Annotated in this window: 51 protein-coding genes, 4 tRNA genes and 1 riboswitch (2 of these 56 running past the window's edge); of the genes, 39 read left to right on the top strand and 16 right to left on the bottom strand. The window is 62.1% G+C overall.

What is annotated here, in order from left to right:
* Positions 1–358: the 5' portion of a hotdog fold domain-containing protein gene (locus BLL36_RS21855; protein WP_076953461.1), read on the bottom strand. Its footprint begins 83 nt before the window's first position; the window shows 358 of its 441 coding nt (coding positions 1–358); its start codon is at positions 356–358; the stop codon falls past the left edge of the window.
* A 135-nt stretch (positions 359–493) separates the two neighbouring features.
* On the opposite strand from BLL36_RS21855, the gene BLL36_RS21860 reads away from it, so the two are divergent.
* The 3 genes from BLL36_RS21860 to BLL36_RS21870 all read left to right on the top strand — a co-directional run bounded on the left by BLL36_RS21860 (position 494) and on the right by BLL36_RS21870 (position 2761).
* The gene (locus BLL36_RS21860; RefSeq protein WP_076953463.1) at positions 494–1117 is read left to right on the top strand and encodes a TetR/AcrR family transcriptional regulator; all 624 of its coding nucleotides are present in this window, start codon (positions 494–496) and stop codon (positions 1115–1117) included.
* A 65-nt stretch (positions 1118–1182) separates the two neighbouring features.
* Positions 1183–1809 (top strand): glutathione S-transferase family protein, encoded by a 627-nt coding sequence (locus BLL36_RS21865; RefSeq protein ID WP_076953465.1) that lies wholly within the window; start codon positions 1183–1185, stop codon positions 1807–1809.
* A gap of 343 nt (positions 1810–2152) precedes the next feature.
* Positions 2153–2761, top strand: a complete 609-nt coding sequence (locus tag BLL36_RS21870) for a LysE family translocator (RefSeq protein WP_076953467.1) — start codon at positions 2153–2155, stop codon at positions 2759–2761.
* 8 nt (positions 2762–2769) lie between these two features.
* Here the strand turns inward: BLL36_RS21870 and BLL36_RS21875 are convergent, their stop codons facing one another.
* Positions 2770–4536 (bottom strand): S8/S53 family peptidase, encoded by a 1767-nt coding sequence (locus tag BLL36_RS21875; RefSeq protein WP_076953468.1) that lies wholly within the window; start codon positions 4534–4536, stop codon positions 2770–2772.
* Positions 4537–4839: 303 nt separating this feature from the next.
* On the opposite strand from BLL36_RS21875, the gene BLL36_RS21880 reads away from it, so the two are divergent.
* Positions 4840–6300: an MFS transporter gene (locus tag BLL36_RS21880; protein WP_076953470.1), complete on the top strand. Its 1461-nt coding sequence runs from the start codon at positions 4840–4842 to the stop codon at positions 6298–6300.
* A gap of 229 nt (positions 6301–6529) precedes the next feature.
* On the opposite strand, the gene BLL36_RS21885 is transcribed toward BLL36_RS21880, so the two are convergent.
* The 3 genes from BLL36_RS21885 to BLL36_RS21895 form a co-directional block, all read right to left on the bottom strand.
* The gene (locus BLL36_RS21885) at positions 6530–7621 is read right to left on the bottom strand and encodes a polyamine ABC transporter substrate-binding protein (protein ID WP_076953472.1); all 1092 of its coding nucleotides are present in this window, start codon (positions 7619–7621) and stop codon (positions 6530–6532) included.
* The gene (locus BLL36_RS21890) at positions 7618–8652 is read right to left on the bottom strand and encodes a histone deacetylase family protein (protein ID WP_076953474.1); all 1035 of its coding nucleotides are present in this window, start codon (positions 8650–8652) and stop codon (positions 7618–7620) included. The genes BLL36_RS21885 and BLL36_RS21890 overlap by 4 nt, the downstream gene beginning before the upstream one ends.
* Before the next feature lie 133 nt (positions 8653–8785).
* Positions 8786–9778, bottom strand: a complete 993-nt coding sequence (locus tag BLL36_RS21895) for an AraC family transcriptional regulator (protein ID WP_076953475.1) — start codon at positions 9776–9778, stop codon at positions 8786–8788.
* A 202-nt stretch (positions 9779–9980) separates the two neighbouring features.
* Between BLL36_RS21895 and BLL36_RS21900 the strand changes: the two genes are divergently transcribed.
* On the top strand, positions 9981–10214 hold the full coding sequence (locus BLL36_RS21900) for a hypothetical protein (RefSeq protein ID WP_076953477.1): 234 nt from the start codon (positions 9981–9983) through the stop codon (positions 10212–10214).
* Between the two features lie 3 nt (positions 10215–10217).
* On the opposite strand, the gene BLL36_RS21905 is transcribed toward BLL36_RS21900, so the two are convergent.
* On the bottom strand, positions 10218–10457 hold the full coding sequence (locus BLL36_RS21905) for a DUF6124 family protein (protein ID WP_076953479.1): 240 nt from the start codon (positions 10455–10457) through the stop codon (positions 10218–10220).
* A gap of 597 nt (positions 10458–11054) precedes the next feature.
* On the opposite strand from BLL36_RS21905, the gene BLL36_RS21915 reads away from it, so the two are divergent.
* Entirely contained in the window at positions 11055–11627 is a 573-nt protein-coding gene (locus BLL36_RS21915) for a nucleotidyltransferase family protein (RefSeq protein ID WP_076953482.1), read from the top strand.
* On the opposite strand, the gene chrA is transcribed toward BLL36_RS21915, so the two are convergent.
* Entirely contained in the window at positions 11616–12815 is a 1200-nt protein-coding gene (gene chrA, locus BLL36_RS21920; RefSeq protein WP_076953484.1) for a chromate efflux transporter, read from the bottom strand. The two genes, BLL36_RS21915 and chrA, sit on opposite strands and share 12 nt — an antisense overlap.
* 174 nt (positions 12816–12989) lie before the next feature.
* Between chrA and tspO the strand changes: the two genes are divergently transcribed.
* The 4 genes from tspO to BLL36_RS21940 all read left to right on the top strand — a co-directional run bounded on the left by tspO (position 12990) and on the right by BLL36_RS21940 (position 15346).
* Positions 12990–13430: a tryptophan-rich sensory protein TspO gene (tspO, locus tag BLL36_RS21925; protein ID WP_076953486.1), complete on the top strand. Its 441-nt coding sequence runs from the start codon at positions 12990–12992 to the stop codon at positions 13428–13430.
* Positions 13430–14356, top strand: a complete 927-nt coding sequence (locus BLL36_RS21930; RefSeq protein WP_076953487.1) for an alpha/beta hydrolase fold domain-containing protein — start codon at positions 13430–13432, stop codon at positions 14354–14356. The genes tspO and BLL36_RS21930 overlap by 1 nt, the downstream gene beginning before the upstream one ends.
* Before the next feature lie 225 nt (positions 14357–14581).
* Positions 14582–15049: a DUF1203 domain-containing protein gene (locus tag BLL36_RS21935; RefSeq protein WP_076953489.1), complete on the top strand. Its 468-nt coding sequence runs from the start codon at positions 14582–14584 to the stop codon at positions 15047–15049.
* 72 nt (positions 15050–15121) lie between these two features.
* Complete coding sequence (locus BLL36_RS21940) at positions 15122–15346, top strand: hypothetical protein (RefSeq protein ID WP_076953490.1); 225 nt, start codon at positions 15122–15124, stop codon at positions 15344–15346.
* A 62-nt stretch (positions 15347–15408) separates the two neighbouring features.
* Here the strand turns inward: BLL36_RS21940 and BLL36_RS21945 are convergent, their stop codons facing one another.
* From BLL36_RS21945 to BLL36_RS21960, 4 genes are all read right to left on the bottom strand, one after another.
* Positions 15409–16173 carry an ABC transporter ATP-binding protein gene (locus BLL36_RS21945; protein ID WP_076953492.1) on the bottom strand — a complete coding sequence of 255 codons (765 nt, stop codon included), beginning with the start codon at positions 16171–16173 and terminating at the stop codon, positions 15409–15411.
* Positions 16170–17174 (bottom strand): FecCD family ABC transporter permease, encoded by a 1005-nt coding sequence (locus BLL36_RS21950; protein WP_076953494.1) that lies wholly within the window; start codon positions 17172–17174, stop codon positions 16170–16172. Before BLL36_RS21950 ends, BLL36_RS21945 begins: the two co-directional genes overlap by 4 nt.
* Positions 17171–18181 (bottom strand): ABC transporter substrate-binding protein, encoded by a 1011-nt coding sequence (locus BLL36_RS21955; RefSeq protein ID WP_076953496.1) that lies wholly within the window; start codon positions 18179–18181, stop codon positions 17171–17173. Before BLL36_RS21955 ends, BLL36_RS21950 begins: the two co-directional genes overlap by 4 nt.
* 117 nt (positions 18182–18298) lie before the next feature.
* Positions 18299–18492: riboswitch (cobalamin riboswitch) on the bottom strand.
* A gap of 36 nt (positions 18493–18528) precedes the next feature.
* Complete coding sequence (locus BLL36_RS21960; protein ID WP_076953498.1) at positions 18529–19473, bottom strand: DNA/RNA non-specific endonuclease; 945 nt, start codon at positions 19471–19473, stop codon at positions 18529–18531.
* A gap of 128 nt (positions 19474–19601) precedes the next feature.
* On the opposite strand from BLL36_RS21960, the gene BLL36_RS21965 reads away from it, so the two are divergent.
* Together BLL36_RS21965 and BLL36_RS21970 are read left to right on the top strand one after the other, a co-directional pair.
* Entirely contained in the window at positions 19602–20666 is a 1065-nt protein-coding gene (locus tag BLL36_RS21965) for a M4 family metallopeptidase (RefSeq protein WP_076953500.1), read from the top strand.
* Positions 20667–20680: 14 nt separating this feature from the next.
* On the top strand, positions 20681–20986 hold the full coding sequence (locus BLL36_RS21970) for a protealysin inhibitor emfourin (protein ID WP_076953501.1): 306 nt from the start codon (positions 20681–20683) through the stop codon (positions 20984–20986).
* 220 nt (positions 20987–21206) lie between these two features.
* On the opposite strand, the gene BLL36_RS21975 is transcribed toward BLL36_RS21970, so the two are convergent.
* Positions 21207–22598, bottom strand: coding sequence for an aldehyde dehydrogenase family protein (locus tag BLL36_RS21975; RefSeq protein WP_076953502.1), 1392 nt, complete (start codon positions 22596–22598; stop codon positions 21207–21209).
* Between the two features lie 187 nt (positions 22599–22785).
* Here BLL36_RS21975 and ptrR point away from each other — a divergent pair, with 187 nt between their 5' ends.
* A complete protein-coding gene (gene ptrR, locus BLL36_RS21980) occupies positions 22786–23658 on the top strand; it encodes a putrescine utilization regulator PtrR (RefSeq protein ID WP_076953504.1) in 873 nt (290 codons plus the stop codon).
* Between the two features lie 106 nt (positions 23659–23764).
* On the opposite strand, the gene BLL36_RS21985 is transcribed toward ptrR, so the two are convergent.
* Both BLL36_RS21985 and BLL36_RS21990 read right to left on the bottom strand, forming a co-directional pair.
* On the bottom strand, positions 23765–23974 hold the full coding sequence (locus BLL36_RS21985) for a hypothetical protein (protein WP_017847720.1): 210 nt from the start codon (positions 23972–23974) through the stop codon (positions 23765–23767).
* Positions 23975–24073: 99 nt separating this feature from the next.
* A complete protein-coding gene (locus tag BLL36_RS21990; RefSeq protein ID WP_076953506.1) occupies positions 24074–25270 on the bottom strand; it encodes an amino acid aminotransferase in 1197 nt (398 codons plus the stop codon).
* Between the two features lie 344 nt (positions 25271–25614).
* Here BLL36_RS21990 and uvrB point away from each other — a divergent pair, with 344 nt between their 5' ends.
* The 13 genes from uvrB to BLL36_RS22055 all read left to right on the top strand — a co-directional run bounded on the left by uvrB (position 25615) and on the right by BLL36_RS22055 (position 38379).
* Positions 25615–27630, top strand: a complete 2016-nt coding sequence (uvrB, locus tag BLL36_RS21995; protein WP_076953509.1) for an excinuclease ABC subunit UvrB — start codon at positions 25615–25617, stop codon at positions 27628–27630.
* Between the two features lie 851 nt (positions 27631–28481).
* A complete protein-coding gene (gene gltX, locus BLL36_RS22000) occupies positions 28482–29963 on the top strand; it encodes a glutamate--tRNA ligase (RefSeq protein ID WP_076953510.1) in 1482 nt (493 codons plus the stop codon).
* Positions 29964–30110: 147 nt separating this feature from the next.
* Positions 30111–30186: transfer RNA gene (locus BLL36_RS22005), tRNA-Ala, on the top strand.
* Positions 30187–30264: 78 nt separating this feature from the next.
* Positions 30265–30340, top strand: a tRNA-Glu gene (locus BLL36_RS22010).
* A gap of 50 nt (positions 30341–30390) precedes the next feature.
* Positions 30391–30466 (top strand) — tRNA-Ala (locus BLL36_RS22015).
* Between the two features lie 78 nt (positions 30467–30544).
* Positions 30545–30620 (top strand) — tRNA-Glu (locus BLL36_RS22020).
* Positions 30621–30803: 183 nt separating this feature from the next.
* Positions 30804–31343: a TetR/AcrR family transcriptional regulator gene (locus BLL36_RS22025; protein ID WP_076953512.1), complete on the top strand. Its 540-nt coding sequence runs from the start codon at positions 30804–30806 to the stop codon at positions 31341–31343.
* A 15-nt stretch (positions 31344–31358) separates the two neighbouring features.
* Entirely contained in the window at positions 31359–32192 is an 834-nt protein-coding gene (locus tag BLL36_RS22030; protein WP_076953514.1) for an alpha/beta hydrolase, read from the top strand.
* A gap of 40 nt (positions 32193–32232) precedes the next feature.
* The gene (locus BLL36_RS22035; RefSeq protein WP_076953515.1) at positions 32233–32667 is read left to right on the top strand and encodes an acyl-CoA thioesterase; all 435 of its coding nucleotides are present in this window, start codon (positions 32233–32235) and stop codon (positions 32665–32667) included.
* Positions 32668–32722: 55 nt separating this feature from the next.
* A complete protein-coding gene (locus BLL36_RS22040) occupies positions 32723–33700 on the top strand; it encodes a tRNA dihydrouridine synthase (protein ID WP_076953517.1) in 978 nt (325 codons plus the stop codon).
* 562 nt (positions 33701–34262) lie between these two features.
* Entirely contained in the window at positions 34263–35360 is a 1098-nt protein-coding gene (locus BLL36_RS22045; RefSeq protein WP_076953519.1) for a hypothetical protein, read from the top strand.
* A 268-nt stretch (positions 35361–35628) separates the two neighbouring features.
* Complete coding sequence (locus tag BLL36_RS22050) at positions 35629–36384, top strand: hypothetical protein (protein ID WP_076953785.1); 756 nt, start codon at positions 35629–35631, stop codon at positions 36382–36384.
* A 63-nt stretch (positions 36385–36447) separates the two neighbouring features.
* On the top strand, positions 36448–38379 hold the full coding sequence (locus BLL36_RS22055; protein ID WP_076953521.1) for a hypothetical protein: 1932 nt from the start codon (positions 36448–36450) through the stop codon (positions 38377–38379).
* On the opposite strand, the gene BLL36_RS22060 is transcribed toward BLL36_RS22055, so the two are convergent.
* Together BLL36_RS22060 and BLL36_RS22065 are read right to left on the bottom strand one after the other, a co-directional pair.
* The gene (locus BLL36_RS22060) at positions 38366–41296 is read right to left on the bottom strand and encodes a GGDEF domain-containing phosphodiesterase (RefSeq protein ID WP_076953523.1); all 2931 of its coding nucleotides are present in this window, start codon (positions 41294–41296) and stop codon (positions 38366–38368) included. The two genes, BLL36_RS22055 and BLL36_RS22060, sit on opposite strands and share 14 nt — an antisense overlap.
* A gap of 66 nt (positions 41297–41362) precedes the next feature.
* On the bottom strand, positions 41363–42253 hold the full coding sequence (locus BLL36_RS22065; RefSeq protein ID WP_076953525.1) for a LysR family transcriptional regulator: 891 nt from the start codon (positions 42251–42253) through the stop codon (positions 41363–41365).
* A gap of 147 nt (positions 42254–42400) precedes the next feature.
* Between BLL36_RS22065 and leuC the strand changes: the two genes are divergently transcribed.
* The 13 genes from leuC to BLL36_RS22130 all read left to right on the top strand — a co-directional run.
* Positions 42401–43819 (top strand): 3-isopropylmalate dehydratase large subunit, encoded by a 1419-nt coding sequence (leuC, locus tag BLL36_RS22070; protein ID WP_076953527.1) that lies wholly within the window; start codon positions 42401–42403, stop codon positions 43817–43819.
* Positions 43820–43829: 10 nt separating this feature from the next.
* Positions 43830–44474 (top strand): 3-isopropylmalate dehydratase small subunit, encoded by a 645-nt coding sequence (gene leuD / locus BLL36_RS22075; RefSeq protein WP_076953529.1) that lies wholly within the window; start codon positions 43830–43832, stop codon positions 44472–44474.
* A gap of 146 nt (positions 44475–44620) precedes the next feature.
* The gene (locus BLL36_RS22080) at positions 44621–45385 is read left to right on the top strand and encodes a class I SAM-dependent methyltransferase (protein WP_076953530.1); all 765 of its coding nucleotides are present in this window, start codon (positions 44621–44623) and stop codon (positions 45383–45385) included.
* 53 nt (positions 45386–45438) lie between these two features.
* Positions 45439–46521: a 3-isopropylmalate dehydrogenase gene (gene leuB, locus BLL36_RS22085; RefSeq protein WP_076953532.1), complete on the top strand. Its 1083-nt coding sequence runs from the start codon at positions 45439–45441 to the stop codon at positions 46519–46521.
* 64 nt (positions 46522–46585) lie between these two features.
* A complete protein-coding gene (asd, locus tag BLL36_RS22090; protein ID WP_032888280.1) occupies positions 46586–47698 on the top strand; it encodes an aspartate-semialdehyde dehydrogenase in 1113 nt (370 codons plus the stop codon).
* A gap of 238 nt (positions 47699–47936) precedes the next feature.
* Complete coding sequence (locus tag BLL36_RS22095) at positions 47937–48947, top strand: aspartate-semialdehyde dehydrogenase (protein WP_076953534.1); 1011 nt, start codon at positions 47937–47939, stop codon at positions 48945–48947.
* Positions 48948–49108: 161 nt separating this feature from the next.
* On the top strand, positions 49109–51667 hold the full coding sequence (locus tag BLL36_RS22100; RefSeq protein ID WP_076953536.1) for a FimV/HubP family polar landmark protein: 2559 nt from the start codon (positions 49109–49111) through the stop codon (positions 51665–51667).
* Positions 51668–51823: 156 nt separating this feature from the next.
* Entirely contained in the window at positions 51824–52648 is an 825-nt protein-coding gene (gene truA / locus BLL36_RS22105) for a tRNA pseudouridine(38-40) synthase TruA (RefSeq protein WP_076953538.1), read from the top strand.
* Between the two features lie 64 nt (positions 52649–52712).
* Positions 52713–53345 (top strand): phosphoribosylanthranilate isomerase, encoded by a 633-nt coding sequence (locus BLL36_RS22110; RefSeq protein ID WP_076953541.1) that lies wholly within the window; start codon positions 52713–52715, stop codon positions 53343–53345.
* Between the two features lie 243 nt (positions 53346–53588).
* Positions 53589–54509: an acetyl-CoA carboxylase, carboxyltransferase subunit beta gene (gene accD, locus BLL36_RS22115; protein WP_076953543.1), complete on the top strand. Its 921-nt coding sequence runs from the start codon at positions 53589–53591 to the stop codon at positions 54507–54509.
* A complete protein-coding gene (gene folC, locus BLL36_RS22120) occupies positions 54506–55813 on the top strand; it encodes a bifunctional tetrahydrofolate synthase/dihydrofolate synthase (protein ID WP_076953545.1) in 1308 nt (435 codons plus the stop codon). The genes accD and folC overlap by 4 nt, the downstream gene beginning before the upstream one ends.
* Positions 55797–56456 carry an SPOR domain-containing protein gene (locus BLL36_RS22125; RefSeq protein ID WP_076953546.1) on the top strand — a complete coding sequence of 220 codons (660 nt, stop codon included), beginning with the start codon at positions 55797–55799 and terminating at the stop codon, positions 56454–56456. Before folC ends, BLL36_RS22125 begins: the two co-directional genes overlap by 17 nt.
* Before the next feature lie 259 nt (positions 56457–56715).
* A protein-coding gene (locus tag BLL36_RS22130) for a CvpA family protein (protein ID WP_076953549.1) crosses the window boundary here: on the top strand, positions 56716–57015 show its 5' portion. The gene runs 258 nt beyond the window's last position; 300 of the gene's 558 nt are visible here — the first part of the coding sequence; its start codon is at positions 56716–56718; the stop codon falls past the right edge of the window.

A 57015-nucleotide genomic window follows, 5' to 3' on the forward strand; every position in this document is an offset into this window, starting at 1 on the left:
TGTCCCCGGCGGTTTCCCAATCAATCCCACTGCCATCCGCCACGGCGCGGATGTTCGACTTGGCCTTGGCCAGGTACTCCACGGTCATGCCCTTGGGAATCCATTTGGCGCCTGCGGGGATGGAGGCGTCGGTCATCATCCCGCCCGCAAGCTCGGCCGCGTTGCACAGTGCGATCGCATGCACAGAGGCCAGGTGGTTGGTGATTTCCTTGCGAAACGGCACTTCGACCACCGCGTGCCCTGGGCGCAACTCGGTGATGGTGGGCGTGATGGTGCTGAAGTAGGGCGCCATCTGGCACGCCAGGTTGCTGAACGCAGACGCACCGACGCTATTGAACATGCTGAGAGCCTGACTCATGGAATATCCTCACAATGGATTAACAGAATAATATTCTGTAAAGGAACAATATTCCGTATATTCCGTGCATGTCAAGCCATGCCTTCTCTACGGGCTGCCGTAGCTTTAGACTGCGTCCATTTGGCGAGCCACTTCATGCACGCACCTGATCTGATCGAGCGCTCCTTCCCGGGCCGGCGCAGCGACCTTAAGCGCAGCATCCTGCGCGAGGCCCTGGCCTGCTTTAACGAAGTGGGTATCGAAGCCACCAATATCGAGACCATCCGCGCGCGGTGCGAGACCAGCGTCGGCGCCATCTACCATCATTTCGGCAACAAGGAAGGCATTGTCGCCGCGCTGTTTTTTGCCGCGCTGGAAGACCAGGCCGCCCTGCGAGAGCGCTACTTGCAGCAGGCGCAGACTGCCCAGGCGGGCGTGGAAGCCCTGGTGCGCAGTTACGTGGAGTGGGTCGACGCGCAACCCGACTGGGCGCGGTTTGTATTCCAGAGCCGTTTCGCCGTGGCCAATGGTCCGTTCAAGGACGAGTTGCTCAGCCGTAACAAACAGCGCAATCGGCAACTGACCGAGTGGATGAGCGACGAAGGGCGCCGTGCGGCGTTCAGCCATGTTCCCGCCGAGCTTTTGCTGTCGCTGATCATCGGCGCAGCGGAGAGCTACGCCCGGGCGTGGTTGTCTGGCCGGGTCAAGAAAAGCCCGAACGAGTACGCAGCCTTGCTGGCGCAGGCGGCATGGGCGTCGATCAGCCAGACGAGTGCATAATTTAATCTCGGCACTCCTGGGCGCTGGCGTAGTCTCTTTCAGGACCCCTTTTCCCGGAGCACGCCATGATCATCGTCCACCACCTCAACAACTCACGCTCGCAACGCATCCTGTGGCTGCTCGAGGAACTTGGCCTGCCCTACGAAATCAAGCGCTACCAGCGCGACCCCAAGACCAACCTGGCGCCGCCTGAGCTCAAGGCCATTCACCCGCTGGGCAAATCCCCGGTGATCGAAGACGGCGGCCACGTGCTGATCGAATCCGCCGCCATCATCGACTACCTGATCCGCCGGCACGGCCAGGGCCGCCTGCAACCGGATCCGGCCAGCGCGGCTTACGACGCGTACGTGCAATGGCTGCACTTTGCCGAAGGTTCGGCCATGCTGCCGTTGATGCTCAATCTTTATGTGGGCCGCCTCGGCGATGCAGGCGCGCCGCTGCATCCACGCATTGAATCGGAAGTGGCCAATTATTTGGGTTACCTCAACGACGTGCTGGGGCAGACCCCGTACCTGCTCGGCGATGAGTTGAGCGGCGCCGACATCCAGATGAGCTTTATCGGCGAAGTGGCAGGGGCCCAAGGCAAGTTGCAGGCCTACCCGAACCTGGCGGCATGGGTGCAAAAATTCCAGGCACGGCCTGCGTATCGCAAGGCGGTGGAGCAGGGCGGGGAGTATGCGTTCGCCAAATGACTCCATAAATATTGGCACAACTTTGTAGTGAGCGGGCTTGTCCCGCGCTGGGTGGCGAAGCCGCCCCAACAAAGACGCCGCTGAGTTCCAGATAATCCGAGGTTGCTTGATTGGGGCCGCTTCGCAGCCCAGCGCGGGACAAGCCCGCTCACTACAAGTGCTCCTGCGTTCTCAAAAAAAGACTTGGCGAGGCTGCGAAGGGATCACCTCGGTGCCCCTGTTAGCTAGCCGCTACGCCTGTATCGCATCGCTTTCTCTCAGCGCACTGCTTGGATTATGCGCTTTCCATGGCTCTCGTCCATTTGCAAAATGCAAGCTCTAACCTAGCCATTGAGACCTGATCATGCCATTCGATACCTGGCTGCTCTACTTGGTTACCTGCTGCGGCATCGCGGTAGTACCCGGGCCGAACGCGTTATTGGCGCTGGCCCATGGCGCGATCCATGGCAGCCGCAGAACACTGTTCACCATCACCGGTGGCGTGCTCGGTTTCGCCATGGTGCTGACGCTGTGCGCGTTGGGCCTGGGCGCCTTGATCCAGGCATCCGCCACCTGGTTCATGGCCTTGAAAATTGCCGGCGGGCTCTACCTGATCTGGTTGGGCCTGGGCCTGTGGCGTTCAGCGCCCATCAACCTTGATACCCCCGCTACGGCCGGCCCGCAACGTTGGTCGCTGTTGCGCCAAGGGCTGGTCTCAGCCATTTCAAATCCCAAGGCGCTGCTGCTGTTTACCGCGTTTATTCCACCCTTCCTGGACCCGCACCGCAGCATTTTCGCGCAGACGGCGGCGATCGCGCTGACCTACGCCGTCGTCGAGTTTGTTGTCGAATACACGGTCGCCAGCGCAGCGCACAAGGTCAGGCCTTGGCTGGCGCGAACCGGGCGACGGTTCAATAAAACCTGCGGCGGGTTCTTCGTGCTGTTCGGGGTGGCCTTGCCGATGCATGGCTGAGGCCCGTCTCACCGCACACGCGTGCGGCTCTGCACCGCCAGATCCAACGCCTTTTGCATGTCCAGCCGCGCCGAACGGCCTACGTCCTTGTCGTTGAGCTGATAGTTACGCTCCGACGGCAGGATCGGCGCGGTCAGGTCCTGCGCGTCGCTGCGTTCGAAGTCATTGTTGTCGCCGATACTCATGGCGCTGCGGCGCAGCAACATGCGCAATTGCTCGGGCTGAAGCTGCGGGTTGATCGACAGCATCGCCGCCAGCAACCCCGCCACCATCGGCGTAGCGTAGGACGTGCCGCAATGCACCACGCCTTCCTCACCGGCCTTTTTAGTAGACGCATGGGCACAGGCCGCAGCGGTGATGTCCACGCGCATGTCCACGTTCGAAGAGCTGCGGGTGACCGCGTAAGCCGGGTCATCGATGGCGACCCCGCCGCGTTCACTGCGCTGGTGCCCGCCGACCACCAGCAATTGTTCGGTGATAAAGGAGGAGGGCAGCCGGTAGTCATCCGTGCCGGAGAATGCCGAGCCGTTGCCCGCGGAGTTCACCACGATCACGTCCGGATGCTCCTTGCGCAGCCACAGGAAAAACTCCTCCAGCAACTCCTCATACCCGCTCATGGCGATACCCGAGCGCAGCAGCGAACCCACCTCATCGCCGTTGACGTCCCTGGCGCCGACACGATGAATCCCCCAGCTCCAGTTGAGCACCCGCACACCGTCCTCTACCAGGTTGACCGATGCGGCGATATTGGCCGTGATGCCGGCGTCGGAATTGCGGTCGACAATCACATCGAAACCACCGCTGGCCTTATCCAGCCCGCGCAGGAAACCGGTGTTGCCGCCATCATCCCACTTCGCCGCAAGAATCCCGGCCACCGTGGTGCCATGCCCGTCTGGAGCACGTGTGTCGCGCGCGTAAACACAGGTGCGCTTGGGCGAACAGCCGCCCAGGTAATCAGCGAAATCCGCCGTGTCGAAATCCACACCGCGCTCGATCACGCCCACACGCACCGGCTGCGGCACAATCGGCGTGTGCTGCCCCGGAAGCCGGCGCTGGTAGTAGGCGACCGCGTCGAGAAAGCGGTTGGCCGCCCATTCATCAGAATCCGCCGCGGGTTTGCTCGGTGCCTTGGGAGGCGTTGCGGCGTGCTCGGATTCTTCGGCAGCGGACTCTTCGATCACCACCGCATCCACACTGGTTTCACTGCCCAGGCGCAGCACCAGGGCATCACGCTGAACCAGGTCCTTGGCCGGCAGGCGCAGTTGAAACAGGTTCAACGGCGCGATACTGCCGACCACAGTGGCCCCGTATTTGTGGGCCAGGCGCTCGGCTTCCTGGCGACCGTCGTGGTCTTCTTCGATCAGCACGCTGACCAGGTCGACGTAGGTGGTCAGGCCGTCCATGTTCTTCGCCACTTCGCCCGGCGTGGCCGCGACTACATGGCTGTTGCGCAGGGTCAGCCAGACAGCGTTGCTGCGGCGGGCGCCATCTTCGAGCCAGAGCGGGCCGCTCTGGTGCTGCACGCTGTCCAGGCGCAAGCGCAGCTGATTGCCGTCGCGTTGCAGCGCACCCGACGGCAGCGCCTTGCCGGCCAGTTTCAGTTGCGGCGTTGCGTCGCCTGATCCGCCTACCTTCAGGCACCAGTCCTGCTGGCGGTTTTCCAACAGGTCGCCGCAGCGTTTCAGGTTTTCCAGCCGCAAGGGCTCCTGGGCGACCGCGCTGGTACTGGCGGCCAGGGTGAAGAAGGTTGCGAGGACAGCGGGGCGTAGGGGCATGGGCAGGATCTTGGCCGAAGTGATGGTGTTCGGACTGCGAAGAGGGGCGCTTCGTTCAGAGGATGAGAATGCAATCTCAGCACCGATAGCGCTCAACTGTGGGAGCTGTCGAGCCCCGGCGAGGCTGCGAAGGCGGCGGTAAATTCACCCTCTTCATCGCCCGATACACCGCTATCGCAGCCTCGCTAAAGCTCGGGAGCTCCCACAGGGGCTCGACAGTGCCTGCACACACTCAGTAGTTGAACTCCGCTCCCGGCGCCCACTCCTAATTCATAACGTGCTTCATAGGACGAGGACGCCGCGATGATCGATCAGCAGCTTCACACCCACAAGCCCGGTGCGGTCTTCGAAACCGACCTGCCGGCGCGCCTGGACCGGCTGCCCTGGGGCCGATTTCATACGCTGCTGGTCTTTGCGCTGGGTATCACCTGGCTGCTCGACGGCCTGGAGGTGACCCTGGCCGGCTCGGTGTCCGGCGCGCTGAAAGACAGCCCGGGCCTGCAGATGAGCAATGTCGACATCGGCCTGGCCGGCGGCGTCTACATTGCCGGCGCCGTACTCGGTGCCTTGCTGTTTGGCTGGCTCACCGACCGCCTGGGCCGGCGCAAGTTGTTCTTCATCACCTTGTGGCTCTACATCGGCGCCACGGCGGCCACCGCGTTTTCCTTCAACCTGGAAACCTTCCTGCTGTTCCGTTTCCTCACCGGCATGGGCATCGGCGGCGAATACACCGCGATCAACTCGACGATCCAGGAATTCACCCCGGCGCGCTATCGCGGCTGGGTCGACCTGACCATCAACGGCACCTTCTGGCTCGGTGCGGCACTCGGCGCCGGCGGTGCCATTGTGCTGCTCGACCCGCACGTGGTCGGCGGCGACCTCGGCTGGCGCCTGTGCTTCGGCATCGGTGCGGCGTTGGGCCTGATCATCCTGATCATGCGCCTGTGGCTGCCGGAGAGCCCGCGCTGGCTGATGATCCACGGCCAACACGACGAAGCGCGCCGCATCGTCGAAGGCATCGAAACCCGCCTGCGCGCCCAAGGCCACGACCTGCACGCCGTCAGCAGCCCCCCCTTGCGCCTGCATGCCCGCGACCACACGCCGCTGCGCGAAATCTTCCACACCCTGTTTGTCAGCTTCCGCCGCCGCGCCTTGGTTGGCATGACCCTGCTCACCGCCCAGGCATTCTTCTACAACGCCATTTTCTTCACCTACGCGCTGGTGCTCACCGACTTCTACCAAGTGCCCGCCGAGAAAGTCGGCTGGTACGTCCTGCCGCTGGCCCTCGGCAACTTCTGCGGCCCGCTGCTGTTGGGACGGCTGTTCGATGTGGTCGGCCGCCGCGTCATGATCAGCGCCACCTACGCGATCTCCGGCGTGTTGCTGGCGCTGAGCGGCTACGCGTTCCAGCAAGGCTGGTTCGATGTGACCCAGCAGGCGGTGGCGTGGATGGTGATCTTCTTTTTCGCCTCGGCGGCGGCCAGTTCGGCGTACCTGACCGTGGCGGAGACGTTCCCGCTGGAAATCCGCGCGCTGGCCATTGCGGTGTTCTACGCGTTCGGCACCGGGCTGGGCGGGATCATCGGGCCGACATTGTTTGGGCAGTTGATCCAGACGCAGCAGCGCGGGAGTTTGTTGATCGGGTATCTGATCGGGGCCGCGTTGATGTGCGGTGCGGCGCTGGTACAGGCGATCTGGGGCGTGGCGGCGGAGCGCCAGGCGCTGGAGAGCGTGGCCAGGCCGTTGTCGCAGGCGGGGGATTGAGCGTGATGCAGGGTCATCAGCGCTTCACTGACCCAGCGGTATCTTACGCAACCTTGTAGTGAGCGGGCTTGCCCCGCGCTGGGCTGCGAAGCGGCCCCAAACCAGGCGACGCGGTTTTAATCTGGCACTCGGCGGTGTCTGTATTGGGGCGGCTTCGCCACCCAGCGCGGGGCAAGCCCGCTCACTACAGAGCTGTCGAGTCCCGGCTAGGCTGCGGGAGGGCCGGTACTTATCTGCCCGACTTGATCTTCGTCCACGCCCGCGTGCGTGCGCGTTCGGCATCACGGCCCAGGGGCTTGAGGGTATAGAGCGTGGCCATGGCTGCCTCGGTGGGGTACAGGTTGGGGTTGTTGCGAATCGCCGGGTCTACCTGGTCGGTGGCGTCCTTGTTGGGGTTGGGGTAGCCGACAAAGTCGCTGATCGGCGCGATCACCTGCGGCTGCAGCAGGTAGTTGATAAAGGTGTAGGCGTCCTGCGGGTTGCTGGCACCCTTGGGGATGGCGAGCATGTCGAACCAGATCGGCGCGCCTTCCTTGGGCAGGCGCATGTCCACGGTGACGCCGTTGTTGGCTTCCTTGGCGCGGTTGGCGGCCTGGGAAAAGCTGCCGGAGTAACCGACGGCCACGCAAATGTCGCCGTTGGCGATATCGGCCATGTACTTGGAGGAGTGGAAGTAGGTGATGTAAGGGCGAATTTTCATCAACAGCGCCTCGGCCTTGACGTAGTCCTTGGGGTTGCTGCTGTTGGGGTCCAGGCCCAGGTGTTGCAACGCCAGCGGCAGGATTTCCGAGGGCGAATCGAGCAGCGCCACGCCGCACTGTTTGAGCTTGCTGATGTTCTCTTCCTTGAAGATCAGGTCCCAGCTGTCGACCGGCGCATCGGCCCCCAGCGCGGCCTTGACCTTGGCCGGGTTGAAGCCGATCAGGATGGTGCCGTACATGTAGGGCACGGCGAATTTATTGCCGGGGTCGTTGGCCTCGATCAGCTTCATCAGCTTGGGGTCAAGGTGGTTCCAGTTCGGCAACTGGCTGCGGTCCAGGGGTTGGAACACCCCGGCTTCAATCTGTTTGGCCAGGAATACGTTGGACGGCACCACCACGTCGTAGCCAGCGTTGCCGGTGAGCAGCTTGGCTTCAAGCGCTTCGTTGGTATCGAAGATGTCGTACACCAGCTTGATCGCAGGGTTCTGCGCCTTGAAGTCCTCCAGCGCCTTGGGCGTGATGTAGTCGAACCAGTTATAGACCTTTAGGGCTTTGCCCTCGGCGTGGGCCATGCCACTGGCAACGGCCGCGCAGAGCACGAGTGACTTGAGCATATTCATTGGGCTGCCCCTTCAAAACCTTCGAGAACGTTGACGGCGTTGATGCCGATTTCTTCCACCGCGTAGCCGCCTTCCATCACGAACAGCGTGGGCTTGCCCAGGCCGGCGATGCGCGCGCCCATGGCCAGGTAGTCCGGGCTGTCGAGCTTGAATTGCGAAATCGGGTCGTCCTTGAACGTGTCCACGCCCAGGGAGACCACTATGATGTCGGCGCCATAGCGTTCGATCTCTGCGCAGGCCTGTTCAAGTGCGGCGCTCCAGGCTTGCCAGCCGGTGCCTGCCGGCAGCGGGTAGTTGAAGTTGAAGCCTGCCCCGGCGTCTTTCCCCAGCTCGTCCGCATACCCCAGGAAAAACGGAAACTCCGCTTCCGGGTGCCCGTGGATCGAGGTGAACAGTACGTCGTTGCGCTCGTAGAAAATCGATTGGGTGCCGTTGCCATGGTGGTAATCCACATCCAGGATCGCGACCTTTTTGTGGCCCTGGTCGAGGAACGCCTGAGCGGCGATGGCGGCATTATTGAGGTAGCAATAACCGCCCATGAGGTCACCGGCGGCATGATGCCCCGGCGGGCGGCACAGGGCGAAGGCGCTGCGTGCGCCTTGCTGGACAGCGGCCTGGGCGGTGAGGGCAACCTGCGCCGCGCTGTAGGCCGCTTGCCAGGTGCCGGCGGTAATCGGTGCGCCGCCGTCGAAGCTGTAATAGCCCAACTGGCCGTGCAGGCTGGTGGGCAACACCGCTCGCAGCGTACGCGCGGGCCAGGTGTAGGGCAGCAGGTCGCCGTCCTGGCCGAACTCGGTCCAGCGCGCCCAGGCCCCCTGGAAAAAGTCGAGATAGTCGCGGCTGTGAATGCGTTGCAGTGGTGCCAGGCCAAAATCCTGTGGCGCCTGCACCGGCCCCAGTTGACGGTCCTTGACCCGTTGCAGCACATGGTCGGCACGCGAGGGCATCTCAAAGCAGGGCATCAGTTGCCCGTCCATCAGTTCACAGCGGCCGTGGTGCAGGTGGTGATCATCGGAGTAGATCGTCAGCATGTTGTTGTTCTCCGCAGGCTGTATCGGTGCATGCAGTCTTGCGGTGGGCGCGGTTTTTGAGAACGTCGGGAGCGGCCAAAAGGGGATAGATATGGCCAAAGTGTTTGTCCGTAATTCGACCCTTTATGGGGCGTTACCCGCGATATCGGCTCGGCGCGACGCCACTCCAGCGCACAAAGGCGTGCCTGAAACTTGCGGTCTCGCTGAAACCCAGGGTCTCGGCGATTCGATGGATTGGCCAGTGGTCTTCGGCCAGCAATTGCTTGGCGCGCTCGAAACGAAGCTCGTCGAGCAGTTCCTGGTAGCTGCAGCCCAGCTCATGCAAATGTCGACGCAGGGTGCGCGCCGAGCAGTTCATTTGAACGGCCAGCCCGTCCAGCCCAGGTGCGGCGTGCAGTTGCCCCGCCAGCAACTGGCGGATGCGCCCCAGCCAGGCCTCGCGCCCGGTAAATTCGGTGTTCTGTTTGCGACAGCGCTCGGCCATGGCGTGATGGGTTACGGCGTCGGCCAGTGGCAACGGTTGCTCCAGCCAATGTTTATCAAAGGCAAACGCGTTGGTCGTGGCCTGGAACTGCAACGGGCAATCGAAACACTCGGCGTAGCGCGCGCGATAATCCGGCGCATCGTGCTCGAACCGCGCGCCCAGCAACGGTAGCGGGTGGCCGAGCAAGTCGTCGCAGATGACCTTCAACGACGCCAGGCACAGCTCCACATTGAACGCGGTGAGCGCCGGGTTTTCGCGGTAGTCGCCAGCGGTAAACCAGACCTGTTCGCCGTCCTCCTTAAGGCTCAGCTCGAACAGTGTTCCCAGCAGCGCCGGATAACGCAGAGCCAGGCGCAAAGCGTCACCGAAAGTGGCACTGGTGAGCAGGGCATAGCCGAGCATGCCGTAGGACGAAACATGCATTCGCCGGCCCACGCTCAAGCCAATATCGCGCTGCAGGGCCACGGCGTTGGCGCACACTTGCATCTCCTGATGCGTGGCGATGCGCGTGTCGGCACGGCTCAAGTCCGCCGCGCAGATACCGCTGCCGGCCAGCAGCGTCGCGGCGGGCCAGCCTTGCACCTCGAAGGTGCTGAGTACCAGCGAGACCGCATTGAGGGTGGTGAGGTGCGAGTGCAACATGACGACTTCCAGCCAGGGGATGGCTGGAAAGGGCAGCAAGTTATGTGCCGAAGCCCGCGGCTAACGCCTGTTCGATGCCGTGTAGGCGTGCGCCTGCAGCCCATTTCGGCCGAAAGCGGCCCCTTTTTTCCGCAACCGGTCTACCATGCCAGCCCCGGCAGTGGTTCACGCGCTACCGACCCCATTCTTAAAAGGTGCTGCAATGTCCATCGATCAAATCTCCCTGCCTAAAGGCGTAGGCCCCCACGCGCTCAAGCTGCTCGACGCCATCACCGGCGCTTCCACCCACGAAGAACTCAACCGCGCTGGCGGTAAAGCCGAGGGTTTCGTGCTCGGCCTGGAAGCCACCAAAGCCATCAAAAGCCAGATCGCCGAGTCGATGTATGTGGCTTACGACGACGCGGCGAGTAACCGGGCGAGTGAGTTGAAGGGCTGATAATCAGCTGGAGCAGGGCGCTTCGCGGTCAAGGAGTTTGGCGGTGAGCAGTACGCCCAGTTCGCTCAGTTGATGAATGGCCAGGGCGATGTCGCGGTGTTTGCCGGACAGGTCTTCGGACAGGTCGAGCAGCAGGGTGCTGACGGACGCGAAGGTTTCGTAGCTGTTGGTGATGAGGGTTTCGTTGCTGGCGTTGGGAGCGACGCTGAAGAGGGCGGTTGGATCTGGTGTGACTTTAAACATGTTTGAATTCCTGTTTAGGGCCGACATCCCTCAGCTACTAAACAGAAGGGTGGCGGCTATGCGCAGGTTAGTAGACCGGGGAATCCAAACGAAAGCCGGCGCACCCGAAGGTGCCCTGCGCACAGCCACCATCAAGTACAGACAGGAAGTCTGCTTGATGACGCTTGTGCACTTTGTCTGGATAAACCGTCAGGCTACTAAACCCGATCACCGAGACGTCGGCGACCGAGCCACCTTAGAGACGACCACCCCAGCGCACAAGCCGGCGGATTCTGACGTACGCGTAGGCAATGGGGCAAGGAGTCGGATGGGTTTGGGATTTGTCTGAAGGACGTGGGTTGGTCTCTAAACCCGTAGTGAGCGGGCTTGCCCCGCGCTGGGTGGCGAAGCCGCCCCAATACAGTCGCCGCCGATTTACAGATAAACCGAGTCGCCTGGTTTGGGGCGGCTTCGCCCCCCAGCGCGGGCGGTGCGACGATTCGACAAGCCCGCTCACTACACCACGATGTGTCCGGTCCATACACACGGTGTAAAAGGCACGCGGCGTTGGTGTAGGCTCATCGGCCGCGAACGCCGCTGAAAGCACAAGGAATGCCCATGACATTGACCGTCAAAACCCTGCTCGACCTGGCCATGGCCAACCCGATCAACGCCCAAATCACCGCGCGTTTGCCGGACCTCGGCGTGGACCAGTGCTTTCTCACGGCGGGCTGCCTGTTCCAGGCGGTGTGGAATCATCAGTCGGACCTGCCCGCCGCCCAAGGCGTCAAGGACTACGACGTTTTCTACTTCGATACCGACCTGTCCTACGAGGCTGAGGACGCAGTGATCCGCGCGGCCGAGGCGCTGTTTCGGGACTTGGGCGTCAACGTCGAAGTCAAGAACCAGGCGCGGGTTCACCTCTGGTATGGCGAGCGGTTTGGCCGTCCGTATCCGCAGTTGCACACGGCCAAGCAGGGGATTGATCGTTACCTGGTAGCGGGTACGTGCATCGGCTTGGAGATTGCCACGGGTGAACTGTATGCGCCGTATGGCTTGGAGGATGTGGCGCAGGGCGTGCTGCGCATCAACCCGCTGCATGCGGAGCCTGCGTTGTTTGCGCAAAAGGCGCGCAGTTACCAGGCGCGTTGGCCTTGGCTGAAGATCATCGAGCCGGGTTCAGCCGAGTAACGCTCCCACTGCGCCGCAGCCGGCCACGACCAGCCAGGGCGGCAGCCGCCCAACGGTCAACGCTGCCAGGGCGATCAGCGCCAGGGCGAAGTCCGCCACGCTAAAAATCGCGCTGGTCCACACCGGCTGGTACAACGCCGCGAGCAAGAGCCCCACCACCGCCGCGTTGACCCCGGCCAGTGCGGCTTGGGTGCGTGGGCTGCGGCGCAGGGTGGCCCAGAAGGGCAGCGCGCCCATCACCAGCAGAAACGACGGGGCAAAGATCGCCAACAGGCCAATCACGCCCCCCAGCCAGCCCGTAGGCGCATGATTCATCGACGCACCGAGGAAGGCGGCGAAGGTGAACAGCGGGCCCGGCACGGCTTGCGTGGCGCCATAGCCGGCGACGAATACATCACTGCTCACCCACTGCGGCGTTACGACTTGCGCTTGCAGCAGCGGCAACACCACATGGCCACCGCCGAATACCAGCGAACCGGTGCGATAGAAAGCATCCACCAAGGCCAGGGTCGGGTTGGGCAGCCAACCGGCCAGGATCGGCAGGCCCGCCAGCAACAGCGCAAACAGCCCCAACCACAAGGCGCCTGCGCGGCGGCTGATGGCGATCGGCAGCGCGTCATGCTCGGTACTTGGCGCTGGCTTAAACAGCAGCAGACCGGCGAGGCCCGCAAGGGCGATTACCCCGACCTGGCCCCAGGCGGACGGTTCCAGCAGCGCCGCGCAGGCCGCGATCAGCATCAGCGTAATACGCACCACGCCCCGGCACAGGTTGCGCGCCATGCCCCAAACGGCCTGGGCCACCACCGCCACGGCCACGACTTTAAGACCGTGCAGCACGCCGAAGGGTATAGCGTTGCCGTAATGGGAAAGGCCCATGGCGAACAGGATCAAGGCAATGGCTGACGGCAGCGTAAACCCGGCCCAGGCAGCGGCGGCACCACCGTAGCCCGCGCGGGAAAGGCCCAGTGCAATGCCCACCTGGCTGCTGGCCGGGCCGGGCAAGAATTGGCACAGCGCGACCAGGTCCGCGTAGCTGCGTTCGCTGAGCCAGCGTCGCCGGGTCACGAACTCTGCGCGAAAGTAACCCAAGTGGGCGATGGGCCCGCCGAACGAGGTGAGGCCCAGGCGCAGGAAGATAAGGAACACCGACCAAGGGCTGTTAGAGGAGGAGGCGAGCGGGTTGGCCAAGGTTGGATCTCGGGTAGAGGGCTAAGCTGTGGGAGGGCTTCCCGGCACCATAACCAATTTTGATGACGTGCAGAAGAGACGGCATTTTTTCGGCCTTCATTGAATTTTTCCGCTCGGGTTCGAGTCATTCAAGCAGAGCGTTGCTTTCTACCCACTCCACCTCAAGGACTGACGATGACCTTTTTTATCTTCCTGCTCGCCTGCGCCGCCGCCGCCAGCACCGGCATTATCTTCAAGCCGGGTGCCTGGTATGAATCGTTGGTCAAGCCCAGCTTCACCCCGCCCAATTGGCTGTTCCCGGTGGCCTGGACGATCATCTACCTGCTGCTGGCCTGGGCCGGTTATCGCCTCAGCCTGATCCCGGGCAGCCAGATCGTGTTGGCCTTGTGGGCGGCGCAGATTGCCTTGAACACACTGTGGACACCGGTGTTCTTCGGCGCCCATCGCGTCCTCGCGGGGATGGTGATTATTGCCGTGCTGTGGCTCACCGTGGCCTCGATGGTGGTGTTGGCGGTGCGCCTGGACCTGATCACCGGTTTGATCCTGTTCCCTTACCTGGCGTGGTTGTGTGTGGCGGCGGCGTTGAATTTCTCGATCCTGCGCAATAACCGCTGATGGCCTTCACGCCCTGGCCTGCCAGTGAGCCCGAACTGGCCGAGATGCGCCGCTTCAACCAGAAACTTGCCTGGTTGCCGCGCTTCAAGATCCGCAATCGCGTCACCCCGCGTTTGATTCAGGCGCTGTTGCGCGCCAGCCAAACCATCAAACGCGCGCCTGCGGTGGAAATAAAGCGGGTGAACGGGATCCCGGTGCGCATCCTGCGGCCCGGCGGCAGGCCCAAAGGCGTGGTGCTGGACATCCACGGCGGCGGCTGGGTGATCGGCAATGCGCAGATGGATGACGACCTCAACCTGGGCATGGTCAACGCGTGCGATGTGGCGGTGGTATCGGTGGATTATCGGTTGGCGGTCGACACGCCGGTCGAAGGCCTGATGGAAGACTGCCTGACGGCCGCGCGTTGGTTGCTGACCGCCGATGAGTTCGCCGACCTTCCGGTGTTCGTTGTCGGCGAATCGGCTGGCGGGCACCTGGCGGCGGCGACCTTGCTGGCCTTGAAGCAATGGCCCGAACTGCTCAAACGGGTAAGCGGGGCGGTGTTGTATTACGGCGTCTACGATCTGACCGGCACCCCCAGCGTGCGCACGGCGGGGCCGCAGACGCTGATGCTGGATGGGCCGGGCATGGTCGAGGCGCTGCGCATGCTAACGCCGGGCTTGAGTGACGACGAACGTCGCCAGCCGCCGTTGTCACCGTTGTATGGCGACTTCAGCGGGATGCCGCCAGCGTTGATGTTCGTGGGGGAACTGGATCCGCTGAAGGATGACACGCTGTTGATCGCCGAACATTGGCCAGAGGCAGAGGCGTATCTGTTGCCGGAGTCGGCGCATGGGTTCATCCATTTTCCGGTGGCGATGGCAGCCAGTGTGCTCGCCTGCAGCCACACATGGATAGCGCAGCGGATGCTCCTGATAAACGTGTAGTGAGCGGGCTTGCCCCGCGCTGGGCTGCGAAGCGGCCCCAACCGGGCCGCCGCGGTGTGTCAGGAAAATTAGGGCGACTGGTTTTGGGGCGGCTTCGCCACCCGGCGCGGGGCAAGCCCGCTCACTACAGGGGTTTGTCAGCCTTTGGTATGACCGCAAGAATCGGATAGCCACAGGTGTCTGGGTTCCCGCCTTATAGAGGCCCACCCCACGCAGGCACCTATCATGAATTTCCGCATTACCGGTCTTGCCTCCGACCCGTTTCGCCGCTTTTTCGGCTTACCCGACGATGAGCTCGCCGCGCTCGGGATCAAGCGTTACCGTGTCGAGAGCTACCCAGGCTTTCCTGACCGCATAGAGATGAAAGACGCCGACGTCGGGCAGAGCGTGCTTTTGCTCAATCACGTCAGCCAACCCGCACGCTCACCGTACCGCGCCTCCCATGGGATTTTTATCCGCGAAGGCGCGACGCAAACCTATGATGCGATCAACCAGGTGCCTGACGTGATGCGTATCCGGCTGCTGTCCCTGCGGGCATTTTCCGAGGACGGGATGATGCTGGATGGGGATGTCGTAGAGGGGCATTCGGTAGAGCCTGTGATCGAACGCATGCTGGCCAATCCAGAGGTCAGTTACCTCCATGTGCACAACGCCAAGCGTGGGTGTTATTCGGGGCGAGTCGACCGAGCGTAGGGTGATTGAACTTAAAAACTGATCACTTGGTCAGCTAACAAGGCTGCTCATTTCCATCGTCAGGATTTTTCCATGCACGAATACACGCTCAATTACCTGTTCAACGGCGAACCCCGTACCCACACATTCGAACTCAAGCAACCCGAGTTGCCCGTGCATGAGGCGGCATTGCACCTGCTGCAATTGCATTTGGGCGATGCGGAGAATGGATTGATCCTGCCCCCTGCGGATGCGACGCCGGAGGAAATTCTGCAGCAGGCGCAGGTGATGGGCATAACCCAGATCAAGGTGGAATGAAACGCCACCCATCAATGTGGGAGCAGGCAAGCCAGCTCCCACATTTGGGTTGGGGTGATTCTTTAATTCGGGCGCAACCGCAGTATCTGCGCCCCATCGAACGGGTCTGTGAGGTAGTGCGCCTGCACGCCAAACGTCTGCTGCAGCCGTTGCGGCGTCAGCACGTCCAGCGGGTGACCCAGCGCCACCAGCCGGCCGTGATCCAATACTGCCAGCCGGTCACAGGTCAGCGCCTGGTTCAGATCATGCAGCGCCACCAAGGTGGTCACCGGCAACCCCTGTATTCCCTTCAGAATCCCCAGTTGATGCTGGATATCCAGATGATTGGTCGGCTCATCCAGCAGCAGGATCTGCGGGCGTTGCGCCAGCGCGCGGGCGATGTGCACGCGCTGGCGTTCGCCGCCGGAGAGGCTGCGCCAGGCGCGCTGGCTCAGGTGGGTGGCGTCGACGTCATGCAGGGCCTGGTTGACGATGGCGTCGTCCTCGCTGGACCACGGGCTTAGCGCCGACAGCCACGGCGTGCGCCCCAGTGCCACGGCATCAAAGACACGGATCGCATCGTCGGTGTCGGCCTGTTGCTCCACCACCGCCAGTGTCTGCGCAATGGCGCGCCGGGACAGCTCGCCCAGCCGCGCACCGCCCAACCGCACCTCACCGCAGGCCGGCGTACGCAAGCCGGCGAGCAGTTTGAGCAGGGTGGATTTGCCGGAGCCGTTGGGCCCGACAATCCCCAGGGTTTCACCCAACTGCACGTCCAGGTGAATGTCACGCAGCAATTGGGCTTCACGCACCTTGAAGCCCAGCCCGCTGCAACTGAGCACCGTCATCGCGCGTTCCTCCGGCCGATCAGGATCAGCGCGAACACCGGTGCGCCGACCAGCGCCGTGACCACACCGACCGGAATCACCTGGCCCTTGATCAGCGTGCGCGACAGCACATCCGCCGCGATCAAAAACAGCGCGCCACCCAACGCACTGGCCGGCAGCAGGCGCGAATGCCCGGTGCCGAGCAACAGGCGCACGGCGTGGGGAATGACCAGCCCGACAAAACCGATGGAGCCGACAATCGACACCATCACTGCCGTCACCAGGGCCGCGCAGCCCACCAGCACAAATTGCACCCGGCGCACGGGAATACCGAGGGACGCCGCCGAGTCGCTGCCGAAGGTAAACGCGTCCAACGCCCGACGGTGCCACAGGCACACCGCCAACCCTGCGACCGCCACCGGCACCGCCAGCCACACCGAGGGCCAGCGCACGCCGCTGAGGTTGCCCAGCAGCCAGAACAGGATGCCGCGCGCCTGTTCGGAACTGGCGGACTTGGTGATCAGGAACGCGGTGAGCGCATTGAACAGCTGCGAACCGGCAATGCCGGCGAGGATGATCTGGCCGGTGCCGCTGGTCGAACCGCTGGCGCGCGCGAGCAGAATCACCAGGGCGAACGCCGCCATCGCGCCGGCAAACGCACCGGCCGACAACGACACCAGCCCGCCGCCCACGCCCATCAACGCCACCAGCACCGCGCCGGTCGAGGCGCCGGCGCTGATGCCCAGCAGGTACGGATCGGCCAGCGGGTTGCGCAACAACGACTGCAGGATCACCCCGCACGTCGCCAGCCCGGCACCGCAGGCGGCGGCAACCAGCGCGCGCGTCAGGCGATAGTTCCACACCACGCCTTCATCGATGGGGTCCAGCACATAGCCCGCGGCCCACAGTTTGTTGGCCAGTACCTGCAGCACCACCTGCGGCGAGATGGCGGTTTCGCCGATGGCCACACCGGCGAGCACGGCGATCAGCAGCAAGGCCAGGGCGAGTAGGGTGCGTATCATTTGGGCAGGTCGTAGCCGTCGATGGCGGCCGCCAATTGTTCAAGGCCGTCGAACGTGCGAATGCTGGCCTGCAGCGCCATGGCGTCGAGAATGATGATGCGGTTGTTCTTCACCGCGTCCATGTTGCGCGTCACCGGATCGCTGCGCAAAAAGGCGAGTTTCTTTTCATGATCGTCGGCGGGGTAGCGGCGGCGGTCCATGCGTGCGATCACCAGGAAGGTCGGGTTGGCCTTGGCAATGGTTTCCCAGCCGACGGCAGGCCACTCCTCATCGGACTGCACCACGTTGTGCAAGCCCAGCGTCTGCAGCATGAATTCGGGAACGCCTTTATGGCCGGCCACGTACGGGTCGCTGGCCATTTCGGAACTGGAGAACCACACCAGTGCGCTGGCGTGCTTGAGGCCTTTGCTTTGCACAGTGGCGATGGACTTGGCCAGACGCGCCTTGAGTTCGTCATTTAACTGCTGGCCGCGATCCTGTACGTCGAAAATCTGCGCCAGTTGGCTGATGCTTTTGTAAATCGTCTCGATGCGAAACGGCTGCAGCCGCGTGCCGTCGGCGCCCACCAGGTTGTCCTTGCCTTCGCAGTCGGAAGGCAGCAGGTAGGTCGGGATCTTCAGTTCATGGAATTGCTCGCGCGTACCCACCACACCGTGCACGCCGACCACCCATTCCAGCTCGGCAGCCACCAGTTGCGGGCGCTTGGCGATCACCGCTTCGAAGCTCGGCTCGTTGTCGGCCAGGCGCTCGATGGTGTCGTTCTGCGTCTTGAACTGCGGCAATACGCTGTTGAACCACAGCGACGTGCCGACCACTTTGTCACCGACGCCCAAGGCGTAAAGCATCTCGGTAGCTGCCTGGCCGATGGTCACGCTGCGGGCGGGCGCTTGCTGGAAGCTGAGGTGGCTGCCGCAGTTTTCCACGGTCAGCGGGTAGTGGGTGGGCGCGGCGTGGGCCAGGGCACAGAAGCCGATGCCGGCGAGCAGGGCGGTAACGCGTGGCAGCATGGAGCGATCTCCGGGTGAACCGTACGTGGAACTGGGGAGGTACGGTACTGGAAATAGACGCTCGAGCGCTGTGGTACAGGCAGGCAAGAATGTCCTTCCCGGACACCCCGCCGGTTAGTGATAGAGCTTGCGCCGGCAGGTCTCCTGACTGATGCGTCGTCGCCACGCTCCAGCCTTCCCGGACGGGTCCAGTGGCATCAAGGAGCAGGCTCGGCACCTACAGTTGCGGGGGCAGTTCCGATTGGCGCGGGTGTACCGCGCTTCGGATTCCCTATTAGTCCCGTTTGGGAACCGGCGCGGTATGGTAGTTGATTAGCGCCTGGCGAAATAGCCCAAGGCGCGTCCCGTCAGAGACGAATGTCGTCCGGGCCCTGTATCAGCGCTTCGATGCGCGTGCCGGTGGCGCGCTCTTCGTTGCTGAAGCCGTCGTAGTCGGCCAGGTTGGCGAAACGGATGCCGGTCAAGCGTTCGATCTGGATCACGCTGCGCTGGTAGGTCCTGAGCTGGCCGAACATTAGGTCGAGCTGGCCCAGTTCGCGGCTCTGGTCAATCATGTAGGCGCTGGCGGAGGGCTTGCCATCATCGCTGAGGTAAGCGACGACTTTCCAGAAGGCCTTGGGGATCTTGACGCCCCGGTACACCCGGTCGTCGTCGCCGAACACCGGGCCGGTGAACACGGTGGCGCGGGCTTTCCAGCGTTGGGTGTTATCGAGGATGTAGTCCTCCAGTTCCAGCCAGGTCTTCTGGTTGAACCCGCTCATCTGCGGCGAGCAGTTGGTGAAATGAAAGGTGTCGAAGTTGGCGATTTTGGCCTCGTCGCCCCAGTTGGGATCTTGTCGGCGGACCAGGTGGCCGCGATCAAGGCCGTTGCCGGCATACAGGTCTTCGCCCACCTGCGCCTCGGTCGGCAGGCGGCCATCGTAGGCCCAGGTGTCGTTGCTGCGCGCGACGTCCACATGCTGGGCGCCATCGATGTTGGCGCCCACATACAGCGCCAGGCGCCTGGCGCGTGACATCGTTACCGAGAAGTGCGTGTAGTCCAGGCGTTCGCCGCCGTTTTTCTGCGTCTGTACATCGCTCGCAAGGCGTTGCTCAACCGTGGGCCAGGGCACCTTGAAGCCGCCGAGGAAATCCTCGGCATAGCCGCGCCGGTCCTTGAGGTCCTTGGCGGCGGTGACGCGGGGCGTCGCCGCTCTGGCCTCCAGCAGGGCAGGGCTGGGCGCGAGCAACGGGTGCAGGTCGGCGAGCCTTGGGCGGTGCGAAAGATCAATCTTGGCTTTACGTGCTGGCATCGGTAAGACCTCCTTGAATAAACACGACTGCAACATAGCTTAATGACAATTGATGAGGCGCATTGAACCCGGGAAGCTATCCTGAATCGATTACTTGGACGTTGTCACATGCCAAAGGGAGTCAGCCCATGTGTGTTCGCCAGCCTCACCGTCATCCGATTTTCTGCCTGATCCCGCCGTACATGCTCGACCAGATCGCGCGCAACGGCGATAAAACCCAACGCGACGTCGCGTTACGCACCCGCGCCAAGGACAGCACGTTCCGCTCGCTGCGCATGGTCGCGGTGCCGGCCAAAGGGCCCGCGCACATGGCCCTTGCGATGGGCGCCGGCAAGCGTCGCTCGATCTACAGCGCCGAGGGCACCGACAGCCTGCCGGGCACATTGGTGCGTGGCGAAGGCCAACCGGCCAGCGGTGACGCGGCGGTGGACGAGGCCTATGATGGCCTGGGCGCCACCTTTGATTTTTTCGAACAGGTCTTCGACCGCAACTCCATCGACGATGCCGGTATGGCGTTGGACGCCACGGTTCATTTTGGCCAGAACTATAACAACGCGTTCTGGAACTCCAGCCAGATGGTGTTCGGCGATGGCGATGAGCAACTGTTCAACCGCTTCACCATCGCCCTCGACGTGATTGGCCATGAATTGGCCCATGGCGTCACCGAGGATGAGGCCAAGTTGATGTATTTCAATCAATCAGGGGCGCTGAACGAGTCGCTGTCGGACGTGTTCGGTTCACTGATCAAGCAATATGCGTTGCAGCAATCGGCGCAGGACGCCGACTGGTTGATCGGCAAGGGCCTGTTCACCAAAAAGATCAAAGGCACCGCCCTGCGTTCGATGAAAGCCCCCGGCACCGCGTTTGACGACAAGCTGCTGGGCAAGGACCCTCAGCCTGGGCACATGGATGATTTTGTCCAGACCTACGAGGACAATGGCGGGGTGCATATCAATTCGGGCATTCCCAACCATGCGTTCTATCAGGTGGCGACGAAGCTGGGCGGGTTCGCCTGGGAGCGCGCCGGGCGTATCTGGTACGACGCGTTGCGCGATGCGCGGCTGCGCCCGAACTCCGGGTTCCTGCGCTTTGCACGCATCACCTACGATATTGCCGGCCGACTCTACGGCGTGGGCAAGGAAGAGCAGCAGGCGGTCAAGGACGGTTGGAAAGCGGTCGGCATTACAGTCTGACGTGAGGAACAACCATGCAAATTTCGCTCAAGGAAAACGGCGGGCCTGGGTTTTTCCCAGGCTTGGCCAAGCCACGTACCCTGAAGCTCGACGCGCTACCGGAACCCGACCAGCAGGAGTTGCGGCAACTGATCGAAGCGTCGGACTTCTTTCAGTTACCGCAAAGTAAAGCGCCGGCTCCGGGTAATCCAGGCCAGGTGCATTACACCCTGACCGTGACGGAAGGCGAGCGAGCGCATACCGTTTGCGTGCTGGCGCCGGTGAAGTCCCAGGCGCTGGACGGGCTGGTGCAGTGTGTGCGGCGGCATATTCGCTGCTGAGTCTTGTGGTGAGCGGGCTTGTTGTGGCGAGCGGGCTTGCCCCGCGTTGGGGTGCGAAGCGCCCCCAATGAAGACGAATGCGGTGTGTCAGATACACCTCTGCGCCTGGTTTTGGGGCTGCTTCGCACCCCAACGCGGGGCAAGCCCGCTCGCCACAACAAGCCCGCTCGCCACAGAGGCCCCCACAATTGATCTCCGGTGTTTTCAGTTCTTTTTTGGCTTACTTGCGATCCAGCCAAACGGTCTGCGCATTGCAGAATTCGCGTACGCCGAAGTGCGACAGCTCGCGCCCGAAACCGCTCTTTTTCACACCACCAAACGCCACCCGCGGGTCGGAAACGCTGAAGGCATTGACGAAGATCCCGCCGGTTTCCAGCTGATCGGCAATGTCGCGTGCCTTGGCCGGATCGATGGTGAAGATGCTTGCCGTGAGGCCGAACTCGCTGTCGTTCGCCAGGGCTACGGCGTGGTCGGCGTCGCGGGCGGTAATGATCGAGGCCACGGGACCGAACAGCTCCTGTTTGAACGAGGTCATCTGGTCGGTGACGTTCGCCAGCACCGTAGGCTCGTAGTAGTTTCCGGCACCGGGCACTTTGTTGCCACCCAGCAGCAGCGTCGCGCCTTCTTCCAGCGTGGCCTGGACCTGGCCGTGCAGTTCGTCGCGCAGGTCGAAGCGCGCCATCGGGCCGATGTAGGTGGCGGCTGAAGTCGGGTCGCCCATCACCAGGGCACGGCTGGCTTCAAGGAATTTGGCGGTAAAGGCTTCCACCACACCTGCTTCGATGATCAGGCGCTTGGCGGCTGCGCAGACCTGACCACTGTTCTGGAAACGGCCGATCAGCGCGGCTTGCACGGCGGCGTCGAGGTCGGCGTCGTTGAGCACGATGAACGGATCGGAGCCGCCCAGTTCCAGCACACATTTTTTCAGCGCGGCGCCGGCCTGGGAACCAATGGCAATGCCGGCACGGACGCTGCCGGTCAGGGTGACGGCGGCGATGCGCGGGTCGGCAATGGCCTTGGACACACCGTCGTTGGCCACGTTGATCACTTCGAACAGGCCTTCGGCGAAGCCGGCTTTGTGGAATGCCTGCTGGATCAGGTAGGCGCTACCCATCACGTTCGGCGCATGCTTGAGCACGTAGGTGTTACCGGCCAGCAGGGTCGGCACGGCGCCGCGCAGCACTTGCCACACCGGGAAGTTCCACGGCATCACGGCGAGGATCGGGCCCAGCGGGCGGTATTCGATCCGCGCGCTGCCGTTGTCCACCAGGGTCGGTTCCGGCGCGAGCATGGCCGGCCCGTGGGCTGCGTACCATTCACTCAGTTGCGCGCATTTTTCGATTTCGGCACGAGCCTGAGCGATGGGCTTGCCCATTTCCAGGGTGATGGTCTGGGCCATTTCTTCGGCCTGCTCACGCAAGGCGCTGGCCAGGCTCAGCAGCAACTCGGCGCGCTGACTGACCGGCTGGCGGCGCCAAGCACGGAATGCATGGGTGGAACGCTCAAGGGCGGCGTCCAGTTGCGACGCGCTTTCGTAGGCGTAGCTGGCAACCGTTTCGCCATTGGCGGGGTTGATCGACAAGGCGTGGGTCTGGTGGGAAATAGCGTTCATGGCACCGTCCGGCTGAATGAATGAGATGGACCCAGCCTACGGGGCTGTATCTTTTCTGGAAACTGAATAATATTGAGTGATACGTTCTCGAATTGAGAATTGTGCACAGACTTTGGGACGCAGAGCGCCCCTGGCGGCATTACCACGCAGAGCGTGGGAACGATCACATCCACGATTGGAGAATGACTTGGACTTGGTGCAGCTGGAAATCTTCAAGGCCGTTGCCGAGCAAGGCAGCATCAGCGCCGCCGCGCAGTTGATTCATCGCGTGCCGTCGAACCTGACCACGCGCATCAAGCAACTGGAGCAGGACTTGGGCGTGGAGTTGTTTATCCGTGAGAAAAGCCGCCTGCGCCTGTCACCGGCCGGCTGGAATTTCCTCGGCTATGCGCGGCGTATTCTCGACCTGGTGCAGGAAGCCCGAGCCACGGTGGCGGGGGAGGAGCCCCAGGGCGCGTTTGCCCTCGGTTCGCTGGAGAGCACGGCGGCCGTGCGCATCCCGGCCTTGCTGGCGGCGTACAACCAGAAGCACACCAAGGTCGAGCTGGACCTGAGCACCGGGCCCTCAGGCACGATGATTGAAGGCGTGCTGTCGGGACGCCTGACCGCGGCCTTTGTCGATGGCCCGGTGTTGCACTCGACGCTGGAGGGCGTGGCGGTGTTCGAGGAGGAAATGGTGGTGGTCGCGCCGCTGCATCACGCGCCGATCACGCGCGGGCAGGACGTGAATGGCGAGAATATCTATACGTTTCGCTCGAACTGCTCGTACCGGCACCACTTCGAACGCTGGTTTTCACAGGATGGCGCGGCGCCTGGCAGGATTTTCGAGATCGAGTCGTACCACGGCATGCTCGCCTGTGTCAGCGCCGGGGCGGGTTTGGCCTTGATGCCGCGCAGCATGCTGGAAAACATGCCGGGCTTTGCGGCGGTGAGTGTGTGGCCGTTGGCCGACAGTTACCGGGTGTTGAACACCTGGCTGATCTGGCGCCGGGGCACGGTGTCGCAGAGTTTGAACAGCTTCGTGAAACTCCTGGAGGAACGCCATTTGGTAGCGCCATAGATCCAATGTGGGAGCTGGCTTGCCTGCGATAGCATCAGCCGGGTCTGCCTGATACACCGAGGTGCTGGCATCGCAGGCAAGCCAGCTCCCACAGTTTTTGGCCTTATCAGCCGCCGAATTGCAGGGTACCCATGGCTAACTTGGCCATGATCGCCGTCGCGCCCAATTGCACCAGCCACAGTGCCAACCCACCCAGAAACACCCCCAGCGCCACTTGCAGCACCAGGCTTTTCTGGCGTTTGGCTTGCGGCGCGCGTGGGGTGAAGTGGTCCAGTTCGTCGCGGTCGGCACGCAGGTCCAGGTCGTCGTTTCTCATAGGGTTCTCACAGCAAAGGGGCGGTCGAGGTTCAGTCTAGGGGCTGGACACGAAAAAGGGGAAGCCATCGGCTTCCCCTCCTTGTGCCACCGCTACCGTTTACAGCACCTGAACGATTGCCTGTGTGACCGCGTTGATGTTCGACTGGTTCAACGCCGCCACGCAGATACGTCCGGTATCCAAGGCGTAGATGCCGAATTCGCTGCGCAAGCGGGTGACTTGCTCAACGGTCAGGCCGGAGTAGGAGAACATCCCGCGCTGGCGGCCGACAAAGCTGAAGTCGTGGCCCGGTGCAGCCTTGGCCAATTCGGCGACCATCTGCTCGCGCATGGCACGGATGCGCAGGCGCATCTCGGCCAGCTCGGCTTCCCACTGGGCGCGCAGCTCAGGACTGTTGAGCACCGCCGCGACGATGGCCGCGCCGTGGGTCGGCGGGTTGGAGTAGTTGGTGCGGATCACACGCTTGACCTGGGACAGGATGCGCGCGCTTTCTTCCTTGGAGTCGCCGACGATGGACAGCGCACCGACGCGTTCGCCGTACAGGGAAAACGACTTGGAGAACGAGCTGGACACAAAGAAGGTCAGGCCGGACTCAGCGAACAGGCGCACCGCAGCGGCGTCCTCGTGGATACCGTCGCCAAAGCCCTGGTAGGCCATGTCGAGGAACGGCACCAGGTTCCGGGCCTTGACCACGTCCAGTACGTTCTGCCAATCGGCCGGGCTCAGGTCGACGCCGGTCGGGTTGTGGCAGCAGGCATGCAATACCACGATGGATTGTGGCGGCAGGGCGTTAAGGTCTTCGAGCAGGCCGGCACGGTTTACGTCGTGGGTGGCGGCGTCGTAGTAGCGGTAGTTCTGCACCGGGAAACCGGCGGTTTCGAACAGGGCGCGGTGGTTTTCCCAGCTCGGGTCGCTGATGGCGACGACGGCGTCTGGCAGCAGTTGCTTGAGGAAGTCGGCGCCCAGCTTCAGCGCGCCGGTGCCGCCAACGGCTTGCACGGTGACGACGCGGCCGGCTTCGAGCAGGGGCGATTGCGCGCCGAAAAGCAGGGTTTGCACAGCCTTGTCGTAGGCGGCGATGCCGTCAATGGGCAAGTAGCCCCGGGCGGCGTGTTGCGCCACGCGAATGGCTTCCGCTTCGGCAACGGCACGCAAGAGTGGAATCTTCCCCTCCTCGTTGCAATAAACGCCCACGCCAAGGTTGACCTTGGTGGTTCGTGTGTCGGCGTTGAATGCTTCGTTGAGGCCCAGGATTGGATCGCGTGGTGCCATTTCGACAGCGGAGAACAGGCTCATTTTTGCGGCAGCTCTATGGGGGAAGGGAGGGACGTGTCGCGCTCCAGCCGAATGCACTAGAGCGGTGCACAAACGGGGAGCTAGTATAGAGGCCATCACCGCCGAGGGCGACAGCCTAAACGGCTTTTCGGCCAAGATTTTCGGTTTATTTGCCGACCGTTAGTCTTATTGCAATAGAGATCGTACAGGGCGCGTAGGACGATTACCTTGAAACCCGACACATCCGCCACCACTTCTATGGCTATCATGGTTTTTTCCTACTGCCCGCTTTGAATTTTCGCGGGTGGTGGTCTATTTCGTCCTCGACGGGTTTACAGTCCGGGGGTGATTACACGAGGTACGTTATGTCGGATTTCCAACTCGTCACCCGCTTTGAACCCGCTGGCGATCAGCCGGAAGCCATTCGCCAGATGGTCGAAGGCATCGAGGCCGGCCTGGCCCACCAGACGCTGCTCGGGGTGACCGGTTCGGGCAAGACCTTCAGCATCGCCAACGTGATCGCGCAGATTAACCGCCCGACGCTGGTGCTGGCACCGAACAAGACCCTGGCCGCGCAGCTGTACGGTGAGTTCAAGGCGTTCTTCCCGAACAACGCGGTGGAATATTTCGTTTCTTACTACGACTACTACCAGCCCGAAGCCTACGTGCCGTCCTCCGATACCTTTATCGAGAAGGATGCGTCGATCAACGACCACATCGAGCAGATGCGGCTGTCGGCGACCAAAGCGTTGCTGGAGCGCAAGGACGCGATCATCGTCACCACGGTGTCGTGCATCTACGGCCTGGGCAGCCCGGAAACCTATCTGAAGATGGTGCTGCACGTCGACCGCGGCGACAAACTCGACCAGCGCGAGCTGCTGCGCCGCCTGACCAGCCTGCAATACACGCGCAACGACATGGACTTTGCCCGCGCCACGTTCCGCGTGCGGGGCGATGTGATCGACATCTACCCGGCCGAATCCGACCTGGAAGCGATCCGCATCGAGCTGTTCGACGATGAAGTCGAGAGCCTGTCGGCCTTCGACCCGTTGACCGGCGAGGTGATCCGCAAGCTGCCGCGCTTCACCTTTTATCCGAAAAGCCACTACGTGACCCCGCGCGAAACCCTGATGGGCGCCATCGAGGGCATCAAGGCCGAATTGGCCGAGCGCCTGGAGTACCTGCGCGCCAACAACAAGCTGGTCGAAGCCCAGCGCCTGGAGCAGCGCACGCGCTTCGACCTGGAGATGATCCTGGAGCTGGGCTACTGCAACGGCATCGAAAACTACTCGCGCTATCTCTCGGGCCGCGAATCCGGCGCGCCGCCGCCGACCCTCTATGACTACTTGCCGCCCGACGCGCTGCTGGTGATCGACGAGTCCCACGTCAGCGTGCCGCAGGTCGGCGCCATGTATAAGGGCGACCGTTCGCGTAAAGAGACGCTGGTGGAGTACGGCTTCCGCCTGCCGTCGGCGCTGGATAACCGGCCGATGCGCTTCGATGAGTGGGAAGCCATCAGCCCGCAGACCATCTTTGTGTCGGCGACGCCCGGCAACTACGAGGCCGAACACGCCGGCCGGGTGATCGAGCAACTGGTGCGCCCGACGGGCCTGGTGGACCCGGAAATCGAAATCCGCCCGGCGCTGACCCAAGTCGACGACCTGCTCTCGGAAATCGGCAAGCGTGTGGCCCTAGGGGAGCGGGTATTGGTCACCACGCTGACCAAGCGCATGTCCGAAGACTTGACCGACTACCTGGCCGACCACGGCGTGCGCGTGCGTTACCTGCACTCGGACATCGACACCGTGGAGCGCGTGGAAATCATCCGCGACCTGCGCCTGGGCACCTTTGACGTGTTGGTGGGGATCAACCTGCTGCGTGAAGGCCTGGACATGCCGGAAGTGTCGCTGGTGGCGATCCTCGATGCGGACAAGGAAGGCTTCCTGCGTTCGGAGCGCTCGCTGATCCAGACCATCGGGCGCGCGGCACGTAACCTCAATGGCCGCGCGATTCTCTACGCGGACCGCATCACCGGCTCCATGGAGCGCGCGATCGGCGAGACCCAGCGCCGTCGCGACAAGCAGATCGCGTTCAACCTGGAGAACGGCATCATCCCCAAGGGCGTGTTCAAGGACGTCGCCGATATCATGGAAGGCGCCACCGTGCCCGGTTCGCGCAGCAAGAAGCGCAAGGGCATGGCCAAGGCCGCCGAGGAAAACGCCAAGTACGAGAACGAACTGCGCTCGCCGAGTGAAATCACCAAGCGTATTCGGCAACTGGAAGAGAAGATGTACCAGTTGGCGCGGGACCTGGAGTTCGAGGCGGCGGCGCAGACGCGCGATGAGATTGGCAAGTTGCGCGAGCGCCTTCTGACTGTTTGATCTTCGGTGATAGGACTGGCCTCATCGCGGCACGGGTATCTACACAACTTTCAACGGTGTGTGGCGAGGGAGCTTGTTTGGCGGCCTTCCGGCCGACCGTTTTTTTGGGTTTGACCGAGTACATATCCGTTGTTGCGGTAACGGCGGCTTAGGGTTCCGCCCTTACGGCGGGTCACTTTTTGAAGAGCGCTGTATGGACCGGACACATGGTTGACGGGACGATCGCAGATCAAAAGCAAAAGCGCGGCGGCCTTCGAGCCGACCGGTATTGATGTCGAACTCGGTTCAAAATGTGGGAGCTGTCGAGCCCCAGCGAGGCTGCGAAGGCGGCGGCACTGCTGGCATTTTCTTCGCCTGACCCACCGCTTTCGCAGCCTCGCTAAAGCTCGACAGCTCCCACAGGGGATGAAGTCAGCCTCTGAAAGTTGTGTAGATACCTATGCTCATCGCGGCATAAGTATCTATACAATTTTCAGAGGCTGGCAAACTCCCCTGTGGCGAGCGGGCTTGCCCCGCGTTGGGCTGAGCAGCAGCCCCAAAACCAGGCGCAGAGGAAAGTCTGATACTCCACTCGTCTTCATTGGGGCTGCTTCGCAGCCCAACGCGGGACAAGCCCGCTCGCCACGGAAGCCCCTGTTCACTGGGTTTCAGCGTCGAGCCAAAGTTGTGTAGATACCTATGCTCATCGCGGGTAAGCCCGCTCCCACTTTTTAGAATTGTGAATACAGTCAAATGTGGGAGCTGGCTTGCCTGCGATGGCAGGCACCTCGGTCTCCCGAAATCACCCAAGCAGGTGTTACCATCCGCCCCTTGTTTCAATTTTCAGTTATATCGCCCATTCGAGACCTGCCATGACCACCGTCCGCACGCGCATCGCGCCATCGCCTACTGGGGATCCCCACGTCGGCACTGCTTACATCGCCTTGTTCAACTACTGCTTTGCCAAGCAGCACGGCGGTGAATTCATCCTGCGGATCGAAGACACCGACCAGTTGCGCTCCACCCGCGAGTCGGAACAGCAGATTTTCGATGCCCTGCGCTGGCTGGGCATTACCTGGGCGGAAGGCCCGGACGTCGGCGGCCCCCACGGCCCGTATCGCCAGAGCGAGCGCAGCGACATCTATAAGCAGTACACCCAGCAATTGGTTGATATGGGCCACGCCTTCCCGTGCTTCTGCACCGCTGAAGAACTGGACCAGATGCGCGCCGAGCAGATGGCCCGTGGCGAAACCCCGCGTTACGACGGCCGCGCGTTGTTGCTGTCGAAAGAAGAAGTGGCGCGGCGCCTGGCCGCCGGCGAGCCCCACGTGATCCGCATGAAAGTGCCGAGCGAAGGTGTGTGCGTGGTGCCGGACATGCTGCGCGGCGACGTCGAGATCCCGTGGGACCGCATGGACATGCAAGTGCTGATGAAGACCGACGGTCTGCCGACGTACTTCCTGGCCAACGTGGTCGATGACCACCTGATGGGCATTACCCACGTACTGCGTGGCGAAGAGTGGCTGCCATCGGCGCCGAAACTGATCCTGCTCTATGAGTACTTCGGCTGGGAACAGCCGCAGCTGTGCTACATGCCGCTGCTGCGTAACCCGGACAAGAGCAAGCTATCCAAGCGCAAGAACCCGACCTCGGTGACGTTCTACGAGCGCATGGGCTTCATGCCGGAAGCCATGCTCAACTACCTGGGGCGCATGGGTTGGTCGATGCCGGACGAGCGCGAGAAGTTCTCGTTGCAGGAAATGGTCGATAACTTCGACCTGTCCCGCGTGTCCCTGGGCGGGCCGATCTTCGATATCGAGAAGTTGTCCTGGCTCAACGGCCAGTGGCTGCGTGACCTGCCGGTGCAAGAGTTTGCCAGCCGTGTACAGCAATGGGCGTTGAATCCCGAGTACATGATGAAGATCGCACCGTTGGTGCAGGGCAGGGTGGAGACGTTCAGCCAGGTCGCACCGTTGGCCAGCTTCTTCTTTGCCGGTGGCGTGAACCCGGATGCCAAGCTGTTCGAATCCAAGAAGCTCTCCGGTGATCAGGTCCGCCAGTTGATGCAGTTGATCCTGTGGAAACTGGAAAGCCTGCGCCAGTGGGAGAAGGAGGCGATCACCGCGACGATCCAGGCGGTGGTGGAGTCCCTGGAATTGAAGCTGCGCGACGCCATGCCGCTGATGTTTGCCGCGATCACCGGGCAGGCCAGTTCGGTGTCGGTACTCGATGCAATGGAAATCCTCGGCCCGGACCTGACGCGTTTCCGTCTGCGCCAAGCCCTTGATTTGCTGGGTGGTGTGTCGAAGAAAGAAAACAAGGAATGGGAAAAGCTGCTGGGCGCTATCGCTTAAGCAGGCCGTCGTAACGGTGAAACCCCGGTTTTCCGGGGTTTCACCGGTAAGTGATTGTTATCCCGGCAAAAAATTTTGGAAATTGTTGAAAATAAATTTGACACACTTCCAAACCGCCATTAAGATTCGCCCCGTCCTCACCGATGAGGGGCTATAGCTCAGCTGGGAGAGCGCTTGCATGGCATGCAAGAGGTCAACGGTTCGATCCCGTTTAGCTCCACCAATCTACAGGTTCAAGGCCTGGCCACACCGTCCTTGAACCGATCAGTTCTCAGCGCTGATCTGTTGTACAGAAGGTTTTGTCCCCTTCGTCTAGTGGCCTAGGACACCGCCCTTTCACGGCGGTAACAGGGGTTCGAGTCCCCTAGGGGACGCCAGTTTCAACAAGCAGCTCGAAAGGTCTGCTGCGTCGCGAGACGAAAAATCCGGGGCTATAGCTCAGCTGGGAGAGCGCTTGCATGGCATGCAAGAGGTCAACGGTTCGATCCCGTTTAGCTCCACCAATTTACAGGTTCAGGGTCTGGCCACACCGTCCTTGAACAGATCAGGCCTCGTCTGATCAGGTTGTACAGAAGGTTTGTGTCCCCTTCGTCTAGTGGCCTAGGACACCGCCCTTTCACGGCGGTAACAGGGGTTCGAGTCCCCTAGGGGACGCCACGATTACCCGCTCTGCGGGATTTTTAAGGGTCATTCAATTATTGAATGGCCCTTTTGTTTGTCTGGCATTTGGCCAGTTCCTCTTCTCCCTCTGCGTGTTCTCTTCTGACCAATGGTCATGCCTGTCGCTTGCCAAATATTATTATGGTAATAATATTCAACCCATGAGAAACGGAGGCTTTGATGAGCGATAAAAAAGCGCAAACCCGCGAACGCATCCTGCAGGCCGCCAGTGCCGCGTTGGTCCAGCGTGGCCCGGCCGAACCCAGTGTGGGTGAAGTCATGGGCGCGGCGGGGCTGACCGTCGGTGGCTTCTACGCGCATTTTGAAAGCAAGGACGCGCTGATGCTGGAGGCGTTTACCCAATTGCTGGCCAAGCGTCGTGCGTCGATCGATGACATGGACTCACAGCTGACCGGTGAGGAGCGCAGAAGCCTGGTGGCGGCGTTCTATCTGTCGCGCAAGCACCGTGACTCCACGGCCCAGGCCTGCCCGATCCCGGCGACCGTCGGCGAGATGAGCCGTTTGCCGGATACATTCCGCCAGGCGCTGAACGAGCACTGCGAACTGATGGCCGCGCAACTCGCCGTCAGCCCTGAGGACACTGACAAAGCCCTGGCTGACATGGCGCTGATGATCGGTGGCCTGGCGTTGGCCCGCGCATTGGGGCCGGGTGAATTGTCTGACCGCGTGCTGCGCGCCGCCAAGTCCGCCGTACGCTAGAAGAGGGCTCTGCTGATGGGCACGCTGACCTGGATTCGTCGCTTCAACGGCACACTGGGGCATCTGGCCCCGCAAACCGTGGCCAACAAAATGCGTCGTGTCTTCATGACGCCGCGCACGTTGCCGCCGCGTGATTGGGAACTGCCGCTGCTGGCGCAATCGGAGCGCATCACCTTGCGTTTCGGCTTGTCGGCCTTGCGTTGGGGGCAGGGGCCCACCGTGCTGTTGATGCACGGTTGGGAAGGCCGGCCTACGCAGTTCGCCAGCCTGATCACCGCGTTGGTCGACAAGGGGTATTCAGTGATTGCCCTGGACGGCCCCGCCCATGGTCGTTCGCCGGGGCGCGAGGCGCATGTAGTGCTGTTCGCCCGCGCCATGCTGGAGGCCGCCGCCGAGTTGCCGCCGCTGCGCGCCGTGATTGGCCACTCCATGGGCGGCGCCAGCGCGATGCTGGCGGTGCAGTTGGGTTTGCGCACCGAGGCGTTGGTGAGTATCGCCGCGCCGTCGCGCTGTCTGGATGCCCTGCGCGGCTTTACCACGATGGTCGGTTTGCCGTCGCGGGCGCGTTCAGCCTTTATCCGGGAAGTCGAGATGACCTTCGCAATGCCGCTCAAACATTTGGATGTGGCTCACTATCAGATGAATATCCCCGGCCTGATCGTGCATGCCGAAGACGATACCTTCGTCCCGGTCAAAGCCTCTCAAGCCATTCACGAAGCCTGGTTCGACAGCCGCCTGCTGCGCCTGGAGCAGGGTGGCCACCAGAAAGTGCTGGCCGACCCACGGGTGATCGACGCGACGCTTTCGCTGCTTGCCGGCTGTGGTTTACAGGCGCTGCAAACGGCCTGATACACTCTCCCCGCCGACATCAATCGACGGGGAGCAAGGCATGGGCTGGGATTTGGCAACGCCGTTTATCATCGATCTGCAGGTTGCGCCTGAAGACATCGACGGCTTGGGGCACGCCAATAACGCGGTGTATGTGTCCTGGCTGGAGCGCTGCGCCTGGCGCCACTCCCAGCGCCTGGGACTGGACCTTACCGAGTACCGCCGCCTCGACCGTGCCATGGCGGTGGTGCGCCACGAGATCGACTACCTGGCCGCAGGCTACGAAGGCGATGAACTGCAACTGGCCACCTGGATCGTCGACTGGGACCAGCGCCTGAAGATGACCCGACGCTTCCAGCTGTTGCGCCCGCGGGATGGGGTCACCTTGCTGCGCGCGAACACCACCTTTGTCTGCATCGAACTGTCCAGCGGCAAGCCCAAGCGCATGCCGCCTGCGTTTCTCGACGGTTATGGCCCTGCCCTGACAGGGGGTTAACGGTTGTTGTGGGAAACCCAGTAAACTGCGCCACGATTTTTGTTGAGTGTTTCCCATGCAAATTGCTTTGGCGCCCATGGAGGGGTTGGTCGACAACATCCTGCGGGACGTGCTGACCCGCGTGGGGGGTATTGACTGGTGCGTGACCGAGTTCATCCGCGTCAACGACCGCCTGCTCACCCCCGCGTACTTTCATAAGCTCGCCCCGGAACTGCTGCACGGCGCCCACACCGCCGCCGGCGTGCCGCTACGTGTGCAATTGCTCGGTTCCGACCCGGTGTGCCTGGCGGAAAACGCCGCCCTGGCCTGCGAGCTGGGCTCGCAAGTGATTGACCTGAACTTCGGTTGCCCGGCCAAGACCGTCAACAAGTCCCGTGGCGGTGCGGTGCTGCTCAAGGAGCCGGAGCTGCTCAACCAGATCGTCGAACACGTGCGTCGCGCGGTGCCGGCCCATATTCCGGTGACCGCCAAGATGCGCCTGGGCTTCGACAGCCCGGACGGTGCCCTGGTCTGCGCCACCGCCCTGGCCGAAGGCGGCGCGGCGCATATCGTGGTACATGCGCGCACCAAGACCGATGGTTACAAACCGCCGGCCCACTGGGAATGGATCCCGCGGGTGCAGGACGTGGTCAAGGTGCCGGTGTTCGCCAATGGCGATATCTGGAGCGTCGAAGACTGGAAGCGCTGCCGCGAAATCAGCGGTGCCGAAGACATCATGCTGGGCCGTGGCCTGGTGGCGCGTCCGGACCTGGCGCGGCAGATTGCTGCGGCGCGGGCGGGCGAAGAGGTGGTCGAGATGACTTGGGCGCAAATGCAGCCGATGCTCCAGGATTTCTGGACCCAGTCGGTGGCGCAACTGACCGAGCGTCAAGCGCCGGGGCGCTTGAAGCAATGGCTGGCGATGCTGACCCGCAATTATCCTGAGGCGGTGGAACTGTTTACGTTGATGCGCAGGGAGACTGATCTGGAACAGGTCGCTCGCTTGCTGGGCATGTCCGGTCAGCGCGAGCGGCCGGTGGCATTGCAAGATTAGGTTTACATATATAAATGTTTCATCCTCTTCTGTAACGGGCGCCGAAAGGCGCCTTTTTCTTGTCCGAAAGATTACGTGTGCGTTGACGGCGTGCTGTTGGGGTTGGCTTGGTTGATTGTCGACTTCAGATGAAAGTTGGGTTGTTGCGCAATATATGCAAGTAATCATGAGTGTCCGGCTGGATTGCTACGAGGTTTTAGTGTGCTGGGAAGTTAGTGGGTTATCCAGGTAGTCGTGCGCGCCCACTAACATAAGTTGTAGTTGCCAAACAGGTTCGTTGTTTTTCTCAAGTTGCCTTTGTGCTGGGTTGTTGCCTTAAGTGTCTTATTTCAGTGCGCTTGCAGCGCCCGTAAGGCCTGGGTCTGCAGATAAATGTCCATAGGCGAACATCGCAATCGGTCATTTGGTTTCCTTATATAAGCTCGGATTTTTCGGAACTCATCGCCGTTACGCCCCACGAACCTTGCGAGTTTGTAGAGCTCACTGTTGTTCCCAAACCCTAAACCAAAAGTGCTTTCTTCTGTTTTGTGCGGAAGTTAGGCGCTGCTTGAGGAAATAAAATATGTCTAACGTGTCGACCCAACAGTTCGTGCCGATGAATACGAATTATGCGCCCCTTAATCAACCCTCAGTGCAAGTGACTAAGCCGCTCGAAGCTTCTGCGTCGACGGACCGTGTAAATCAATTTCTGAAGGACAGTAGTTCGACGCCAAAAGAACACAATGGGACGGTGAACAAGGAGTCCCTGGAAAAGCTGTTTGCCATGTTTGAGTTCGCGGTAAAGGCGATGCGTAGCATGCTCGCCGGCATGGGGGTACTGCCCAAGTTGCCCGGCGAACTGGATGCCCAGCCCCAGGCCAACCCAGGGCTTGATGCCAAGGTCGTTGCGCAGCCCAACGTTAAACCTGGGGTCGAACCGCAAACGGATGCCAGGACACAGGTGAAGCCGGGCCCTGATCCCAAAGTGATTGCGGACACCCGCGTTAAACCCGGGATCGAGCCGCAAACGGACGCTGGGACACAAGTCAAACCTGGCCCTGATCCCAAGGTCGTTGCCTATACAGACGTCAAGCCCAAGGTCGAGTCGCAGACGGACAGCAAGCCCCAGGTCAAGCAAGGCCCGGAAGTGAAAGTCACCCCCGACGGACGTGCCCACGTGACCCTCACACCGGAAGCCAAGCTCAGTACCAACCCGGCGACAACCTCGCTCACTGATAGGGCACGCAATGACAAGCTGCCGGCTGATATCAATGTGACGGTGCAGGTCCAGAGCTGCCATTGCCCGCATACAGGCGAAAAGGTGGCGCGCGAGCCGGGGCTCACGCCAAGGACCGACGTTCAGCCCGCGATACCGGTCATCGTGGCGCCACCCGTCGAAAAACATCCGTCGCCGACGTCAACGGTCATTCCAAAGCTCGATGCCTCGCCATCGCTGCAGCCTCAAGTTTCCCCAACGACCGTTCACACGCCAGAACCCAAGCCGCCCGTAAAACCGGATGCGCCTGCCTCGACCACGGTGCTTCCAAAACCTGAGGCCCGAACCACTCCAGACCTTACATCCCCCGCACCTGATGAACGAATTGGCACTTCCCGTGGGTTCTCCCGGGGTCCATCCGAAGAACGTTGCGCTCCCAAGCCAAGCCTGCGCCAACGCTTCTGAGCCTGTCGTCTTGAGACGTTGAACCTGAATGTTCGCTCTCTGGCCCTGCGGTCAGGGAGCACTCAATGAGAGTTGATACATGCCATTAATAAGCCATTGCCCTTACGCGCGGCCAACCACTGACCCTTTCCGAGCGCCTGACTGTTCGGCCCATGCGTCGTCGGCTCCTGGATACCGGGACACCTTTCGCATCGCGCCACCTTCCTCAGGCTCGCGCGTCGAGCCCGATAGCTTCGGTAACACCCTGGAACCTGTTGCCTTGATCAGCATGCTGACTGACCTGTTCAAGCAGTTCTTCAATCAATTGCAGAGTCTGCTGAGCAGAGACATTCAGCCGCCGGCGCCGAGACGCGACGACTTACCGCTACCGCGCGTGCAGCCCGCGCCCGATCCGGCAGTCATCGATAAACCAAAACAACCCATCCCTGGGCTGTCCAGTAAGCGTAACGGTGCGAAGCCCGACAATATCTGGAACGGTTTTCGGCAGGGAAGGCAAGGCAATTGCGTAACGATTTCGGCCATCAAGGCAGCGATGGCGAAGTTCGGCCAAAGCCCGACGGATATCTACAGGTCTGTCGAGAAAGTCGCGGATGGTTATAGGGTCGTCATGCGCGATGGCTTCGAGTTGCAGTTGAAGCAGTCCGAGTTGGATAAGGCCATTCGCGGTGCCGACTTCGTTCTGTTGAATGATCCGGAAATGCTCAATGACGCGCACTTTCTTTTTGCATGTTCCGCCAAGCGTGCGCAGATAGAAAACAACGACGGATGGGCGAGAAGAAGTCTGGATGCCGCCATACAAAGTCTTAATAACGGTGAGGATGAGCGGGGCCCAGGGGAGGGCTTCAAGCGCCTGGGATTGAAAGATCATATGGCGCGCGTCTCGGCACTGGCCTTCGCTGACAAGTCGTTGATCGGCATGGTCAACAGGCGCGGCCACTCGGTTGCCGTGGTGGATGGAAGCGAGGAGATCTATGGCAAAAAACGCGGACGGCCCACAGGTGGGCAAGCGATTGCGTTGATCTAACACCGTTTGCGCCGAGTTTGCTCCCACGGACTCGTCCAACTCTTTCATAAACGAGTTAACGCTATGTCTACTTATGAAATTGGATCTTTTTCCCGCTTGGATCCCATGACGGAAAAATTGTGGGGCCCTCCATCAAAAGATCCGTCCGGTATCCCCGCTTTTGAAGCGTCGCAGCGTCGTTTCGGTGAGCATTTCAATGCCAGCTCGCACAGCGCAGTCATCAAACTCATGATGCTGACGTTTGGCGCGCACCCCGGCGATATGTTCAACGAGGTACAGGGCAATGGCGACGGTTATGACGTGACCATGAAGGATGGTTACCGGCTGCATGTTTCCAGGCAGGAGTTGCAACAGGCGGCCGCTGCGTCACGTTTTACCGGCACTGACAGTGAGGCACTGAGCAGTGCCCATTTCGCGTTGGCGGTATTCGTCAAGCGCAAACAACTGCGCAGCGGCAACGCCGATGATCTGTCGGGTTTCGAGTCGGCCTTGACCCGGTCGTTGCAGGGTGAAACCACCTTTAACATGCTCAAGGGCATGGGGTTGTCCGGCCATCTCCAGTACGTACCCACTGCGACGGTGGTCGGCACTGGCGCAACGGGGGTGGCAGACAGCTACGATTTTGGCTCCGCGCTGATTCATGCCGGCCAGGCGCATCTTTTCGGCAGGCAGGGTTCGCCGGATCGTAGCTATACATACACGTTGGTGAAGGATGGCGCGCCGCAGACTCGCATCCTGCCGGCCCCCGTAATGCCTCGCATCGTGCCCAAGGTTGAACCGACCACGACACAGGTACGCCCAGAGGCTGCCGAGATTTTGCCGGGTTTCACAGCGCCATCGCGAAAGTTCGGCGAAGCGTTCGACCTGAGCAGCCATACCGCAGTGATCAAGATGATGATGCTCAGGTTTGGCCCGTCGCCCTCCGATATGTTCGAACGCGTCGAGGTCACTGAGGAGGGACACCGCGTCACTATGAAAGATGGTTTTGAAGTGACAGTCTCCACGCAGGAGCTGCAGCGCACGACCGACGCCTCGCGATTTACCGGTTCTGACACGCAAATGGTCAACGACGCCAACTTCATGCTGGCGGCCTTTGCCAAGCGCAAGGCGGCGGAGCGCGATGTCCGGTTTGACGCGGCGTTATCGAGCACTTTGTACGGAGAGTCTACTTACAAGGCCTTGAAGGGGATGGGCCTGGTCGGTTTTCTACGGGTTGCACCGCCAGACAAGCTAGGTGCGCCAGGCAGCGTTGGCGTCACCTCCACCTTTAATCATTCAAGCGCGTTGGTGGTGGATGGCATCAAGCATGGCAACGGTGAGCAGGAGCCCGTCGTCAAGGACTACGGCTATCAGCTTGCCGCAGACGTTCGGGCCGAACCGGGCGCCAGGCCTGCGCAGTTCCCGGCGGCCCGCGTCGGCGTCAAACCTGCCGATATCTGGGGCGGTTTCTACCAAGGCGCAGAACGTAATTGCGTCACCGTATCGGCAATCAAGGCTGCAATGATGAGGTACGGACAAAACCCCTTGGGCATCTTCAAGCATGTCACTGAGGCGGCGGACGGTTACACCATCACCATGCGTGACGGTTGCACGGTTCGGCTGACCCATGATGAGCTGAAAGCGGCGCGCACGGCTGCCAACTTCCATGGCGCGGATAAAGGCCTGATTGACGATGCGGTGTTTCTTTACGCCGCGAGCGCCAAGCGTGCCCAGTTGGAGAATCACGAATTTCGCGCCGGTGCCGGCTTTGATGTGGCCCTGCAAACGCTCAACGATGGTGAGGTCCCCGGCGACGCATTGCGCCGTCTTGGCCTGTACGCCTTTACTCGCAAGAGCAGCGTGCAAGAGCTGGCCTCAGGCGTGCCAGGCACCCTGGCGAATTTCGAACATTCGGTGGCCGTGGTCGAGGGCGCCTACGATGACTACGGCGCCAGGCGCGATCTGAACGGCTCGCACTGGATGCATCAGCGCGGCCGCGCACTCAAATTGGTGTAGGGCCTGCCCTCGCGCCAATCAAACGCTCCCGAAACCCGATCAACGGCAACGGCCGGCTGTGCAGATACCCCTGGTACAAATGGCAACCCAGGCCCTGCAGGAAGGCCAGTTGCTCCAGGGTTTCCACACCTTCGGCAATCACCTCCAGGTTCAGGCTGCGGGCCATGGCCACGATGGCGCGGATGATTTCTGCGTCGTTGGGGTCGTGGGTGGCGTCACGCACGAAGGATTGGTCAATCTTCAGTGCATCCACCGGCAAACGCTTGAGGTAAGTGAGCGATGAATACCCGGTGCCAAAGTCATCCATCGCAAAGCTGACGCCGAGTTTTTTCAGGCGGCGCATTTTGCTGATGGTGTCGTCCAGGTTCTGGATCACGATGCCTTCGGTAATTTCCAGTTTCAGCAGGCTGAACGGCAGTTGGTGTTGCTTGAGGCTGCGTTCCACCCGTTCCACGAAGTCGTTCTGGCGAAACTGCCGGGGGCTGATGTTCACACACAGGCTGAAATTCAACGGGTCGACCAAGCCTTCCGCGATCAACAGTTCAAAGGCGGCGCAGGCTTCATCGAGGATCCAGGTGCCGACTTCAAGGATCAAGCCGCTGTCTTCAAGCACCTTGATAAATTCGGACGGCGATTGCGCGCCCAGTTGCGGATGCTGCCAGCGCACCAGGGCCTCGGCGCCGACTATCTTGTCGCCACGTGCATCCACTTGCGGCTGGAAGTGCACGCTGAACTCACCACGCGACAGGGCCAGGCGCAGGTCGGTCTCCATGCGCAGGCGTTCGCTGGCGGTTTTCTGCATGCTGTTGTGGAACATCTGCGTGGTATTGCGCCCTGAGTCCTTGGCGCGGTACAGGGCAATGTCGGCGCGCTTGAGCAAGTCGGCCGGCGTGGAGCCGTGATCGGGAATCAGCGCCACACCGATACTCGGCGTAACCTGCAGGCGGTGACCATCGAGAAACATCGGCTCCGAAAGCAGCTCGCGCAGGGTATCGGCCAGTCCCTGCACCTGGCGGCTGACCGCCATGCGCGAGCCCTCCAGACCACTGAGCAGCACCACGAATTCATCGCCGCCCAGGCGTGCGACGGTGTCTTCCATGCGCACACTGGCTTCCAGGCGGGCGGTGACGATCTTCAGCACCGTGTCGCCCACCGGGTGCCCGAGGGAATCGTTGATGTGCTTGAAGTGATCAAGGTCAAGGAACAGCAGCGCGCCGCGCAGGTTGTGACGCTTGAGCAGGGCGATCTGCTGGCTCAGGCGGTCCATCAGCAAGGCGCGATTGGGCAGGTTGGTCAGCGGGTCGTGGTAGGCCAGGTGGCGGATCTGCGCCTGGGCATTTTTCAGCAGGCTCACGTCCCGCGCGGTCAGCAGCAGGCACGGGGTTTCATTGAGGGTGATGGGCTCCACCGAAACTTCCACCGCCAGCAACTCGCCGCGCTTGTTATGCCAGAGCATTTCCAGGTGGTTGATACGGCCTTTGATCTGCAATTGGGCCAATAAGGCGGCGCGTTGGTTTTCATCGGCCCAGATGCCGATCTGGTAAAAGGTCAGGCCAATGGCTTCCTCGGCGCGGTAGCCGGTCAGGCGGCAAAAGCCGTCGTTGACCTCCACATAACGGCCGGTGTCGCGCTCGGTAATGGAAATCGCGTCGGGGCTGGAATGGAAGGCCTTGGCGAATTTCTCTTCGCTGGCCTTCAGGGCAGCTTCCGAGCGTTGTTGCTGGGTGATGTCCCGCAGCGTGGTGACAATGCACGGCTGGTCGCCGACCTTGATCAGGCGGCTGGAGATCACACAGGTAAGGCTCTGGCCGTCCTTGTGGCGCACCACAAGCGCCACATTGCTCAACGCCTGCTCGCGGATGACCCGCTCGATCCGCTGCAGGCGCTTGCTCGACTCGTCCCACAGGCCGATCTGCTCGGCGCTTTTGCCGATCACCTCGGCGGCTGTCCAGCCAAAGGTCTGGGTAAAGGCGGGGTTGATCTCGATAAACGCGCCGTCGTCCAGGCAGGTCACACAGATCGGGTCGGGGCTGGCCTGGAACAGGCTGGCGAATTTCTCTTCGGAGGCGATCAGGCGCTGTTCGCGCTCCACCTGGTCGGTGATGTCCAGCAGGGTGCCGGCCATGCGCAGCGGTGCGCCGCGTTCATCGCGGTACAGGCGCGCACGGCTTTCGAGGTAGCGCGAACTGCCGTCATCCATGGGCACGCGATAAGTCAGCTGGTAGCTGCCGGCCGGGCCCTCGCGCAGGGTGCGGTAGGCGTTGCGCATGTTCTCGCGCTCTTCGTCGGGCATGCCTTCGAAAAATGCCTCGAAGGATTCATGGAACGGTTCCGGCGGCAGGCCATGCAGCTGGGCGGCGCGTGCCGAGCCATAGAGCATGCCGGTGGGGATATGCCAGTCCCAGGTGCCCAGTTGCGCCGAATCCAGGGCCAGGTCGAGGCGCTCCTGACTGTCCTTGAGCGCCTGCTCGGCGTTCTTGCGCTGGGTGATTTCGCGGATCACGCCAATCATTCGGCGCCGGCCGGACTTGTCGGGCGCCAGGCTGCCGCTGATCTCCAGCCAGTGCTGGGTGCCATCGGGCCAGGCAATGCGGTGGTGCATGGCGTGCTCGGTCGGCTCGCCCGCCAGCACCGCGTGAAACGCCCGCACCACCCTGGCGCGGTCCCCCGGCGCCAGCAGGTCGAGGTAGTCCAGGTCCTTGGGCAACGGCTGGTGCGGGTCGAAGCCGAACAGCGCCTGGGTGCCCCGTGACCAACTGATCCGGCCGGTGTCGATTTCCCAGCACCATGCGCCCAGCCGCGCAGCATTGAGCGCGGCCAGCAATTGCGGGGCACTTTCCCAGCTTTGTTCCGCCTCTTGAGGGTCCAGGGCGTAAATACGTGGCAGGGGCGGTACGGAATCGACGGGGTTGGGCATTATCACAGGGCCTTGGCTCGATGGGCGTTCGGCGCGGCTTTAATCAGGCCTTGAGGCCGCACGGTGTCATGCCGGTATCCGTGGCAGATCGACCTGTGCATCCAATAGGCTCATGAAAGCCCGCGCAGCGTTCGACAGCGTCCTTTCGGTGTGCACGATATAGCCTAGCTGGCGACTGAGCTGTATGCCCGGCAAAGCGATGCTTGCCACCTGATCATCGAGCATGGTGCGCGGCAATACGCTCCAGGCCAGGCCGATGGACACCATCATCTTGATGGTTTCCAGGTAGTTGGTGCTCATTGCAATGTTCGGGGTGAGGCCTTGGGCCTCGAACAGCCGGCGGACGATATGGTGGGTAAAGGTGTTGCCGCCGGGGAAAACCGCCGGGTGCCCGGCAATATCGGCCAGGCTGATATTGCCATTGCTGATCAGGCTGTGCTCCGGCGCCACCACGAAATCCAGCGGGTCGTCCCACACCGGGGTGGCGCGCACAAGGTGGTGAGGATCCGGCGCGAGGGTGATGACTGCCACTTCGGCACGGCCATGGAGGATTTCTTCGTAGGCCACTTCTGAATCGAGGAACTGGATATCCAGCGCCACGTTCGGGTATTGCCGGGTAAAGGTACGCAGCACCGGCGGCAGGCGGTGCAGGCCGATGTGGTGGCTGGTGGCCAGAGTGAGACGCCCGCTGACTTCACCGGTGAGATTGGTGAGGGCCCGGCGCGTATCGTCCAGCACGTTGAGGATCTGATAAGCCCGCGGCAGCAGGGCCCGTCCGGCTTCGGTCAAGCCGACTTCACGACCCAGGCGGTCGAACAATCGCACCTTCAATTGTTGTTCCAGGCCGGCAATGCGCTTGCTGATGGCGGGCTGGGTCAAGTGCAGGCGCTCGCCGGCGCCAGAGAAGCTGCCGGTCTCGGCGATGGCGATAAAAGCATTGAGGTTGGCCAAGTCCATTGATGTATTCCAGTTGGTAATCCAAAGCATAAAAAATATGAATTTGAGTTATTTAATGTAGCGCCATACCATCAGCCTCACAAGCCAAAGGGTTATTGAATGTTTCAAGGCCCGGGGCATAGAAAGACCTGTGATGAGGACCAACTGATGGCCGGCAAAACGCTTTACGACAAGCTTTGGGATTCCCATGAAGTGAAACGGCGCGACGATGGCTCGTCGCTGATCTATATCGACCGTCACATCATCCATGAAGTGACCTCGCCCCAAGCGTTCGAAGGCCTGCGGCTGGCCGGGCGCAAGCCTTGGCGCGTCGACTCCATCATCGCCACCCCGGACCACAACGTGCCGACCACCCCGGAGCGCAAGGGCGGCATCGACGCCATCGCCGACACCGTGTCGCGTCTGCAGGTGCAAACCCTTGACGATTATTGTGACGAATACGGCATCACCGAATTCAAGATGAATGACGTGCGCCAGGGCATCGTCCATGTGATCGGCCCGGAGCAGGGCGCCACCTTGCCGGGCATGACCGTGGTCTGCGGCGACTCCCACACGTCTACCCATGGTGCGTTCGGCGCCCTGGCCCACGGCATCGGCACTTCCGAGGTGGAGCATGTGTTCGCCACCCAGTGTCTGGTGGCCAAGAAAATGAAGAACATGCTGGTGCGCGTTGAAGGCAAGCTGCCGTTTGGCGTGACCGCCAAGGACATCGTCCTCGCCGTGATTGGCAAGATCGGCACCGCCGGCGGTAACGGCCATGCCATCGAATTCGCCGGCAGCGCCATTCGCGACCTGTCCATCGAAGGCCGCATGACCATCTGCAACATGTCCATCGAAGCCGGTGCCCGCGTGGGCATGGTGGCAGCGGACGAAAAGACGGTTGAATACGTCAAGGGCCGCCCTTTCGCACCCGCAGGCGCCGATTGGGATGCCGCGGTAGAAGCCTGGAAAGACCTGGTCTCCGACGCCGACGCGGTGTTCGACACCGTGGTCGAACTCGACGCTGCCCAGATCAAGCCGCAAGTCAGCTGGGGCACGTCGCCGGAAATGGTGTTGGCCGTCGACCAGAACGTGCCGGACCCGGCCCAGGAAACCGACCTGGTCAAGCGCGGTTCCATCGAGCGCGCCCTGAAGTACATGGGCTTGAAAGCCAACCAGGCCATCACCGATATCCAGTTGGATCGCGTGTTCATCGGCTCCTGCACCAACTCGCGGATCGAAGACCTGCGCGCCGCGGCGGTGATCGCCAAGGGCCGCAAGGTGGCGTCGACCATCAAGCAAGCCATCGTGGTGCCGGGTTCGGGACTGGTCAAGGCGCAAGCCGAAGCGGAAGGCCTGGACAAGATCTTCCTTGAAGCCGGTTTCGAATGGCGTGAGCCAGGCTGCTCGATGTGCCTGGCGATGAACCCGGACCGTTTGGAGAGCGGCGAGCACTGCGCGTCCACTTCCAACCGTAACTTCGAAGGGCGTCAGGGCGCCGGCGGGCGTACCCACCTGGTCAGCCCGGCCATGGCCGCGGCGGCTGCCGTCAACGGTCGTTTCATCGACGTTCGCGAATTGATCTGAGGAATACCCGATGCGTGCTTTTACACAACACACAGGTTTGGTTGCGCCGTTGGACCGTGCCAACGTGGACACCGACCAGATCATCCCCAAGCAGTTCTTGAAGTCGATCAAGCGCACCGGTTTCGGCCCGAACCTGTTCGACGAATGGCGCTACCTGGACGTGGGCTATGCCTACCAGGACAACTCCAAGCGCCCGCTGAACAAGGATTTCGTGCTCAATGCCGAGCGTTACCAGGGCGCGAGCGTGTTGCTGGCCCGGGAAAACTTCGGCTGCGGTTCCAGCCGTGAACACGCGCCGTGGGCCCTGGAAGAATATGGCTTTCGCAGCATCATCGCGCCGAGCTATGCCGACATCTTCTTCAACAACAGTTTCAAGAACGGCTTGTTGCCGATCATCTTGACTGACGAAGAAGTCGAGGAGCTGTTCAAGCAGGTGGAAGCCGAGGTTGGCTATCAACTGACCGTGGATTTGGCCGCGCAAACCGTGACCCGACCGGATGGCAAGGTGTATCACTTCGAGCTGGACGCTTTCCGTAAGCACTGCCTGATCAACGGCCTGGACGATATCGGCCTGACCTTGCAGGACGGCGATGCGATTGCGGCGTTTGAGGCCAAACACCGGGCGAGCCAGCCTTGGTTGTTTCGTGATGCCTGATTGGCGGTAACCGTGCGGGCCCCATCGCGGGCAAGCCCGGCTCCCACATTGATCGGTGTTCTCCTGAACAACTCGGTCAACTGTGGGAGCTGGCTTGCCTGCGATAGCGGCAGTACAACCACCCCAAAACCTAAGGAAAAGCCACCATGACCACCACCGCCCACACCCAAGTCGTGCAAAAACAATTCGGCGAGCAGGCCGCGGCCTACCTGAGCAGTGCCGTGCACGCCCAGGGCACCGAATTCGCGCTGCTCCAGGCCGAACTGGCCGGGCAGGGCAGCGCACGACTGCTGGACCTGGGCTGCGGCGCCGGTCATGTGAGTTTCCATGTGGCGCCGTTGGTGAAAGAGGTGGTGGCCTACGACCTGTCCCAGCAGATGCTCGACGTGGTGGCCGCCGCTGCGCAAGATCGCGGTTTCACCAATATCAGCACCGTAAACGGCGCCGCCGAACGCCTGCCGTTCGCCGACGGCGAATTCGACTTCGTGTTCAGCCGCTATTCAGCCCACCACTGGAGCGATCTCGGCCTGGCCCTGCGCGAGGTGCGGCGGGTGCTCAAGCCGGGTGGCGTGGCGGCGTTCGTCGACGTCTTGTCACCGGGCAGCCCGCTGTTGGACACTTACCTGCAAACGGTCGAAGTGCTGCGCGACACCAGCCACGTGCGCGATTACTCCGCCGCCGAGTGGATGCGCCAGCTCAGCGACGCCGGCTTGCACCTGCGCAACAGCAGCCGCCAGCGCCTGCGCCTGGAATACACCTCGTGGGTCGAACGCATGCGCACGCCAGAGGTATTGCGCGCTGCCATCCTTGAGCTGCAAAGGGCGATGGGTCAGGAAGTGCGCGATTACTACGAAATCCAGGCCGACGGCACCTTCAGCACCGATGTGCTGGTGGCCTTCGCCGAACGCTGATTGAATTTTTCCGACCTGCCCGCGGGCAGGTCGCTCGATGAAATGAGGAACCCATGAGCAAGCAGATTCTGATTCTCCCTGGCGACGGTATTGGTCCTGAAATCATGGCCGAAGCGGTCAAGGTGCTGGAACTCGCCAACAGCAAGTACAGCCTGGGCTTCGAGCTGAGCCATGACGTGATCGGCGGCGCGGCCATCGACAAGCATGGCGTGCCGCTGGCCGACGAAACCCTGGACCGCGCCCGCGCCGCCGACGCCGTGCTGCTCGGCGCCGTGGGCGGGCCGAAGTGGGACAAGATCGACCGTGACATCCGCCCCGAGCGCGGCCTGCTGAAGATCCGCGCGCAACTGGGCCTGTTCGGCAACCTGCGCCCGGCCATCCTCTACCCGCAACTGGCCGACGCCTCGAGCCTCAAGCCGGAAGTCGTGGCAGGGCTGGATATCCTGATCGTGCGTGAGCTGACCGGTGGTATCTACTTCGGCTCGCCACGCGGTGTGCGGGAGTTGGAAAATGGCGAGCGCCAGGCCTACGACACCCTGCCTTACAGCGAGAGCGAAATCCGCCGGATCGCCCGTGTCGGTTTCGACATGGCGCGCGTGCGGGGCAAGAAAATCTGCTCGGTGGACAAAGCCAACGTGTTGGCCTCCAGCCAACTGTGGCGTGAAATCGTCGAAGAAGTGGCCAAGGACTACCCGGACGTCGAACTGAGCCACATGTACGTTGACAACGCCGCCATGCAACTGGTGCGCGCACCGAAGCAGTTCGACGTGATCGTCACCGACAACCTGTTCGGCGACATCCTGTCCGACCAGGCCTCGATGCTGACCGGCTCCATCGGCATGCTGCCGTCGGCGTCGCTGGACACCCACAACAAGGGCATGTACGAGCCTTGCCACGGCTCGGCGCCGGACATTGCGGGGCAGGGTATTGCCAACCCGCTGGCGACCATTTTGTCGGTGTCGATGATGCTGCGTTACAGCTTCAACCTGGCGGATGCGGCGGACGCGATCGAGAAAGCCGTAAGCCTGGTGCTCGATCAGGGCTTGCGCACCGGCGACATCTGGTCGCAGGGTTGCACCAAAGTCGGTACGCAAGAAATGGGCGACGCAGTAGTCGCCGCGCTGCGGAATCTGTAATCTCTCGGGCCCGCTTGCAGTTGTTGCTGCAAGGCGGCCCACTTTTTAACAAGGTGTAGTTGCGATGAAACGTGTAGGTCTGATCGGTTGGCGCGGTATGGTCGGTTCCGTGCTCATGCAGCGGATGCTGGAAGAGCAGGATTTCGATCTTATTGAGCCGGTGTTTTTCACCACCTCGAACGTGGGTGGTCAAGGCCCGTCCGTGGGCAAGGACATTGCCCCGCTCAAGGACGCCTACAGCATCGATGAGCTCAAAACCCTCGACGTGATTGTGACCTGTCAGGGTGGCGACTACACCAGCGAAGTCTTCCCCAAGCTGCGCGAAGCCGGCTGGCAGGGTTACTGGATCGACGCCGCATCGAGCCTGCGCATGCAGGACGATGCGGTGATCATCCTCGACCCGGTCAACCGCAAGGTCATCGACCAGCAACTGGACGCCGGTACCAAGAACTACGTCGGCGGCAACTGCACTGTCAGCCTGATGCTGATGGGCCTGGGCGGCTTGTTCGAAGCCGGCCTGGTCGAATGGATGAGCGCCATGACCTATCAGGCGGCCTCCGGTGCCGGCGCGCAGAACATGCGCGAGCTGATCAAGCAGATGGGCGCGACTCACGCGGCCGTTGCCGATCAACTGGCCGACCCCGCCAGCGCGATCCTCGACATCGACCGCCGCGTGGCCGAAGCCATGCGCAGCGATGCCTACCCGACCGAAAACTTCGGTGTGCCGCTGGCCGGCAGCCTGATCCCGTGGATCGACAAAGAGCTGCCCAATGGCCAGAGCCGCGAAGAATGGAAGGCCCAGGCCGAGACCAACAAGATTCTTGGTCGTTTCAAGAGCCCGATCCCGGTGGACGGCATCTGCGTGCGTATCGGCGCGATGCGCTGCCACAGCCAGGCGCTGACCATCAAGCTGAACAAAGACGTGCCGATCGCCGATATCGAAGGGCTGATCAGCCAGCACAACCCGTGGGTCAAGCTGGTGCCGAACAACCGCGATATCAGCATGCAGGAGCTGAGTCCGACCAAGGTCACCGGCACCCTGAATGTACCGGTGGGCCGTCTGCGCAAACTGAACATGGGCAGCCAGTTCCTCGGTGCGTTCACGGTTGGTGACCAACTGCTGTGGGGCGCGGCTGAACCGCTGCGTCGCATGCTGCGGATCCTGCTGGAGCGTTGATCGCTTGAGGCAATGGGAGAAACCCGCGTACTGGTAACAGGCGCGGGTTTTTTATTGGTCTTTCGGGCCTCATCGCAGGCAAGCCAGCTCCCACATTTGGATTTGTGAACACCGTCCAGTGTGGGAGCTGGCTTGCCTGCGATAGGGTCATCAGGTACACCGCAAGACCCAGGCCAATTGCCTCACCCCCAGCCACCCGGTAAAGTGCCGCTCCCCCCGCAATGCCCGAGGCAGCCCCATGACCCAGACCTTTGATATCGCCGTGATCGGCGCCACCGGTACCGTTGGCGAAACCCTGGTGCAGATCCTCGAAGAGCTGGCTTTCCCGGTGGGCACCCTGTATCTGCTGGCGGGCAATAACTCGGCTGGCGCATCGGTGCCGTTTCGCGGCAAGAACGTGCGGGTCAAGGAAGTCGATGAATTCGACTTCAGCAAGGCGCAACTGGCGTTTTTCGCGGCGGGGCCCGCGGTCACCTTGAGTTTCGCTGCGCGTGCGACGGCGGTGGGCTGCTCGGTGATCGACTTGTCCGGCGCATTGCCGGCCGAGCAGGCGCCGCCCGTGGTGCCCGAAGCCAACGCCCATGTGCTCGATGACCTGGAAAAGCCGTTCCGGCTCGGCAGCCCAAGTCCGTCGGCGACCAACCTGGCAGTGGTGCTGGCGCCATTGCGGGGCCTGCTGGATATCCAGCGCGTGAGCGTCACCGCCAACCTGGCGATGTCGGCTCAGGGGCGAGAGGCGGTCAGCGAACTGGCCCGGCAAACCGCCGAGCTGCTGAATATGCGCCCGCTGGAGCCGACGTTCTTCGATCGGCAGGTCGCCTTCAATGTGCTGGCACAAGTCGGCACGCCGGACAGCCAAGGTCATACCGCCCTGGAGAAGCGCCTGGTACACGAGTTGCGCGCAGTGCTGGAATTACCTTTACTAAAGATTTCCGCAACTTGCGTTCAAGCCCCGGTGTTTTTTGGCGATAGCCTGACTGTGTCGCTGCAGCTGGGCGCACCGGTCGACCTCGCCGCCGTGAACCGTGCACTCGACGCAGCGCCGGGCGTAGAGCGTGTGGAGGAGGGCGACTACCCCACCGCCGTAGGCGACGCGGTAGGCCAGGACGTGGTCTATGTAGGACGGGTTCGCGCAGGCGTGGATGACCCGGCGGAACTAAATCTGTGGCTGACGTCAGATAACGTACGCAAAGGCGCCGCACTCAATGCCGTACAGCTGGCGCAGTTGTTGATAAAAGGCCTTGCGTAAAAGATACTTGGCGGCAATTTGTAGATTGATTCTAACCAGGCGCTATGCTTGGCCCAAAGCAGAACAGAAGCGCGTCGGTAACCTATCGGCTCGCCATGCCTTATGGCAGCGGTTACCAACCTTCTCGCAGGCCGGGGAGTGTTCAAACAAAGGATGAGGCTATGGTTCAAGTTCGCAAACTGGTGTTAGCAATAGCGGCCGCCTCGGCGCTGTCCTCCGGTATGGCGCAGGCGCTGCAGCTGGGGGAGATGACCCTCAAGTCGAAGTTGAACCAGCCGTTGGCGGTGGAAATCGAATTGCTCGATGTCGGCGGCCTCACCGCTTCCGAGATCACCCCGAGCCTGGCCTCGTCCCAGGCGTTCGTGGATGCGGGCGTTGATCGCCAGGCGTTCCTCGATGACCTGACGTTCACCCCGGTGGTCAACCCTAACGGCCGCAGCGTGGTGCGTGTCACCTCCAGCAAGCCGCTGCCGGATTCCTACGTACGCTTCCTGCTGCAGGTGCAATGGCCCAACGGCCGCCTGATGCGCGACTACAGCGTATTGCTCGACCCGGCCAAATTCGACCAGCCTGCACCCACCAGCGCCGCGCCCGCACCGCGCCTGGCCGCGCCGGCCACTACCGCGCCGACTGCGAGCAAGGCCGCGCAGCACACCACCACATCCCGCGATACCCTGTGGGAAATCGCTGCGAAGAACCGCAACGGCGGCTCCGTCCAGCAAACCATGCTGGCGATCCAGGCGCTGAACCCCGGCGCGTTTGTCGACGGCAACATCAATCGCCTCAAAACCGGCCAGGTCCTGCGCCTGCCGGATACCGTACAAAGCACCGCGCTGCCGCAACCCCAGGCGATCGCCGAAGTCAGCGCGCAGAATGCCGCCTGGCGCCAGGGCCGCCGTGCCGCCACCAATCCGGCGGCGGGCAAGCAGCAGTTGGACGCCACCAAGCGCAACCAGGCTGGCAACGCGCCAGCCAGCACCAATGCCAACGACAACCTGAGCCTGGTGTCGGCCGAAGCGGCCAAGCAGGGCGCCAAAGGCAAGGCGGGCGACAGCGCGGCGCTGAGCGACAAACTGGCGATGACCCAGGAGCAACTGGACACCACCCGTCGCGACAACGAAGAGCTGAAAAGCCGCGCGGCGGACCTGCAAAGCCAGCTGGACAAGCTGCAGAAACTGATTCAACTGAAAAACGATCAACTCGCGCGTTTGCAGGCAGAAAAAGGCCTCCCGGCCGCGCAGGCGACAGCCGCAATGCCCGCTCAGTTGGCAGGCGAGCCGGCTGCCGCCGCTGCAACGCCGGATGCCGCGACCGCTGTTCCTGCGCCCGTTACGCCCGCCCCTGAGCCAGTCAAGGCGCAGGAGCCAGCACCGGCGAGCACCGAGGGCAAGTTCAACGAGCTGCTGACCAACCCGGTCGTGCTCGGCGTGCTCGGTGGTGCCGCGCTCTTGTTGGTGCTGCTGCTCCTGCTATTGTGGGCGCGCCATCGCAATGCCCGCCGCGAAGAGGAAAAGCACCTGCGCATGGCGCGGGCCCTGGCTGAAGAGCCAGCATTCACCTCCAACATTGACCACGACCTGCCACCGGACAGCTTCGAAGGCCTGGAAGTGCCGCCGCCCAACGTCAAGCTGGCCGCCGCACCCGTACCGGCTCCAGCGGTAGAGCCGGCAGTTGTCGTGCCCACCGTGGCTTCCGTGCTTGCGCCGCTGGCGGTTGCCGTCGCTCCGGTGAACTCCAGCGATGCGCTGGCCCAGGCCCAGTCTCATATCGACCGGGGCCACCTGAACCAGGCCGCCGACGTGCTGGAGCAGGCAATCAAATATGAGCCCAAGCGCAGCGACCTGCGCTTGAAACTGATGGAAGTCTACGGCCTGCAGAACGACAAGGACGGCTTTGTCACCCAGGAGCGTCAACTGGTGGCCAATGGTGAAAACCACGCCCAGGTCGAGCAACTCAAGAGCCGCTTCCCGGCGATGGCCGTGTTGGCGGCGGGCGTCAGTGCTGCGGTTGCCGCCGCTGCCCTGGATGCTCAATACGTCAAGGAATTGCTCGAAGACAAACCGGCCGCCGCGACGCCAGAGGCCTTCGACACCGATTTCGATTTGAGCCTGGACGAGCTGGAAGAAGCTTCCCCGGCCAAAATCGAGGACGATCAGCAGACATTCGAATCGCTGCTGCAGCAGCAGACCGAAGCCAATGCCAAAGCGGATGACCTGTCGGACTTCGACCTGGACCTGCAACTGGATGCCCCGGCGTCGGCGCAATCCGATGACGACTTCCTTTCCGGCCTGGAAGAGCAGATGAAGGACGTGCCTGCCGTCGAACCGCCGACCCTGACCCCGGCTGCAGCGGATGACTTCGACCTGCCCGAGGATTTCGACCTGTCCCTGGCCGATGAGCCGCAAGAGGCCGCCAAGCCCGATGCGTTCGCCTCGGAGCTGGATGATGTCAACGCCGAGCTGGATCGCCTGTCCCAGAGCCTGGAGCATCCGCCCATCGAGCCCTCCTTTACCGCAGAAGACGCGGCACTGGGGGATGATGAGCCGGAGTTCGATTTCCTGTCCGGCACCGACGAAGTGGCCACCAAACTGGACCTGGCCCAGGCCTACATCGACATGGGCGATGCGGACGGCGCACGGGACATCCTTTCCGAAGTGCTGACCGAAGGGGACGAGACCCAGCGTGGCGAGGCCAAGGAAATGCTCGGCCGGCTGGTTTAACCGTCAATCGTCAGCGCAGCGGCGACCTTCGGGTCGCCGTTTTGATTTGTGTGGGAGCAGGCAAGCCAGCTCCCACACAATCCGGCATAATGCCCGCCTTTGCGCAACCCATCAGGCTCTCAGTTCTTGGCAAATATAGATAACGCGGCCGCCGAAATGGCGGCCGCAGGTTTTAACCGCATCGCCCTGGGCGTGGAATACAAAGGCTCGCGCTATCGCGGCTGGCAGCGTCAGGCCTCCGGGGTGCTGACGGTGCAGGAAACCCTCGAGAATGCGCTGTCGAAAGTCGCCGACTCTCCGGTATCGCTGATGTGCGCCGGGCGTACCGATGCGGGTGTGCATGCCTGCGGCCAGGTGGTGCACTTCGATACCCAGGCTGAACGGTCGATGAAGGCTTGGGTGATGGGCGCTAATATCAATTTGCCCCATGACGTCAGCGTCACCTGGGCCAAGGTCATGCCGGCGCACTTTCATGCGCGCTTCAAGGCCATCGCCCGGCGTTATCGCTATGTAATCTACAACGACCAGATCCGCCCGGCGCACCTCAACCAGGAAATCACCTGGAACCACCGCCCGCTCGATGCCGAACGCATGGCTCAAGCTGCCCAGCACCTGGTGGGCGTGCATGATTTCAGCGCCTTTCGTGCCGGCCAGTGCCAGGCCAAGTCGCCGATCAAGGAAGTCCACCACCTGCGAGTGACCCGCCACGGCAAGATGATCGTGCTGGATATCCGTGCCGGCGCCTTCCTGCATCACATGGTGCGTAACATCGCCGGGGTGCTGATGACCATCGGCACCGGCGAGCGCCCGGTGGAGTGGGCCAAGGAAGTGCTGGAAAGCCGCGTGCGTCGCACCGGCGGGGTCACGGCGCATCCGTTCGGTCTGTACCTGGTGGATGTGGAGTACCGTGACGAGTTCGAGCTGCCGGAGCGTTTCATCGGGCCACATTTCCTGACAGGTTTCAGCGAACTTGGCGGCTGACGCCTGGAAAAGCTTTTGTTACCATCCGGGACTTTCTCGGCCCAACACCTGAGGTTCCCACGACATGTCAGCCGTTCGCAGCAAGATTTGCGGGATTACCCGCATAGAAGACGCGCTGGCGGCAGTCGAAGCCGGTGCAGATGCCATCGGCCTGGTGTTTTATGCCAAAAGCCCGCGAGCGGTGAATGTGCTGCAGGCGCGGGCGATCATCGCCGCACTGCCGCCGTTCGTCACCACCGTGGGCTTGTTCGTCAACGCCAGCCGCTGCGAACTCAACGAAACCCTGGATGCCGTACCGCTGGACATGTTGCAGTTCCATGGCGACGAAACGCCGGACGAATGTGAAAGCTACCAGCGTCCCTATATCAAGGCGTTGCGCGTCAAGGCCGGCGAAGACATTGCGGCTGCGTGCGCAGCCTATGCGGGTGCTCGCGGGATTCTGCTGGATACTTATGTAGAAGGCGTGCCCGGCGGTACGGGCGAAGCGTTCGATTGGTCGCTGATTCCCCCAGGCTTGACCAAGCCGATCATCCTGGCCGGCGGGCTCGACCCGACCAATGTCGAAGCGGCGATCAAGCAAGTGCGACCGTATGCCGTGGATGTGAGCGGTGGGGTAGAGCAGGGCAAGGGCATCAAGGACCACGGCAAGATTCGCGCATTCGTGCAGGCCGTGCGCAACAGCAGTGGTGGGATGTGACGGCTGGCAGTCTGCCGCCGTCCATAACTATCACTGTGTAGAACAGCCCGGCGCCGCCTGCGGGTGGCCCGGAAACGAAGTGGCAACGCTGCGCTGGCAGGTTGTCTGGAAGGCTGAGGATACGTGCGGGAAAGGCCGGTCGAACGTCTGACCCCGTCCAGCATGTGTCATCGCCACATATGAATTTAGCTCAAGGGCATACGCGGGGCTGTGTTCAAGCCACCGGTACTGGAGAAAGAAAGCATGAGCAACTGGTTAGTAGACAAACTGATCCCTTCGATCATGCGTTCCGAGGTGAAGAAAAGCTCGGTTCCTGAAGGTCTGTGGCACAAGTGCCCATCCTGCGACGCGGTGCTGTACCGCCCGGAGCTGGAAAAGACCCTGGACGTTTGCCCCAAGTGCAACCACCACATGCGTATCGGCGCCCGCGCCCGCATCGACATCTTCCTTGACGCCGAAGGCCGTAACGAGCTGGGCGCCGACCTGGAGCCGGTGGACCGTCTCAAGTTCCGCGACGGCAAGAAGTACAAGGACCGCCTGACCGCTGCACAAAAGCAGACCGGCGAGAAAGACGCGCTGATTTCCGTCAGCGGCAAGCTGCTGGGCATGCCGGTTGTGGTGTCGGCGTTCGAGTTCTCCTTCATGGGCGGTTCCATGGGCGCCATCGTCGGCGAGCGCTTCGTTCGCGCCGCCAACTACGCCCTGGAAAAACGTTGCCCGATGATCTGCTTCGCGGCCTCCGGTGGCGCGCGCATGCAGGAGGCCCTGATTTCGCTGATGCAAATGGCCAAGACCTCTGCGGTACTGGCGCGTCTGCGCGAAGAAGGCATCCCGTTCATTTCCGTGCTGACCGACCCGGTCTACGGCGGCGTATCCGCCAGCCTGGCGATGCTGGGCGATGTGATCGTCGGTGAGCCGAAAGCGTTGATCGGTTTTGCCGGCCCGCGCGTGATCGAGCAGACCGTGCGCGAAAAACTGCCGGAAGGCTTCCAGCGCAGCGAGTTCCTGCTGGAGCACGGCGCGATTGACCTGATCATCCCGCGCGGTGAACTGCGTCCACGCCTGGGCAGCCTGCTGGCCCAGATGATGGGCTTGCCGACCCCTGTGTACGTTGCGCCTAAAGTCGAGCCGATCGTCGTGCCGCCGGTGCCTGCAAACCTATGACCCAACGGACCCTGGGCGAATGGCTCGCCTACCTTGAGCAGTTGCATCCGTCCGCCATCGACATGGGCCTGGAGCGCTCGCAACAGGTAGCGGCCCGCCTCGGGTTGGGCCGGCCGGCACCGCGTGTGATCACGGTGACCGGCACCAACGGCAAAGGCTCCACCTGTGCCTTTGTCGCGGCGCTGCTGCAGGCTCAAGGCCTGAAAGTCGGCGTCTACAATTCCCCGCACCTGCTGCGTTATAACGAGCGGGTGCAACTCAATGGCAGCGAAGCCACCGATGAGCAGCTCTGCGAAGCGTTCGCCGCGCTGGATGCGGGCCGAGGCGAGATATCGCTGACCTACTTCGAGATGGGCACCCTGGCAGCGTTCTGGCTGTTCGAGCGTGCGCAACTGGATGTGGTGGTGCTGGAAGTCGGCCTGGGCGGGCGCCTCGACACGGTCAACGTGGTGGATGCCGACCTGGCGCTGGTCACCAGCATTGGTGTGGATCACGCCGATTACCTGGGTAATACCCGCGAGTCCGTGGCCTATGAAAAAGCCGGTATCTTCCGCCAGGGCCGACCTGCGCTCTGTGGGGACCTGGATCCGCCGCAGACCTTGCTGGGCAAGGTGCGCGAGCTGGATTGCCCGTTTTTCCTGCGCGGGCGTGAATTCGATCTTGAGATCGCCTGGCAGCACTGGCACTGGCGTGGACGCGATGCCCGCGGCCAGGTCGTGGAGCTTCGCGACCTGCCGCTGCTGAACCTGCCGATGGAAAACGCCGCGCTCGCGCTGCAGGCGTATCTGCTGCTGGATCTGCCGTGGAACGCCGCGCAGATTGCTGCCACCCTGGTGGCAACGCGCGTGGCGGGGCGCCTGGACCGTCGCGAGGTCGAATGGCAGGGTAAACGCTTGAACCTGTTGCTGGATGTGGGGCATAACCCCCACGCGGCCGAGTACCTGGCGCTACGCTTGTCGCGCACGCCGCCGGTTGGTCGTCGTCTTGCCGTGTTCGGTCTGCTGGCCGACAAGGACCTGGAAGGTGTGATCGCACCACTGCTGGACACTGTCCAGGCGTGGGCCGTGGCACCGCTGGATACGCCGCGCAGCCGTCCTGTCGCGGAACTGGCGATGGCCTTGCAGAACCTTGGCGCGCCCGTGACGTCGTATGCAAGCGTGATCGATGCCCTGGAAGCGCAGTGCGCCGTTGCCACGCCCGACGATGAGATTCTGTTGTTCGGGTCATTTTATTGTGTTGCCGAGGCGCTCGAGTGGTTGGCCCGGCGCTCCACGGAGGAAGCTGCACATGGCATTACTCGATAGCGCATACAAGCAGCGAATGGTTGGAGCCCTGGTCCTGGTGGCGTTGGCGGTGATTTTCCTGCCGATGCTGTTCTCTCGCCAGGATGAAGAGCGCCAGGTCGTGGTCGAGGCCCCGGCCGCTCCACAGGCGCCCGCGGTGCCCCAGGTACAGGTTGAGCCGGTGGTGGTGCCTGAGCCGCAGGCATTGCCGGAAGAAGAACCTGTGCCGACCGATGACGAGGTGGCCGCTCAGCAAGCGCCGTCGATGCCGGTGCAGCCAAGCGTGCCGGTGGTCAAGCCGGTTCCGGCACCGACCGTAGCGGCCAAGCCCGCCGCCCCGGCGCCGGCACCCAAGCCGGTAGCGCCGCAACCTGCCGCACCGGGTAAACCGGACGTGGGGCAGAGCCGTATCGACCCGAATGGCTTGCCGATCAGTTGGTCAATCCAAGTGGCCAGCCTGGGTAATCGCGAAGGCGCCGACGCGTTGCAGAAGAAGCTGCGTAGCCAGGGCTATAACGCCTATATCCGTAGCGCCGACGGCAAGAACCGGGTGTTTATCGGGCCGCTGATCGAGCGTGCCGAAGCAGATCGCCTGCGCGACTTGCTCGACCGCCAGCAGAATCTCAAGGGTTTCGTGACCCGTTTCCAGCCTGAGCGTGGTTGAACAATTGCCAACTCCGGTTGGCAATGCGATCTAAATGTGGGAGCGGGCTTGCTCGCGAATACGGTCTATCAGTCGATACACTTAGTGACTGACACGCCGCCTTCGCGAGCAAGCCCGCTCCCACATTCGTTTTGGGGTGGGCTTGAAATGCACCGTGCTTGCCACAAACTATTGATTTGCAAAGCAGCCGCAATCACCGCTTACCGATAGCCCGACGCTCTGCTAAAATGCGCCGCCTCATCCGTCCGTAGGCTCAAACGTGCCATTTACCTGGGTTGATTGGGCGATTGTTGCAATCGTCGCCATCTCCGCTTTGATCAGTCTAAGCCGCGGCTTCGTAAAAGAAGCATTGTCGTTGCTGACCTGGATCATCGCAGGAGTCGTAGCCTGGATGTTTGGCGGTTCATTGTCGGTCTACCTGGCCGGATACATCGAGACACCCTCGGCCCGCGTCATCGCGGGCTGCGCCATCATGTTCATCGCCACGCTGCTGGTGGGGGCAATGGTCAATTATCTTATTGGCGAGTTGATACGTGTCACCGGCCTTTCCGGGACCGAT

Origin of the sequence: Pseudomonas cedrina subsp. cedrina, from assembly GCF_001983175.1 — a bacterium.
GTDB classification, from domain to species: Bacteria; Pseudomonadota; Gammaproteobacteria; order Pseudomonadales; family Pseudomonadaceae; genus Aquipseudomonas; species Aquipseudomonas cedrina.

Coding starts and splice junctions, on each gene's coding strand:
- BLL36_RS21935 (WP_076953489.1), top strand. CDS start 14,582: ATGAATTTCCGCATTACCGGTCTTGCCTCCGACCCGTTTCGCCGCTTT.
- BLL36_RS21865 (WP_076953465.1), top strand. CDS start 1,183: ATGATCATCGTCCACCACCTCAACAACTCACGCTCGCAACGCATCCTG.
- BLL36_RS21900 (WP_076953477.1), top strand. CDS start 9,981: ATGTCCATCGATCAAATCTCCCTGCCTAAAGGCGTAGGCCCCCACGCG.
- BLL36_RS21940 (WP_076953490.1), top strand. CDS start 15,122: ATGCACGAATACACGCTCAATTACCTGTTCAACGGCGAACCCCGTACC.
- BLL36_RS21870 (WP_076953467.1), top strand. CDS start 2,153: ATGCCATTCGATACCTGGCTGCTCTACTTGGTTACCTGCTGCGGCATC.
- BLL36_RS22025 (WP_076953512.1), top strand. CDS start 30,804: ATGAGCGATAAAAAAGCGCAAACCCGCGAACGCATCCTGCAGGCCGCC.
- BLL36_RS21985 (WP_017847720.1), bottom strand. CDS start 23,974: ATGAGAAACGACGACCTGGACCTGCGTGCCGACCGCGACGAACTGGAC.
- leuB (WP_076953532.1), top strand. CDS start 45,439: ATGAGCAAGCAGATTCTGATTCTCCCTGGCGACGGTATTGGTCCTGAA.
- tspO (WP_076953486.1), top strand. CDS start 12,990: ATGACCTTTTTTATCTTCCTGCTCGCCTGCGCCGCCGCCGCCAGCACC.
- BLL36_RS21885 (WP_076953472.1), bottom strand. CDS start 7,621: ATGAATATGCTCAAGTCACTCGTGCTCTGCGCGGCCGTTGCCAGTGGC.
- BLL36_RS21970 (WP_076953501.1), top strand. CDS start 20,681: ATGCAAATTTCGCTCAAGGAAAACGGCGGGCCTGGGTTTTTCCCAGGC.
- BLL36_RS21875 (WP_076953468.1), bottom strand. CDS start 4,536: ATGCCCCTACGCCCCGCTGTCCTCGCAACCTTCTTCACCCTGGCCGCC.
- BLL36_RS21945 (WP_076953492.1), bottom strand. CDS start 16,173: ATGACGGTGCTCAGTTGCAGCGGGCTGGGCTTCAAGGTGCGTGAAGCC.
- BLL36_RS22060 (WP_076953523.1), bottom strand. CDS start 41,296: ATGCCCAACCCCGTCGATTCCGTACCGCCCCTGCCACGTATTTACGCC.
- BLL36_RS21965 (WP_076953500.1), top strand. CDS start 19,602: ATGTGTGTTCGCCAGCCTCACCGTCATCCGATTTTCTGCCTGATCCCG.
- BLL36_RS21975 (WP_076953502.1), bottom strand. CDS start 22,598: ATGAACGCTATTTCCCACCAGACCCACGCCTTGTCGATCAACCCCGCC.
- BLL36_RS22030 (WP_076953514.1), top strand. CDS start 31,359: ATGGGCACGCTGACCTGGATTCGTCGCTTCAACGGCACACTGGGGCAT.
- accD (WP_076953543.1), top strand. CDS start 53,589: ATGAGCAACTGGTTAGTAGACAAACTGATCCCTTCGATCATGCGTTCC.
- BLL36_RS21955 (WP_076953496.1), bottom strand. CDS start 18,181: ATGCTGCCACGCGTTACCGCCCTGCTCGCCGGCATCGGCTTCTGTGCC.
- BLL36_RS21890 (WP_076953474.1), bottom strand. CDS start 8,652: ATGCTGACGATCTACTCCGATGATCACCACCTGCACCACGGCCGCTGT.
- folC (WP_076953545.1), top strand. CDS start 54,506: ATGACCCAACGGACCCTGGGCGAATGGCTCGCCTACCTTGAGCAGTTG.
- BLL36_RS21990 (WP_076953506.1), bottom strand. CDS start 25,270: ATGAGCCTGTTCTCCGCTGTCGAAATGGCACCACGCGATCCAATCCTG.
- asd (WP_032888280.1), top strand. CDS start 46,586: ATGAAACGTGTAGGTCTGATCGGTTGGCGCGGTATGGTCGGTTCCGTG.
- BLL36_RS21915 (WP_076953482.1), top strand. CDS start 11,055: ATGACATTGACCGTCAAAACCCTGCTCGACCTGGCCATGGCCAACCCG.
- BLL36_RS22050 (WP_076953785.1), top strand. CDS start 35,629: ATGCTGACTGACCTGTTCAAGCAGTTCTTCAATCAATTGCAGAGTCTG.
- BLL36_RS22125 (WP_076953546.1), top strand. CDS start 55,797: ATGGCATTACTCGATAGCGCATACAAGCAGCGAATGGTTGGAGCCCTG.
- BLL36_RS21930 (WP_076953487.1), top strand. CDS start 13,430: ATGGCCTTCACGCCCTGGCCTGCCAGTGAGCCCGAACTGGCCGAGATG.
- BLL36_RS22045 (WP_076953519.1), top strand. CDS start 34,263: ATGTCTAACGTGTCGACCCAACAGTTCGTGCCGATGAATACGAATTAT.
- BLL36_RS22055 (WP_076953521.1), top strand. CDS start 36,448: ATGTCTACTTATGAAATTGGATCTTTTTCCCGCTTGGATCCCATGACG.
- BLL36_RS21895 (WP_076953475.1), bottom strand. CDS start 9,778: ATGTTGCACTCGCACCTCACCACCCTCAATGCGGTCTCGCTGGTACTC.
- BLL36_RS22100 (WP_076953536.1), top strand. CDS start 49,109: ATGGTTCAAGTTCGCAAACTGGTGTTAGCAATAGCGGCCGCCTCGGCG.
- BLL36_RS22035 (WP_076953515.1), top strand. CDS start 32,233: ATGGGCTGGGATTTGGCAACGCCGTTTATCATCGATCTGCAGGTTGCG.
- gltX (WP_076953510.1), top strand. CDS start 28,482: ATGACCACCGTCCGCACGCGCATCGCGCCATCGCCTACTGGGGATCCC.
- BLL36_RS21960 (WP_076953498.1), bottom strand. CDS start 19,473: ATGCCAGCACGTAAAGCCAAGATTGATCTTTCGCACCGCCCAAGGCTC.
- leuD (WP_076953529.1), top strand. CDS start 43,830: ATGCGTGCTTTTACACAACACACAGGTTTGGTTGCGCCGTTGGACCGT.
- truA (WP_076953538.1), top strand. CDS start 51,824: ATGGCGGCCGCAGGTTTTAACCGCATCGCCCTGGGCGTGGAATACAAA.
- BLL36_RS21880 (WP_076953470.1), top strand. CDS start 4,840: ATGATCGATCAGCAGCTTCACACCCACAAGCCCGGTGCGGTCTTCGAA.
- BLL36_RS21860 (WP_076953463.1), top strand. CDS start 494: ATGCACGCACCTGATCTGATCGAGCGCTCCTTCCCGGGCCGGCGCAGC.
- BLL36_RS21950 (WP_076953494.1), bottom strand. CDS start 17,174: ATGATACGCACCCTACTCGCCCTGGCCTTGCTGCTGATCGCCGTGCTC.
- uvrB (WP_076953509.1), top strand. CDS start 25,615: ATGTCGGATTTCCAACTCGTCACCCGCTTTGAACCCGCTGGCGATCAG.
- BLL36_RS22110 (WP_076953541.1), top strand. CDS start 52,713: ATGTCAGCCGTTCGCAGCAAGATTTGCGGGATTACCCGCATAGAAGAC.
- BLL36_RS22080 (WP_076953530.1), top strand. CDS start 44,621: ATGACCACCACCGCCCACACCCAAGTCGTGCAAAAACAATTCGGCGAG.
- BLL36_RS22095 (WP_076953534.1), top strand. CDS start 47,937: ATGACCCAGACCTTTGATATCGCCGTGATCGGCGCCACCGGTACCGTT.
- BLL36_RS21905 (WP_076953479.1), bottom strand. CDS start 10,457: ATGTTTAAAGTCACACCAGATCCAACCGCCCTCTTCAGCGTCGCTCCC.
- BLL36_RS22040 (WP_076953517.1), top strand. CDS start 32,723: ATGCAAATTGCTTTGGCGCCCATGGAGGGGTTGGTCGACAACATCCTG.
- BLL36_RS22065 (WP_076953525.1), bottom strand. CDS start 42,253: ATGGACTTGGCCAACCTCAATGCTTTTATCGCCATCGCCGAGACCGGC.
- leuC (WP_076953527.1), top strand. CDS start 42,401: ATGGCCGGCAAAACGCTTTACGACAAGCTTTGGGATTCCCATGAAGTG.